The following is a 45,789-nucleotide window of genomic DNA, read 5'->3' as shown; positions in this document are numbered from 1 at the left end:
GTTGGTTAGTCTCGCCCTTTTTGTTTCGTCGTCGGCCGGCCGGCGCGTCGCCACCAGGAACCCTCGCGACGACTAAAAAAAAAGGGCGAGACTAACCAACGTCCCCTCCGAACAGCTCGGTGAAGTTCGTGGAGATCTGGGCCGTGACGGCTTCCAGTGGGGTGTTCCAGAGTTCGGAGGCGTAGGTGGCGGTGGCGGCTACGTTGGCGGGTTCATTCGTGGCGCCGCGCTCAGGGCCGAGGTAGGGGCAGTCGGTCTCCAAGAGGAGGCGATCACGGGGCAGGGTTTCGAGCATGCGGGTGAAGCTCTCGGAGCGGCGCGCGTTGGCCGGGATCGACATGTAGTGGCCGTGGTCGGCGATTTGGCGCGCGAGCTTCACCTTGCCGCCGAAGCAGTGCCAGTTGACGCGCGTCGCACCCATCTCCTTCAGTATCTCGAAAGCGTGACGTTCGCGCTTGCGCGTGTGGATGACGATGGGCTTGCCCGCCTCGAGCGCGATCGTGACGAGTTCGCGGAAGACCAGTTCCTGCTTCGCCCAGAGCTCTTCAGGTACCCAGTAGCCGTCGAGACCGATCTCACCGACGGCGATCGCCTCGGCGACGTTCTCGCGAACCCAGGCGACGCCCTCCTCCGCCGTACACTCGTGTCCTTCACGCGGATAATCCGCCCCGAGCTCTCGCATCTCCGATAGAACCGCGTCGACCGGATAGAAACCGAACGCCGGCTTCACGAGCGGGTCCCGCCCGGCGAGGGCGCGAACCGCTTCGTTGTCATCCGGATTCAACCCATTCGCGATGATCGCGGCGACGCCGGCATCCCGGGCGCGCTGCAGAACCTCCGCTTCCTGTCCGGCAAGCTTCGGGTGGGTGAGGTGCGCGTGAACGTCAACGAGACCCATCCTTCGTTCGTACCGCCCCCGTGCCCCGGTCGCCAGCCGCTTGACAGTCCCGGAGGTCGCCGCGATGCTCGTGCCCCATGGCGATTCATTACGAGAAGGACGGCCACGTCGTCACCATCACGATCGACCGACCCGAGGCGCGCAACTCGCTCGACCTCGAGCACTTCGGCCAACTCGCCGATGGCTGGATTCGGTATCGGGACGACGACGACGCGTTCGTCGCGATCCTGACCGGCACCGGAGACGTCTACTGCGTCGGCGCCGACCTGAAGAAGTTCATCACCCAGGTCACCGAACGCGCGCAGGCCTTGCGCGAAGGCGGTTCCAAGCAGATCGAAGAAGGCGAGAACTACAGCTTCTCCGACAGCCTCGTCGCCGTCCTGCGTGACGGCGCCGAAACACGCGACGGCCAGAAGTTCGAACTCTACAAACCGGTAATCGCCGCGGTAAACGGCATCTGCGCCGCGGGCGGACTCGAGATGATGTGGAACACGGACCTCCGCGTCATCGCCGACGACACGTTCATCCAGCTCACCGAGCCAAGACGCGGCCTATTCCCGGGCGGCGGCTCGACCGTCCACAGCGCCCGCCAGCTCAGCTGGTGCAACGCGATGGAAGTCCTCCTCCTCGCCGAACGCGTCACGCCGGAGCGCGCCCTGCAAATGGGCCTCGTGAACGCGGTCGTCCCGCGCGACCAGGTGATGGCCCGCGCCCGCGAGTGGGCCGACACGATCTGTCTGAACGGCCCGCTCGCCGTCCGCGCCTGCAAGGAGTCCGCGAAGAGAAGCACGATGGTCGACCTCATGACGGCGCTGGAGACCGAGATGAAGTACTCGACCGGCGTCTTCTCGAGTGAAGACGCCAAAGAGGGTGTCGCCGCGTTCCGCGAGAAACGTACGCCGGTCTGGAAGGGTCGCTAGATCTCGCTGTCTCGCTCGATCACGGCCTCGGGCCGAAGCGGATCGACGATCGCCCCCGCGGTGCGACTCGCCAGCGCCTGAAGCGTGAGTGTCGGGTTGTATCCGGACGAAGTCGGAAGCGGCGCTCCATCGGCCGAGTAGAGATTGTCCACATCGTGAAACCGACCGAAACGGTCGGTGACCGACGTCAGGGGATCGTTGCCCATCCGTAGCGTGCCGAGGATGTGTCGACTGCTCGGCGTCGCCCCGCCCTCGTAGATCGGCGCGACGAACCCGAACTGAGCCCCAGCCGCCTGGTGGATGTCGATCAACCGCGGCCCGTAGACGTTGCGCGCCTCGAGTTCGAAGGCGTGCGGTTCGTATGTGATGCGCGGCACCGGCAGTCCGTTCAAATCACGCACGTCGGGGTCGAGATCGACTCGGTTGGTCGACCGCGGCGCATCTTCTCCCTGCATGATGAGAGCGCCGATGCTGGAACCCAGAGGGCTGTCGCGCATGAAGTTCTTCAGCGTCGCCCCGGTGAACCCGAGGTCGATCATGTAGATCAGGGCGTCCACGATCTTCTCGGAGTTCGTCCCAAATTCGACTATGCCCCCAAGGGGCCGGGCCGGATCCCCGGGCACGCCACGAAAATCCGTGAAGCCCGCCGTCACCGAGCGCCCCCGCTCACCGTGGAAATCCTCCTGGTACACCCCCACCGAGACCGTCTGGTGGTGGAACATGAGATTCCGGCCGACCTCGCCCGACGAGTTCCCGAGCCCGGGCCCGCCCGGATCCGAGAGCAGACACAGCCGCGCAGACTCGATCGCACTCGCGGCCAGCATGTAGCGATCGCCGCGTACGACCGCGGGGTTCCCGTCGGAGTCCAGGTAGTGCACGCCCACGACGCGACGTCCGGTAGAATCCGCTTCGAGCCGCGTCGCCGCCGAATTGAACCGCACTTGCACGTTCCCGGTGAGAAGCGCGTCCCGCAGCAGCGCCACTGACCCCTTCGCGTTGGTCGGGCACCCGTACTTGGAGCAAAAACCGCAATCGTTGCACGCGGGACGCCCGCGGTATGGGCGCGACGCACGAGCCCCGGGGTACGGAAACGGCTGCAACCCCCGACGCAGTGAACCCTCCGCCAACACCTCGGACACGTACATCGTCGGACCGGGCGGCATGGGGTACGGCGCGGATCGGGGCGACGCGAACGGGTCCGCGCCGGCTTCCCCCTGCACCCCTTCGAGCCGCTCCATGGCCGCGTAGTAAGGCTCGAGCTCGTCGTACGAGAGCGGCCAGTCCACGAAGCTCGCACCGGCCACGCCCCCGAGATCGCGCCCGAGTCGGAAGTCGAACTCCTGAAAGCGCGGGGTTTGCATGTCCGCGTGCACCCAGGCCCCGCCGACGGTCTTCGGAAGATTATTGACCTCACCGATCAATGCACGCGCGCCGGCCTCTGCCGAGGGGCGAAACGTTCGCGGTTCCACCCGGGCCTGCTGGTGAATCAGCCCGCGCGAGGTCAGCTTCAGCTCGTCGTTCGAGAAGAGCGGGCGCGGCATCCCGGGTGCCGGATCGTCGAGCCCCACGAAGTAGTTGTTGCCGGCCTCGAGGATGCACACCTTGAGACCGTTCGTCGCAAGAACGCGTGCGGCTGCGCCGCCCCCGGCCCCGCTGCCCACGAGCACGACGTCGAAGCGGTCGAGCGCTGTATCCCCCAGAACGTTCGGAACGCCGGACGGCAGGCTCATCAGAAGAACCGCCTACCGCCCTGCCCGATCGTGATCGCCTCGATGAAGCTCTCGACTTCCGGGGAGAAGGCACGCGCCGGACGCGCAGGGTCAGCCGTTTGGTTCGGCCGGTCGGGGTGATCGAACGGCTCACCGTCGGGGCCGAACAACGTGTAGCCGAGCGGCTGGCTATCGCCGTCGTAGTCGTAGTCGCGCCATCCAAGCCCGTCTCGATTACCCCCGTACTCCGGCGCCGAAAACATGCCCTGCGCGACGTCGTGCAAGAACGCCGACCGGAACCCAGGATCAGTCTCGGCGAACACCCCGAGCTTTTGCTCGTCGTCAACCGCCTCGAACGAATCGACTCCGAGAGACGACGCCGCGTCGCGCCAGGCGGCCACCGTTGCCCGATAGTCCGCGCGCCGACCCGGCGTCGACGGTACCAGCGGCGCATTGATGTCGCCGCCCGGCACCGCACCCGAGCCGTACAACTCGATCCGAAACGCCAGATCCTGCATTCGCGTGAGCGGCAAGACCTCGAGGAAGTCGTTCGCGGGATACTCGCGGCCGGGCAGCCCGGTCGCAGGATCGGGAAATGGTGTCCGGCCGCTGAACGGCCCGGACCGATAGATTCCGGGCGGATCGTTCTCGAACGCCGCGAGCCAGCGATCGATGAACTCGACGGCGTCCGTCACGACCGCGCCGACCGAAAGATCATCTTCCGGCACGATCGCGCCGGCCATCGCACGGACCACCCGCCGCTCGTCGTCCGTGAAGAAGCGCGCCGCGGACTGCGACAGATCGGCGTCGCTACAACCGCTCACCCAGGGGAACGACGCCGCCGCTCCCGTCGCGCTGGCAAGCTCGAGAAACCGTCGTCGCGTTAGGCGAACCATCGCGCCCTAGCAGAGCACGTTTTACCTCGGCCGGTCCAGCGGCGACACGCATGGAACCTGCTGTCCTCAGACCGCTACGAAAAACGCGATCGGCTCCGCAAGCTCGTCGAGCGCTTCCTCGTCCGCCCGACCCGAGCGCTTCAGGACGTGAAAGGAATGACCCCCGCCTTCGACGACGTGGATCTTGCCGCGCTTCCCGAGCCCCTTGGCAATCCCTTTGATCGAATCGAGATCCGCGAGCGAGTCACGCGTCCCTTGCAGAAACAGCATCGGACCGCGGACGTCCTGGAAATGATCCGCGCGCTCTTCACCCCGAACGCCGCCACCGCTCGCACGTTTGCGAGCAGCACCTTCTTCGAGTCGGGCCGCCTGCCCCCCTTCTCCATGTACGGGAATTGGTAGCGCAGCGTCGCGGGCGGTCGAGCAGCCCACTCACCTCGCCGATCCGATCGTCGACGGCAATCCGAACTTCCTTGGTGACCACGACCCGCCCTCCAGCCCGGACGAGACGGACGGGGAAGGATTTCCAGGGTCGAAAACACGGCTCCTCGAACCACCCGCGAGGTGGTACGTCAGCTCCATGCGCCTGTACGACTACCTGCCCTCCGGAAACGGCTACAAGATCCGGCTGCTGCTGACCCAACTCGACGTCCCGTTCGAACGCATCGAACTCGACATCGTGGATGGCGCGACGCGCACCGACGCCTACCTGGAGAAGAATCCCAACGGTCGCATCCCGCTACTCGAGACCGACGAGGGCGTTCACCTCGCCGAATCCAACGCGATCCTCTTCTTCCTGGCCGACGGCACGCCATTTCTTCCGGACCGGAGCCTCGACCGCGCGCGGGTCCTGCAGTGGATGTTCTTCGAGCAGTACAACCACGAGCCTAACATCGCGACGTCACGCCACTGGATCCAACACCTCGAACTCACCGACGAGCGCCGGGCGCGCCTCGAGGAGAAGTACCGCCTCGGCCACGAGGCTCTCGCCGTCATGGAGACCCATCTCGCGAAGAACGACTTCTTCGTCGGACGCCGGTACACGATCGCCGACATCGCGCTGTTCGCCTACACCCACGTCGCGCCCGAAGGCGGGTTCGAACTCGACCCCTATCCGAACATCCAGGGCTGGATCACAAGGGTGGCCGACCAGCCCGGCCACATCCCCATCACGCAGGGCTAGCGGTCGGGAGCTAGTCCCCCACGTCGTGAAAGATCGGCGGCACCGTCTTCAAGTATGCCGCGATCGCCGTGAAGTCGGCCTCGGGCGCATCGAAGTATCCGGGGCCGCCGGCGATGCCGTCGACGACGTCCGCCATCTTTCCCTGCACGTTGTCCATGTCGGGCTGCATCCCGTCCTGCAGGAGCGCGACCATGTCGCTCTCATCCCAGTCTCCGACACCGGTCTTCTGGTCGGGCGTGATATTCGGCACGCCGCCGAGCGGACCGTCCTTGGAGCCGGCCAGGTACAGCGCCTCGTCGGCCCTTCCCAAGACGTCGCGCGGTGTATGGCAGTCACCACAGATCGCGACGGACTGGACGAGGTACTCCCCCCGCTCGACGCCCGCAGCCGGAGCCGTCGCGGGAGCCGTGACACCCGACGCGAAGAGCGTGCGCCAACCCCAGAAGGCGAGGCGCGGGAGAGGCAAGCTCACGTCGGCCGGTCGATTCACTTCGGACGACGCGGGGAGCGTCCGCAGCCAGGCGATCAGATCGCGCACGTCCTGATCCGCCATACCGGCGTAGCGGTAGTACGGCATGACCGGTGATTCCACCGAGCCGTCCCGCAGGATCCCGCGTCGCAACGCTCCTTCTATCTCGGGGTCGGTCCAGTCGCCGATCCCGGCCTTCGTATCGCTCGTAATGTTCGTCGAGTAGAAGAGCCCAAACGGGGTCTCGATCTCCACGCCTCCCGCGCCGACGGGCCCCTTCTCCGGCGTGTGACAGCCGCAGCCACCCGCAATCGCAGCGATGCTCCGTCCGCGCGCCGGGTCCCCGGCACTGCCCAAGTTCGGGGCCGGCTTCGTACACCCGCCGACCAACCCCGCCACCATCACCAGGATCAAGCACAGCTTCACGGGTCCCCTTTTATCAAAAACCGATGCATTGCGCTGCGATCGTACTCCGATACGATCCCCAGCGATGAAACAGCGCGGCGTCAACCGAGTCACGATGGCGGTCTGGGACCTCGAGAAGGGGAAGGAGTTCTACACGAAACTCCTCGGCGCGAAGTTCGAGCCGGTAAACGACGCTGACGCGGAAGCGTACGGCGTCCGGTGCTCGATCTCCTGGAACGCGGGCATCGAGCTCGTGTCGCCGGTCGACGGGCGCGATAGCCGCATCCGGACCTTCCTCGAGACCAACGGCGAAGGCCTCGCTGGCGTGATCTTCGCCGTCGAAGACGTCGACGCGACCAAGCAGAAGGCGGAAGCCGCAGACATCCCTGTCCTCGGGGGACTCGACTACACCCAGGAGCAGATCGACGAGCACCTGCAGGGCCGCTTCACGAAGTACAAGGAGTACTTCTTCGGCGCCGGCGGGTCGCTCAGCCCGGGGGTCGTCGTGGGAGAGTTCGAGGAACCCTAGCCCGCGTACGGGCCCCGGCCGGCACATGAGAATCGGCATCGACGCACGCTGGATCCGCCACGAGGCGTCCGGCATCGGGACGTACACGCTCCAACTGATCGAGCATCTGGTTCGAATCACCCAGGCCGAGCATACGTTCGTGCTCCTGTTCGACGACGGCGACCTCCGGGCGCGCGTTCTTCGCGACGCCCGGCTGGAGACCTCCGGCGTCGAGACGCTGCTGGTGCCGTACGGACCGATGTCACCGTTATCGCAGCTTCGCCTCCCGCGCGTGCTGGTTCGGCAGCGCATCGATGTATTTCACTCCACGAATTTCATGATCCCTCTGATCAGCACGAAGATTCCGTGCGTAGCGACGATTCACGACATGATCCCGATGCTGTTCCCCGAAGCCAACTCCAAGAAGGCCCGGCTCTCGCCGCTCTACGACGCGATCATGCGCCGGGTCGGTAAGCGCGCCGCGCGAATCCTGACGGTCAGCGAGGTCTCACGACGAGACGTCGTGCGCTGCTTGGGATTGTCCGCCGAAGCCGCCCGACGAACCCGTACGATCCACTGCGGGGTCGGTGCGGAGTTCCGTCCAGGCCCCGCCCGCGCGCGGCCGAAGGATAGGACGCGCACGATCCTCTTCGTCGGGCGCTCCGACCCCCACAAGAATCTCGTCGGCCTCGTGGAAGGCTTTGCGCAGACGCGCGCGCGCCTCCCATTCGACGCGAAGCTCGTCATCGTAGGCCCCGAGGACGGGCGCTTCCCCGAGCCCGCAACACGCGCGACGGAGTTGGGCGTCGCAGAGGCGGTCGAGTGGAGAGGCCTCCTCGACCAGGACGCGCTCGTCGAAGCCTATCGCAACGCCGACGTCCTTTGCCTCCCGTCGCGATACGAAGGGTTCGGGCTCCCCGTCGTAGAGGCCATGGCGGTCGGCACGCCCGTGGTGTGCAGCAACGGCGGGTCGCTTCCCGAGGTCGCGGGCGACGCCGCTCTCCAGTTCGCTCCGGACGACATCGCGGCGCTCAGCGCAGCACTCGGCGAAGTGCTGACCAACGAGGCGGGAAACGCACCCCGCATTGCGCACGGCCGAGCACGTGCCGCCGGCTTCACATGGACGCGAGCCGCCGAGCAAACGATACAGGTCTACGAAGATCTCTCGGGCGAAGCGGCGAGCACGTCGTCGTAGAGCTCGATCGTGCGCTGAACCATCTGCTCCACGGAATACTCGTCCTCAATTTTCTGCCGCGCCGCTCGGCCCATCGAGCGACGCATCTCGGCGTTCCGGGCGAGGTCGACGAGCGCCGCCCCGAGCGCATCGGAATCGGCCGGAGGCACCAGCAGCCCGGTCTCCTCGTGGCGAACGATCTGCGTCGGTCCACCCACCGCACAAGCGATACAGGGCCGGCCGTACGACATGGCTTCGATGTACACGATCCCGAACGACTCGTAGCGCGACGGCCCCACGAAGACGTCGCACTCTTCGTACAGCGTCGCGCGCGCCTCTTCGCCGACGAAGCCGTGAAACCGGACGCGCGCGCGATGCTCCGCCGAGAGCCCCGCCACCAGCCGCTCGGGAGCAAACTCCGCCTCGCCATCGCCTGCGATATCGAAGAACGCCCCCGGCGCAGCTTCGAGAACCCGCGGGATCGCCTCCATCAACGTGTCGATGCCCTTTCTTCGTTCGAGTCGCCCCAAGAAGAGAAAACGGACGTCGCTTCCATCGTGCAGCGCCGGCTCGGGCGGCAGCGGTGTCCCGAACGGAATCGTGCGGACCGGAACCTGCCCGGGGCGTGCGTCGAACCTGGCCGCAATCGTCTCGACGATGGTCCCCGAGGGATCGATCACCCCTCGCGCGTTCCGCAACAGAGCCCACTCGAGCTCCGAGGCGAGCTTCAGGTCGGCGTCGAAGTTCCACCCCTGCATCTCGGCGGCGAGCGCAATCGGGGTGTTGAGGCGCAGCACCAGTGGGACGTCCTCGGCGAGGCTCGCCGCGTACCCTTCCGCATCCCAGATCGGGCTCTCGACGATCTGCACATCCGCGCTTCGCACGAGCCACGAGAGTACCTCCTGCACTCCGAGGCCGTACGCCACGTTCTTCCGCGTCACGCGCATGCCCGCCGGAATTCCGGCGGGCGCTTCGGCCGTAGGGATCCGATACACCGTGACGCCGTTCACGCGATCGATCGCGGCCTTCCCGGCGGCCAATACCGACACCCGGTGCCCCTTCCCCACCAAGCCTCGTGCCAGCTGCTCGGTGTAGACACCGATGCCGCCGCAATCGTCGGGCGGATACTGCTGGCTCAAGAGCGCCACGTGGAGCGGGCGCTTCTCCGCGGACCGAGTGATGCGTGTGAACGGAGCTGACGTCGGAGCCGCCTCGGGCACGCGACCGCCCAGATTACAGCGCGCCTCCACAGTGAACGCCTTTCGATAGCCCTGCCGCACCCCGCGCCCCCAACCACCGAGCAACCGGGCCGCGTGCGAGAAACCGATCTCCCGCTCGACCAGGCGGCGCAGCGTCCACCCGACGTGGATCTGCACCGTGACCAGCGGCCCGAGGAGCCGCCAGGGCCGACGCCGCCACCCATTGTGCCGCAACGCGAAGTAGATCGTGTTCTTTACGACGATGGTAAAGTCGACGTCGTAGGCACTCTTGCGTGAAGTCCCCGGCTCGAAGCCATGCCAGACGACGGCATCGGGGCACTGCTCGACACGATGACCGCGATCGATGACCCGCACGCAGAGATCCGCCTCGTCGTGGTAGTACTCGTAATTCTCGTCGTAGCCGCCGACCTCGTCGAGGATCCTCCGGCGAAAGGCCGCGTTCGTCCCCATGAGCGTATTGCACCACGCGGCGCCGGGGTCGTTGCGATCATCCGGCTTCTCCTGCTTGGCGATCACGAGGCCGTTGCGAGAGAGGATGCCGTTGGAGAACTGAAGGTGGTCCCCGCGCGGCCCGAAGACGTCGCCGCCGGCCGCGCCTACCGTAGGATCGTCGAACGCGCTCGTCAGCGCGCGCAGCCACCCGGAGTCCGCAACGGCATCATCGTCGATGAAAGCGACGATCTCGCCGGAGCTCGCGGCGATGCCCACGTTGCGCGAGATCGAAAGATTGCGCTCCGGATTCCGAACGCGCCGGACATCGGGATAGCGATCCAGGACCTCCGCCGTCGCGTCGGTCGACGGACCCTCGACGACAACGACCTCGAACTCCGGATAGTCGACCTCCCGAAGCGCCTCGAGGCATCGCCCCAGAACATGGCTGCGATTGTAGGTGCACACGACCACCGAAACGCTCGGCAGCCGCACCGGCGCGTCCCGCCGAGGTACGCCCGCCACCCACGCGAGCAGGTCCCCGAGCGATTCCTGAACCGCGCGGCGAGAAAAGGCGCGCCCACGCGCCTCCTGGCTTACGAGAAGCTCCACCCGACCGGCCCCGAGCGCCTCCGCGACGCCGCGCGCGACTTCCGACGGTGACCGATCCTCGAGCAGGATCCCCGCACCGCCCAAGGTCTCTCTAACCGCGCCGGCGCCGGCCGCAACGACGGGCAACCCAAACGCCATCGCCTCGATCAGCGGCACGCAGAAGCCCTCGTGCTCGCTGAGTTGCAGGAGAACATCGGCGCACTGGTAGTACGCGCGCAACTCCGGGTTCGAAACCTCGCCCGTCAGAACGACTCGGTCCTCCAGCCCCGCAGCCGCGATGATCCCGTGCAGTCGCTCCAGGTACGCCTCATACCCAGACGTCTTGCCGACCAGAAGGAGCCGCACCCGCCGACCGAGTTCCGCCTCGATGGAGGGCAAGGCCTCGACCGCAAAGTGCAGACCTTTGTGCGGAGCGGTGCGCGCGACGACGAGTACATTCACCGAACCGTCGTTCCACTTCAGCACCACCGCCGGATCCGGTTCAACCTCGACGAGCCCCGACGTCTCCTGAGCGATGGGCTGGACCCTCGTGTGCTCGAAACCGAGTTCCGCCAACGTCTCGACGTTGAAGGCCGAGGCTCCGACACCGAAATCGAACAAGGTCGGCAGCTCGGGGAGCTGCCGCACAGCCCGCTGACAGAACTCGTAGGTATCCGGAATACCCTCGAAGAAGTGCGCCGGCGTCACGTTGTGGAACACCACACCGCGCTTGCCTTGAACGCGCGAGACGCGCGACAGAATCCTCGAGTACCCTGCGTAGTGAAAAAGAACGACGTCGCCGGCATCCGGTTGGAGCTGCGAGACGGATCGACCACGGGCTGCCAGCGAGCGATGCGCCGACTCGTAGTAGATCTCGCTCTCGTGCCCGAGCTCGCGCAGCATGCGGTCGGTCTCGAGCAAGCAGAGAGACACTGCATCGGCGCGATCCAGGGCGTTGATGACCTGGACGACCTTCATCTCGATCGGCGCTTGCGAATTTCGTGCAGCACGCGAAGCGCAGCCCGCTCGAGCCGACCCATCGCCCGCCGGGAGGCCGATCCCGACTTCCCGGGACGACGACTCATCGCGCGAAGGCGTTCGCCGTACGATTCCGGCGAAGACTCCGCCGCCCGCGCGGCCATTTCGTCGCGCACGAGCGACTCGAGACGGTCGATGCCAAAGTCCGCCATCAGCTCTCCGATCGGAGGCTCATTCGCGCAGAGCGCTCGCGGTGCCGAGCGCGATGCGCGTGCCGTCTGCCTTGTCGACCCAAACCTCGCAGTGCACGCGCGTCTGCGCTCCCTCTGCCACCTCATCTTGGATTCGACCAAACGCCGTCACCTGCTCATCGACCCACAGAACGTTCGTGAGCTTGAGTGCCATCTTGCCGCCCGTGTGCCAGCCCGGGCCGAACGCGTTCTGCATCACCTGCGCGACAAAGCAGGTCGACATCATCCCCTGCACGACGATGTTCGGAAATCCGAGCTTCTCCGCCTCGACCGGATCGTTGTGGTAATTCCGCTCGGGGCCGGAGAACATCCAACAGCGACGCTGGTCGATTCGTTTCGTGACGGACTCCAGATCCGCGCCGGTTGCCGTCGGAAAGGGCGGGCGCGCCGTCTTCTTCTTCGCCGTATCCTTGTCGACGACGTAGCCGTCCCCGTCGCCGTCTTTCTTCGGCGGGAGGAACGATTGGTGTGTGCGCCCGCGAACGAGCAGGCGACCATCTTCCTCGTCGAACAAGTCGGTTTCGTTGAGAACGTAGTTGCGACCGCGCTTGTCGAAGCGATCGACGATGGTGGAGACCGTGCGAATCTTCGAGCCCACTCGAACTGGAGAGAACATCTCCCAGTCCTGCTGCGCGTGCAGATTGCCGAAGAGATTCTGCAGGTACCAATTGCCGAGCCACTTGTAGCACTCGGAGTGGTACAGCAACGGCGGCGCCACGTCGGAACCAGCCAGGGTCGGGTCGTCGAGAGCGTCCGCGTAGAACGCGGCGACCTCCGGACTCACTTCGTACGAACTCGAGCCGCAGAAGCGGCCGACGTAAGCGGGCTCACCGTGGAGATTCATGGTGCCGTTCCCATAGCATTCAACCCGCGTGGTCCACGAAGATCGGCGAGGACCAGGCGCGCTGCTCGGTCTCGGCCAGGCACTCCGCATCGAGCGGCTCGGGGTCACAGGGCCGGACCGCGAGACAACTGCCGTTCTCGTCGCGCTCACAGCGGAGATTGTCCGCGTTCACCGCGAGGCTCGGCTCTTCGACCGCGCGGACGTAATAGACCGCGTCGCGCCCGGCCGCCGCGAAGTCCGGGTCCGTGAAGACAACGCGGCAGCCCTCCGAGTCGGCCCGACACGGATGTACTTGCCACGGGTCCTCGATGAGAGGCGCGATCGGCTCTCCCGCCTCGACCTGCGGACGAATCCGTACGACCTCAACTCGAGAGATCTTACGACGCTCGTCCGACGGATGCAGGCACTCTCCGCCACAGAGCCACTCGACCCGCTCTTCTCCGAGTGCGCGCACCGCCGAGTCGGCGCAGCCCGGCTTCTGCTCGAACGAGCCCACTGCACGGACCTCGAAGACAGGCGCCTCCGCCATCTCGACCTCGGTGCCCATGGGGGCCGGATCGCGCGTCGGCGGGTTCAGAAGATCGAACCACAAGAGGATACGCGGGCCGCTCGTGCCGTAGACCTCGCGACTATCGAGCGCATCCCAGACGGCCTCTCGATCCCGCCCTTGCGAATGGACCGCAACGAGACCACCCGTCACGAAAAAGGACGCCGCGCGCTCCACTTCGTTGCGTGCGAAGAACGGAATGTCGCTCCTCTGGGCATCGAACGCGATCGACTGCGGCTCCGAAGGGCGCGTATCACTTCCACCGAGCGGGGTATTCGCGGTCGACCCGAGGCGCGCCTCGGTCATCCGCGTTCGCTCGTATTCCTTGTAGCCCGTGCCCGGCCGCGACGAGTGGACATCGCTCGACGCCAGGAAGCCGAACCGAAGACGAACCGGATCGCTCGGATCTTCGAAGCCAGCGACCGCCGTCATGTATTGGACGCTGCTCTTCGGCCGGAAGTTGAAGGCCGGCTGGAAGCAGTCCGTACACTGGCCCGAATCCAGCCACTCCTCGAGCGCGACGCCCGGCACCGTCAGATGCCCGGAGATGTCCGCGTCGACGTAGTTCTGGCCCGCCACGACCGCGCGCAACTCACACTCCTCAGCGCTCTCGCCCGCGTCCAGACAGCGCTGCCGAATGATCTCTCCCGCACGCCGACACGAGGGGAGGTAGGTGTCCGACGCCTCAGGGCACGTCTTCGTGCCGTCCGCCGCGATCGTGACGGAGTTCCAGTCACGAAACTCCTCGGCGTTCCCGTGGCCGGAGTAGACCTCCACCAACTTCTGCCACTTCGGGTCGTGCTGTGCCAACGTCGCTTGCTTCGCCCAACTCGACCCCTGCGGCGTGTACATCCCCCACGCGGTCCCGTGCGGAATCACCAGCGCGCGATATCCCCAGTCGTCGAGCTTCGCGAACAACTCGCTGGGCGTCTCCGCACCTTCCCTACAATCGAGGGGCAGGTCGCGGACGGGAACGCCTTCCGGACACGGCGGCTCTTCCATGATCTGGCTGAAGAAGAGCGCGATGTCGCTCCCCTGCTGCCCGGCCGCAAGAGCCAGCGCGCCCATCGCAAGCGTGCCCGGCTGATTGTCGAGATCGCGATCCTTCGCCTCGCTCGGCGGGATCGCGAAGATCGGCCGCGTCGGCACGTCACCGTCTTCGAGGTCGCGGAAGATGACGTTCTTGTGGCCGTAGTGGTTAGCCGGATTCGATCCCATCTGCGTCCACTCCCACCCGAGAAAGCTCACGAGATCGGGCCCCTTGCCGTCGCCCGCGATCCCCTGGCACTCCCGCAGCGACGCGACGGTCTCGTTCCAACGATCGGTGGTCAGCGAGACTGCGTGATCGTTGATCGACCAAAAATCGAGCCCCGAGCAGTAGCGGGCGAAGTCACACGCGTCCGCGATCGGATGGGCGCCCTCCCCCGCCATCATCGGCAGGCTCATGAAGAACGCATCGAGCGAGTACGAAGAGTGGACGTGCAGATCCCCAAAGAGGATCTGCTTCGGGGCGCCGAGCCCGAGTGCCTCGGCCGCTTCGCGCTGCGCGGAAAAGCGCTCGGCGACCTGCGCGCGAGGAAGGCGCGCTCCCCGAATCTCTCCCGGCCCAACGGAGTCCCCGAACGTTCCTCTCCCGAAAACCCACAGGAGCGCTACACCCAGAATCGCGATCGCCACCAGAACGCCGAAGGTCCGTCCGAGCCAATACATCTGCGGGCGTTAGTGCCTCAGCGCCACCCGGTCAATCCCTCTTCCCGCCGGCAAACTCCGTGATAGGGTCCCGCGCTGAAGGAGTGCTGCCATGAAAGAGGTTTTGTACCGCCCCCTCACCGAAATTATCCGCCGGCTCCAGACGAAGGAGATCTCTCCCGTCGAGCTCATGCGCACGACGCTCGACCGCATTCGCGAGACGCAGCCCACGCTGAACTCGTTCTGCCAGATCGGCGACGATGACCAGCTCCTCGCGGGGGCCAAGGCGGCGGAGGAGCGTATCGGGCGGGGCGAAGGAGGCGCGCTCGAAGGCATCCCTCTCGGCGTGAAGGAACTCGAAGACGCACTCGGCTTCCGCTCCACGCACGCGTCCGTACCGTACAAGAACAACATGCCCGCGCAGGACTCGACACAGGTGGAGCGGCTGAAGGCGGCCGGCGCGATCGTCGTCGGCAAGACGAACGCGCCGGAGTTCGGATATACCGCGATCAGCAAGAATCTCCTGTTCGGCGTGAGCCGGAGTCCCTGGAACCCCGATCACACCCCGGGCGGGTCGAGCGGCGGCTCCTCCGCCGCGATCGCCGGCGGCGTTCTTCCCCTCGCGACGGCCAGCGACGGCGGCGGCTCGGTTCGCATCCCCGCATCCTTCACCGGCTGCTTCGGGTTGAAAGTGAGCTACGGTCGCGTTCCGCACGGGCCCGAAGATCTCTGGGTGATGGACGACACCGCGGTGCACGGTCCGCTCACGCGAACCGTCGAAGACGCCGCCATCCACCTCGATGCCGTCGTCGGCGCCCATCCCCTGGATCCGAAGTCTCTGCCGCACCCCGGCTTCTCGTACCGCGAGATCTTGAAGGACCTGCCGAAGAAGCTTCGCATCGCGTACTCGCCGGACCTCGGTTACGCAGTCGTACAATCCGACATCGCGGCCGGCGTTGCCGATGCCGCGCGCGTGTTCGAAGAGCTCGGCCACACTGTCGAGGAGATCAAGGGCGGTCCGCCCGAGCCCGGCTACGCGTGGGGCATCTCGGGTGCGTTCGAGATGCTCGCAAAGCTCGCACCACTCCTACCCGAACATGAGGAAGAGTTCGGTCGCGGATTCATCAACGGTGTTAAGGCGGGTGCGAAGATGACGCCCGACATCTGGCGACAACTGCGCGACCACCGCGAACAGCTGAACCGTTGGTGTGCGCAGACCTTCTCGGACTACGATCTCCTCCTCACGCCGACCGTTCCCTTCGACGCCCCGCCCGCGCGGGGCCCGTTCCCGGCCGAGACCGAGGGCCGAAAGCAGCCGATGGCTACCGTCGGCAGCTTCACGATGCCGTTCAACCTCTCGTGGCATCCGGCTGCGACGGTTCGGGCCGGGATCTCCAAAGCCGGCTTGCCCATCGGGTTGCAGATCGTCGCTCCCCGCCATCGCGACGACCTCGCGATGCAAGCGTCGTGGGCGTACGAGCAGGCGCGCCCCTGGGCGCACGAGTGGCCGACGGTCTAACCAAGAATCCCGGGAAACAGACTCAGAACGAAACGGCTTCGTCGGCGGCGATCGCGAGGGTCTCGCCGGCACGCGGCTCCTCGTAGCCACCGGGAAGCGCCACGGCCACGCGCGCCTCGCCGATCGTACCGACGACCTCCCGCGTGTGGCCGAGATCCATCACCCGTCGGACGGTCATCGCGACGCGGACCGGACCGTCGCCCACCCGGAGGCGCTCCGGGTGAATCGCGAGCACCCCCTGTTCGGATCGCACGAGGACGAATCCGAGTAGTTCGGCGACTTCGGCGTCCGGCGGGCGCCGGAGCAGATCGGCGGCGGCCTCGTGCGCGCGGACCTTCCCGCCGATCAAAACCACGAGTCGACCCGCGAGCCGCGAGGCTTCGGCCAGGTCGTGCGTGACGAGAACCGTCGTTTCCGTGAACCGCCGCAGCAGATCCGGCAAGTCGTCGAGGAGACGGAGGCGAAGGGCACCATCGAGTTGCGCGAGCGGCTCGTCGAGAAGCGTGAGCGGCGAGCGAAGCGACAAGGTCCGCGCCAGGTTCACGCGTTGGCCCTCGCCGCCCGAGAGCCAGCGGGTATCCGCGTCGAGAAGCGGGGTGGTCCCCGTCGCTTCGGTCGCCTCCTCGATGCGACGCTGCGCATCGTCACCGCGCACTGCCCGCAACTCCAGAGCGAGAGCAAGATTGTGTCGCACGGTCCCGGAGAGGAACACCGCCTCCTGGAATGCGTAGGCAACGTTCCCCGGTGCCACTTTCAACGCCGGCTCGTCGCCCAGTCGCACCGCGCCGGACGTCGGCGTCTCGAGACCGCCGATCAAGCGCAGAAGGGTGGTCTTACCGGCTCCGTTCGGCCCGAAGAGCGCCGTCGTCGTGCCGCTCGCCAGATGGAGCTCGGGCACGCTCAACCGAAAGCCCCGGTCACGCTCGAGCTGGACCCCCTCCACGTGCACGTCCATCAGCGAGCTCGGGCCTGTTGGGATCTGGTTAGGAAGAGGTTCACGATGAACGCGAGCGCGAGAAGGATCAGTCCGAGCGCGATCGCCCGCTCCGTTTGGCCGCGACTGGTCTCCGTAACGATCGCCGTCGTGAGGATGCGGGTCTGGCCGCGGAGATTGCCGCCGACCATCATCGACGCGCCCACTTCCGAGATGACCGCGCCGAACCCGGCCATCACGGCCGCGAGCAGTCCCAACCGAGCCTCGCGCGCCAACAGCCACACCGTGCGGACCCGCGACGCGCCGAGCGATTTCAAGAGATCGGGCAGTCGCGGAGGCAACGCCTGGATCGACGCCACGGTGAAGCCCATCACCATCGGCGTCGCGATGAAGAACTGCGCGATCGCCATCGCCTGGATGGTGTAGATGAGCTCGAAGCCGCCGAACGGGCCGTTGCGAACGAGCAAGAGCCACACGAACAGGCCGGCGACGACCGGCGGCATGCCCATCCCTGTGTTCACCAACCCGAGAACGAAAGTGCGCCCCGGGAAGCGCTTACGGGCCAAGACGTAACCGAGGGGGATCCCGGCCAGCATGGCGAGCAGCGTCGCGACCCCCGAGACGAACAGGGTGCGAAGGACGATCCCCTCGACCTCGGGATCACGCCGGGCGAGAAGCTGTATCGCTTCGGCGAACCCGCTCAGGAGATCGTTCACCCACCTTCTTTAGAGGAAGGAACGACGTCGGGCACGAACAGCGGGCGGCCGTATTCCTCCCGCCGAAATTCGCCGATGCGCGCCTGAATCTCCGGCTCGGCGAAGTACGCGGCGAGCTGCCGGGCGAGGTCGGCCTTGGCCCCGGGATGCTTCTCCGGATTCACGACATAGATGCTGTAAACGTTCAGCAGCGGGGGCTCGCCCTCGAAGATCACCTCCAGATCGAGCCGCCGCAGAAGCGCCAGGTAGGTTCCTCGATCCGTGAGGGTGTAGGAGCGCCGCTCGCTCGCGATGTCGAGGGTCGCCCCCATTCCCTGTCCGGTCTCCTCGCGTTTCGGCAGCGTGGTGGGATCGATGTCCGCCAACGCCCAAAGCGCGAGCTCTCGCTTGTGCGTTCCGGAGTCGTCGCCCCGCGACACGAACGACCCATGCGTCGCGATCGCACGAAGCGAGGTCGCGAGCGTGTCCTGCTTCGCCCCCGCCGGGTCGTCTGCCGGGCCGACCAGGACGAAGTCGTTGTGCATGATGCGTCGACCCTCGATCAGGTCGCCGGCGTCGACGAGCGGCTTCTCCGCGCTCGGCGCATGGGTGAGAACCGCGTCCGCCTGGCCTTTCGTCGCCATACGAAGTGCCGCGCCCGTTCCGACTGCGACAGGCTTCACGTCGATCCCCGTCCGGTCCTCGAAGGCGGGCAGCAGGTCGTCGAGCAAGCCGCTGTTGTCGGTGCTCGTGGTGGTCGCGAGGATCATCGTGGGCCCAGCCGAGGCCGGGGAGGCCACGAGCGGAAGCAGCAGGGCGAGAGCGCAAGCAGCGGTCCGGAGGGACATCATCGCGCGGGTCTCTTAACCGGGCGCTGCGGAAGCCTCAACTACCTGGCCGGCCGGTCGAGAAACCGCGAAACGCGGCCGGTTCTTGACACCCCGTCGGTTCTAGATCAATCGATTGATCCAGGGTCGCCCCATTCTGGCCCGTCCGATAGGAGACTCCCATGGTCACGAGCCGCCGAAACCTGGCCCCCAACAAGGCGCGGGCACGTCGCGAGGGTGCGATCACGCGCCCCGCGAGTGCCGCCCGACGCCGCAAACCCACAGACGACCCCGTCACCGCCGAGATCATCCGCGGGGCCATGGAGACCGTCGCGTTCGAGATGGCGACGCACGTCTCACTCACCGCCACGACGCCGATCCTAAATCAGTCCAACGAGCGGAACGCGACCATCCTGGACGCACGCGGCTGCCTCGCCGCCCTCTCGGTCGGCATCCCGCAGTTCATGCTCTCGAGCACGCTGCCGGTGAAGTTCGCGCTCGACTTCTTCGGGCGCGAAGAGTTGTACGAGGGCGACGTCATTTTGAGCAACGACCCCTACCACGGGGGCGGCCACCTGCCGGACTACAACATCTACGCCCCCGTCTTCCACGAGGGCGAGATGGTATTGATCGCGTCGATCCAGTGCCACCACGCCGACACCGGAGGCGGCGCGCCCGGAGGCTATAACGTCGACGCGACCGACATCTGGGCAGAGGGCGTGCGCTTCCCCGCGATCAAGGTCTACGAGCGCGGCGAAGAGCGCAAAGACATCACCTACATGCTCCAGATCAACAACCGGACACCCACGTTCCTGGGCGATCTTCGCGCACAGGTCGGTGCCGCCCAACTCGGCGCACGGCGTCTGAAGGACGTGTGCGCACGCTACGGAAGCGAGACCGTCCGCGGCGCCGTCGACTACATGGTCGAGTACGCGAAGCGACGCTTCAAGAGCGAGGTCGCGAGTTGGCCCGACGGAGTCTACGAGTCCGATACCTGGGTCGACCACGACCCGAAGGGCAACAAGGACATCCACGTCCACTGCAAGATCACGATCAAGGGATCGTCGATCACCGTCGACTTCACGGGCTCCGACGATCGCCCCGAGATTCAAGCGTACTCCACCTTCGGCAACACCCGCGGCTACGTGGTCGCGCAGATCGCGGCGATGATGCCGTCGGACATCCCGAAGAACGAGGGCTTCTTCGATTCAATCGACCTGATCGTGCCCGAAGGATGTTGCCTCAACCCACCCGAAGGCCGGTCCGTGGCGGCCGGCACGCATCATCCGGGGACGGAAGTCGGCGAAGCCATCGCCAAGGCGCTGGCCGTCGTCGTGCCGGGCCGGTGTGCCCCGCAGGTGTACAAGATGGGTATGCCCACGGTGATCTTCGGCGAGAACCCGCGGACCGGAAAGACCTTCATCGATCACTCCGTCGACACCTTCGCGGCATACTGCGCTGCCGTTCAGGGCCAGGACGGCTGGGGCGCGATGAACGTAAGCTTTGGCAACCTCATTCGCGCGACGGCCGAGATCAACGAGTCGATCTTCCCCGTCCGCCAGCTCTGGCGGGACTACGAGACCGACAGCGGCGGCGCGGGCGAGTTTCGCGGTGGCTGCGGCAGCCTCTACCGCAAGCAAGTCCTCACCCCCTCGACCGTCTACACCTATGTCGTCGGCAAGAAGTACCCGATGCCCGGCATCTCGGGCGGCGACGACGGAGCTCCGAATCGGCTTCTGACCCGCGTCGGCAGTGACCACGTCTCCGAGGTCGGCGATCTCTCCGAACGCGTCCAGCACGAAGCCGGTGAGTGCTACGAGTACTACTACGGCGGAGGCGGCGGTTGGGGCAACCCTCTCGACCGGCCCCCCGAGAGGGTTCTCGACGACGTCCTCGACGAGTACGTGTCGGTGAAGGCGGCGAAGGCGAGCTACGGTGTCGTGCTCAAGGGGAAGCTCGACGACTTCTCGCTCGAGATCGATTCGAACGCCACGACGCGGCTTCGCAAGAAAATGCGAACGACCCGAAAGGCCTCCTGAGACTCATGGCGCTCCGTAAAATCTCCAGCAAGAAGGCCAGCCCTAAGGGCGGGTACCGCATCGGCATCGACGTCGGCGGCACCTTCACCGACCTCGTCCTCGTTCGCCCGGATCGCAGCATCCACCTCGACAAGACCGCGACGACCCTACACGACCAGAGCCAAGGCGTTCTGAACGGCCTGACGCGTCTAGCCAAGAGCGAGGACCTCTCGCTTTCGGAGCTCCTTGGAAAGACCGAGCGCATCGTCCACGGGACTACGACCGCGGACAACACGATGATCCAGATGAACGGCGCCGTGACCGGACTCATCACGAGCGACGGTCACCGCGACGAGATCGAATTGCGGCGCGGCTACAAAGAGGACATCTGGGACCCCTCGGCCCCGCCCCCGCCGGCGATCGCCCCGCGCCGCCGCCGCGTCGGCGTGCCCGAACGCCTCGACTTCGAAGGCAAGGTCATCGTCAAACTCGACGAGAAGGCCGTCCGGGAGGCCATGCGGCGCCTGCGACTCCAGAAGGTCGAGTCGCTCGCCGTCGTGTTCTTGTTCTCCTACATCGATCCAACGCACGAGCGTCGGGTGCGCGAGATCGCGAAAAAGGAACTCCCGGGGGTCGACGTCTCCCTCTCCTGCGAGGTGATGCCCCGCGCTCCCGAGTTCGAACGCACGTCGACCACGTTGGTCAACGCCTTCGTCGGACCGAAGATCAAAAAGTACCTCGGCAAGCTCGAGCAGAACCTCCGCGAGAACGGGTACGCGAAGGACCTACTGCTGATCCAGTCGAACGGCGGCTTGATGACCGCGGCCTATGTCGCGGACAAAGCCGTGACCGTGCTCGGCTCGGGACCGGCGGGCGGCGTGATCGGCGCGTGCAAGGTCGCGTCCGACGCGAAGGTCGACGATTTCATCTCCGTCGACATGGGCGGTACGAGCTACGACGTCTGCCTCGTGCGCGGAGGCCAACCCGAGGTCTCGTCGTCGTGGAACTGGCATCATCGTTATTTGATCGGACTGCCGATGGTCGACGTCCGATCCGTCGGCGCGGGCGGTGGCTCGATCGCGAGCGTCGTCGAAGGAGCGCTGCACGTCGGGCCGCAGAGCGCCGGCGCTCAGCCCGGACCGATCTGTTACGGCCGGGGCGGCACGCAACCGACGGTGACGGACGCCAACCTCGCCCTCGGCTATCTCGACCCGGCCTATTTCTACGGCGGCGAACTCGAACTCGATCTCGACAGCGTGACGAAGGCCATCGACAAGCAGATCCGTCGTCCGCTCGGCCTCGCCACCATCGAAGACGCGGCGTTCGGCATCTTCCGAATGGTGAACGCCAGCATGGCCAACGCCATTCGCCGCGTCTCGGCGCTGCGCGGCGTCGACCCGCGCGACCTGCCGCTGGTCGCCTTCGGCGGCAACGGAGCCGTTCACGCCGGCATGCAGGCCGCGGAGCTCGGCATCAAGTCGGTCATCATCCCAAAGAGCGCGCCTACGTTCTCGGCGCTCGGCCTTCTGATGACCGATCCCACCGTCTACGAATTACGGTCGTACATCACGCCCGCCGGCGACATCGATCTCAGCCGAGTAACGAAGCTCTACGCAGATATGTCGAAGGCCGCGACGAAGTCACTCGCGCGGGCCGGCTTCAAGGCGAAGGAGATTCAGTACCAACGAATCGCCTACCTCTGTTACCCGGGCCAGACGTTCGACATGCCCCTGCCCCTGACCGGAGGCGGCGCCTTCACGCGACATAGCCGCGACGGAATGATCGAAGCGTTCCACCGCGCCCACGAGGAACTCCACACGTACGCGTCCCGCGACCAGACGCCGATCCTTCGCGCGGTCGGCCTCCAAGCGACGGCGATCACCCTCAAACCCGAGATGCCGCACATCCGCCCGTCTTCCCGACCCGTGTCGACGGCGCAGAAGGGGCGACGGCGGGCGTACTTCGACGGCAAGTGGCACCAGACCCCGGTCTACGACGGGAGCAAATTGCGGGCTCGCCAGACCGTCACCGGCCCCGCGATCATCGAGGAGCCGCTCACCACGGTGGTGATCTACCCCAACCAGAAGGCCCGACTCGACACGCTGGGGAACTACCACCTCACAGTCGGGTAGCACCCTACGACGCGAGGTCCACGTCTAGACCTGGTGGAACGTGCCGTACTGCGTGATGACTTCCAGGAGCCCGTGGGCCATCTCGTCGTCGAGATTCTTCACCGTCTGGTAGGCGTCGAAGGCCTTCTCCTGATGGCCCATCTTCGCGTGCACGATGGCAACGGCCGCATGGGCCCAGGCCGAATCCGGCTCCAGCCGGGCCGCCTCCTCGTAGGAGGTGAGGGCCTCGCCGAACTGCCGGACCGACTGATACGCGAGTCCCAGCTTGAAGTGCCGAACCGCGTTCGACGGATCGATCTCAATCGACTGCTGGTACTCGAAGATCGCCTCGGGGATCAGGCCCGCGCGGGCGTAGAGATCACCCATGTGCGAGCGCCCCTCGGCCGTTTCGATCCCATCAGTCGGAAGGGGATCGATCGGGCTCGCGAACTGGGTGCCCGCATCCACGTCGCTGGGCTCCGCGCCGACCTCTTTCACTTCGAGATCCGTCGCTGGACTCGCCCAGATCACGCCCACCGCGGCAGCCAGGCCTTCGGGTTCCGTGGGGTCCACACCCGGACCCGCGGGGGTACAGCTTGCGAGATAGAGGGCCAGAGCTCCGATCACGATCCGCATACTCTAGGGATCGGCAGCTCGGAACCTCGGGATGAGCCCAGAGTTCGCCCCTGTCGACCCAATCGCACGCGAGTATGCAGGCGCTATAGAGAGCGCTCAGCGCAACTCGGTGAGAATGCGCTGCGTCGCCGGGCTTCGGTTGATCGTGTAGAAGTGAACGCCGGGCGCTCCGCGCGAAAGTAGGTCGCGACACTGGGCAACTGCGTGGTCGACGCTCACCTGGAGCACCTTCTCGCTGTCTCCGTCGGCGCTCTCGAGTGCCGCGAGCAGGTCCGGCGGGATCGTCGCGCCGCACATCGCCGTAATCCGCTTCGCCTGGCCGACATCCGTGATCGGCATGATCCCCGGCACAATCGGCACGGTGATGCCCTGCGCACGAGCGCCCTCCACGAACGCGAAGTAGTCCGGGTTCGAGAAGAAGAGCTGGGTGATGAGAAAGTCGGCCCCCGCCTTCACCTTGGTCACCAGGTGCCTGAGGTCCGTCTCGGCGTCCGGCGCATCCGGGTGCGTCTCCGGGTACGCCGCCCCTCCGATGCAGAACGAGCCGCGCGCCTTGATCATCGCAGCCAGATCCGAGGCGTAGCCGAAGCCGCCTTCTACCGCGGCAAACTGCTCGCCCTTCGGAGGATCCCCCCGCAGCGCGAGGACGTTCTCGATTCCGGCCCCTGCGAGCTGGTCCAGAACCCCCTCGAGCTCGGCACTCGTGTGCCCGGTACAACTCAGGTGGGCCATCGCCTCGACGCCCAGCCCGTTCTTGATCTTTTCGACGAGCTCGATCACCTGGCCGCGATTCGAACCCATGGCACCGTAGGTCACCGAGACGAATGACGGATCGAGCGCCTTGAGCTCCTCGATGGTTCGCAGCAAATTCTCGCTGCCCTTCTCCGTCTTCGGCGGGAAGAATTCGAAGGAGAAGACGGGGCCCCCGGCTTTAAGAATCTGATCGATTCGCACCCGACCAGCATAGGGAACCAGCTCGCCCGCGCGCAATCTACACCCCACGCTGGTGGAAGTCTCCCCCAGGATCGACGATAAGACCCGACATGCAGCGGGGATTCATCGTCGGGATTGCCCTGGGGGCCTCCGTGGCCCTCGGCCTGGGACTGGGCCTCTCCCTCGTCCCCACCACGCCGACCTGGGCCCTGTGGCGGCTCACCCTGGCGCTCGACCGCGGCGACGTAGGCGAGCTCACGCATATGGTGGACGTCCCAGCGATCACCTTCCGGGCCGTCCACGACCTCCAGAACGACCCCAAGGGGAGCGATCAAGACGTCGACCTGGGCCGCCTCGCGCTGGCCTTCCTGTCCGGCGAACGCGTGCGGACCGTCTTCGACGACCCCGACCACCCGCTCGAGGTCACGGCGTCGGACTTCCTCGAGGCCTGGTGGAGCATGCGAAGGGACGACGACAAAGCCACGATCACGCTCCAGGCCGGCGACCGAAGGATCGACCTGATCCTCGAACAGCGCAACGATCTCGCCTGGAAGGTCGTGGGCGTGAGCCCCATCGGCGCGCTGCTGCGAATCGAGGAACGCGGCGATCGGGTCTGAGTCTCGAGCGTCGAACCGTCGACGCTCCATGGCCGCAACGCGTCACCGGGGTTGCGAGTCTGATCCCACAAGCGCGACCTCGCCTCCTCTCGGGAGGCCTACTTCGCCGAGCGCGCGGTTTACACTGCGAACCTCTCCGCGCTGAACGGCTTGCGGCAATCACCGGGAGTCACGATCACGGTGATGCCGGCCGGAACATCGTTCACCCCCGCCTCCACGCATGCGAGCGGAACACAGACGTACGATTGGGACTCCCAGAACGGTGGACCGCAAAACGCTCCGTAGGACCCACCTCGGGCCAAGCTCCTAGGCCTTCGCCTTCGGCATCAGTTCCCAGTAGTCGAGATCGAGCACGACGCGCGCATTGTAGCGCTCCTTGCCCTTGTCGTCGGTGACCCGGCGTTCGAAATCCGGCTCGTCCGCAGGGTTTCCGTCTTTGACCCCCACCAGACGAAGGCGCAGAGCCCCTACGGAGCCACCCAGATCGTGGGTCTCGAGGACATCCGTGTACGCGTAGAGCGTGGTGCCCGCGTACGTCGGATTCGCGTGCGCACCGCTGTTCATCGCGACGATGCCCGAGCGATTCTCCAGGCCGTTGAACGCGATCGCGTAGGAGGTCGCGAGCGGAAAGCCACCGTACACGAGGGGTTTCCCGTCGGTGAGAAGGTGATCGAAGTGGACCTTCGCGGTGTTCTGCCACAGGCGGGTGTACGTCATGTGATCCGCGTTGTTCACGGTCATCCCGTCGAAGTGATAGATGCGCTCGCCGACGTCGTAGTCCTCGAAGAAGAACTTCCCGCCGGTCTGATCGGTCGTGGTGAGCGCGCCACTCCACTGCGGGAGCTGTGCGACTTCAACCTGCTTGGGGAGCTCGGGAACGATCGGTACATCGAGATACGCCGTCGGCGTGTTCACGTCGCGCTTCCGGACCATGACCCAACGCGTGTATTGCAGCACGATCTCGTCGCGTTGGTTGCGCCCGGTCGTCTCGACGTACGCGATGCCGGTCTTGCCGTTGGAATTCTCCTTCAACCCGAGGATCTTGATGCGGGTGGAGATCTCATCGCCGTGAAAGACAGGGGTCTTCCACATCATCCCGGCGTAGCCCAGGTTCGCCGGCGAGTTGAGGGAAACGAGCCGCACGGTCTGACCGAGCACCACGTGAAAGACGATCACCGGGTTCACGCGCCCCTCGGCGTTGCAGAACCGCGGGCTGCGATCGTTGGTGGTCGCGATGTGCATGGCCGTCTCGGCCGACGTCACCACGCGCGGCGTGGCACAGACGAGCTCCTTGCCGATCTCGAAATCCTCGAAGAAGTTTCCGAGGCCTCCCTTCTCTTGACTCATTGCGATGGTTCTCCGTGATTGTGCCGGTCAGCTTCTTGGAAGACCGAGCAAACGCTGAGCGATGATGTTCCGTTGGACCTCGGCGGTTCCGCCGGCGATCGTAGAAGCGCGGGAAAACAACATGCGCTGCGCGAATCGGCCGGCGCCGCGCACATGGCGCGAGCCGCGTAGAAGGATGCCATGTGGACCCAGCGCATGCACGGACGCCGTTCCGATGGCCTGACTGAGGTCGGACCAGAATTGCTTGACGAGTGAGGTCTCGAGCCCGGGGGTGACGCCCCGCCCGACCTTGCTCAACATCTGGAGATTCATGAACCGCATGATCTCGGTCTCGATGTGCAGCCGTGCGAGCTCTTGGCGAAAGGTCGGGTCAGCCGCGGCGCCCGAAGCGGAAGCCTCGGCCAGGAGTTCGTCCAGCGCGATGCGGGCAAGCGTCTGCTCCTTGATGGCGTAGTTCGCGCCACGCTCGTGGGCGAGAGTCACCTGGGCGATCTGCCAACCCTCGTTCTCGGCCCCGATCAAGTTCTCGCGCGGCACCCGGACGCCCTCGAGGAAGACCTCGTTGAACTCGGACGCGCCGGTGAGCTGACGCAACGGCCGGATCTCGATCCCATCGGCCTCCATGTCCACGATCAGATACGAGATCCCGCGATGCTTCTTCGCGTTCGGATCGGTGCGAGCTAGCAGGATCGCCCACCGCGCCTGGACCGCATAGCTGGTCCAGACCTTCTGGCCGGTCACGACGTAATCGTCACCGTCGAGTTCGGCGCGCGTGCGCAGGGACGCGAGGTCCGATCCGGCATCCGGCTCCGAGTACAGCTGGCACCAGACTTCCTCGGCCGAGAGGATTCCCGGGAGATAGCGTTCCTTCTGCGTATCGGTGCCGAAGTGGATCAGCGTCGGCCCGACGTTGTTGATCCCCACGCGATTGACGAGCTGTGGCGCGCGCGCCCGTCCCATCTCCTCTGCGAAGATAGCCTGCTCCATCGGTGTGGCATCGCGACCGCCGAACGCCGCCGGCCAATGGATGCCAACCCAGCCACCGCGATGCATCGCGCGCTGGAACTCGCGCATGAACTCGAACTCCACCGCGAAGCCCTCGGGAGGCTCTTCGCCCGGGACCGTCTTCGCGAGGAACGCGCGCAACTCGGCCCGAAAGCGCTCCTCTTCCTGGGTGAAGGCGAAGTCCATCGCGGCTCCAGGGTGCGCCCGACCCTACTTCGTCGCGACCGGATTCACGGGGCTACCGGTTCCGCCGACAATCGGCTCCGGCGATGCGTGCAGCAGGAACTCGTAGACACCGTCCTTCGCGCAATCCTCGGCGAGATCGTCGAGGAACCAGTGCTGGCCCTGCATCATGCCCATCTCGACGAGGTGCAGAAGATGGACCGGAAGAAGAACAGCCTCGTCCTCGCCCGGCCAGACCTCGAACGAAAACGTGTCCGTCGCGACTGCGGCCGTATCGTGGTCACGAAACCACTTCACGGACTTGTACGAGAGACCCGGCGCCGGAAGACGGTAGGCGTCCTTGTCTCCGGCGAACAGATGCTCCTGCTGGCCCGTGCGCACGAGGATGATGTCTCCGGGCTGCGGGGTCAGCCCCGCCTTCGAGAGCGCCGCGTCGAGATCCTCCGGAACGATCGCGTAGCCCGCTTCCAGGCGGCGCACGCCTTTGACCGCAGCGATGTCCAGCAGCAGGCCGCGCGTGACGATCGTCTTGACCTTCTCGATGCCGCACTTCGTGGCGCCGGCCTCCGCGATCACTGTGGCGGCCGGGTATCCGTTGTAAATTCGCCCCTCGTAGCTCGCGTGGGCCAAGCCGTCCCAGTGCGTGGCCGATTGCGTACCCATCACGACGATGTCGTCGCTGAGACACGTCTTCTGCGGGTCACCCATGAAGGGGGTGTTGATGCCGATCATCGTGTGGATCGGGTTGATCCGATTCGGGATCCGGCCGGTCTGCGGGCCATCGTGATGCAACGGAAGCGACAAGGAGAAGGAACGTCCCATCTTCGCACAACCGAGCCCGCGGAGCGTCACGTCCGGGGTGATCAGATTCATCGTACCGATCTCGTCGTCGTCGCCCCACCGACCCCGATTCGAAACCTCTTTCGCCAATTCGTGAAACCACTCAGGAAGGGACATGCGACTCTCTCTCCAGCCGGCCCGGGCCGGTCCATCGCCGCACGTGCGGCACGTTGCCCGTAGGGAACACTAGGGCTCCCCCGACCGTCAAGGGTCGGGCTACCCCTCGGTGAGGTCGACCTGGCGCGCGAGAGCGACGAGATCGAAGTAGTCGGTCCACAGCGAGATCTTCCCGTCGCGGACCTCCACCGTCGCCATGGCCCTGAACTGTACGATCCGACCACCCGGCAGCCAAAGCCTGTCCTCGCGCTCGGAGAGGACGACGCCGTCGTCCTCTGCGATCCGCAACACCTCGGACTCGATCTGCTCGAAACGCGCCCGGAAGATCTCGACGGCACCGGAGATGGCCAGCGCGCCGGCCAGGGGGCGCTCCATCGAGTCGTGTCGATAGAGGAAGTCGGCGGCGAAGAACCCAGCGATTCCCTGCGGCGGCAAGCCGGGCCACTCCGCGCAGAAGCGACGAAAGAGATCGACCGCAGCGGACATCAGACGACCCCACTGCCCCGAAGAGCGTCGACTTCACCCGTCGTGAAGCCACCGAGTTCGGTCAGAACTTCGTCCGTGTGCTCGCCCAGGCCCGCGGCGCGGGTGTACTTCGGCTGGACACCCATCATCTTGATGGGATTTGCGACCTGGTCCAAACGCCCGAACACAGGGTGATAGATAGCAACGGTCATCTCCCGCGCCACCGCGTGCTCGTCGCGAAGCGCTTCTTCGACTCCGTACACGGGCCCACACGGCACCACGCCGCGAAGCACCGCGAGCCATTCGTCGGTCGTTCGCGTGAGAAACTCGGCGCCCAGAAGCGCCAGGAGAGCCTCACGATTCTCGAATCGCGCAGAGAAGCCCAGAAAACGGTCATCGGCGAGAATCTCGGGCCGTTCCAGCACACGGCAGAGCCGCTCCCAGAACTTCTCCTTCATGCACATCACCACGAGGTGCCCGTCGGCGGTCTCGAAATTCTGCGCGGGCACGACGCTCTGGTGGGCCGAGGCTTCGGTGCGCTGCGGCTCGTGACCCCGGGAGAGGCTCCACGAGGCCAGGTAATTCAGCATCGAGATCGCCGTGTCATACAGGCTGACGTCGATCTCCGCGCCGACGCCGGTGGCCTCCGCGCGACGCAGGCCGATCATCAAGGCGAGAACCGAAACGAGTCCGGCCGAAAAATCGACGACGGAAACCCCGGATCGGGTCGGCGGCCCGCCCGGCTCGCCCGTGAGCGCCATGAAGCCGGTGTAGGCCTGGATCAGGAAATCGTAGCCCGGCTCATTCGCCCGTGGTCCCGTTTGTCCGAACCCCGATAGCGAACAGCAAACCACGGCGGGATGAATGTCGCGCAACGCCTCGTATGTCAGACCGAGCCGCGCAGGCTCGCCACCTCGGACGTTGTTGTAGACCGCAGCACACTTCGGGACGAGGCGACGGAGGACCTCCTGCCCACGAGGCTGACGAAGATCCACGGTGATGCCCCGACAACCGCGATTGAGCGCCTGGTAGTAAAGGGAGTCGCCGCCTTCGGCGAACGGCGGCACGTGACGCGCCTCGTCCCCACGGCCGGGAGGCTCGAGTTTGATGACGTCGGCGCCGAGATCCGAAAGAATGCTGAGCGCCCACGGGCCCGCGCCGAGCTGACTCACGGCGAGGATGCGAACACCGGCAAGAGGAAGAGTCTGGGTCATGCGCCGTTACCGGGAATTCGCTCAGCGGCACCGCGGAGTCCTTGCACGATCTCGCGCGCCGGCGGCAACGGGCGGCCTTCGAACTGCGCGATCGTCGCGCTGACCTGCTTCGTCCCGAGCAGAGGCTCCGCGTTCGCACGGAACTTCATCCCGACTTCCTCCCAGGACAGCGGAGCGCCGGGGCCACCGCGGTTGTCGTCCTGGTCGACCTCGAAGGTGCGGCCGTCCGTCAGGTCGAGACGTAAGCGACCCGGGAAGCGTGCCGGGAATCCCTCACGCTCCTCGGGCACGACCCGAACGCGCTCCGCGAGTGCAATCAGCCGCTCGTCGCGAATCGTCTCTGGATCGTACTCGTCCAGGGTCACGCGCCCGCGCGCGAACATCAGGGCTACCGAGAACGGCAGGCTGAATTGCGCGTCGTACGGGGTCTGCGGGCGTAGTTTGGTCTCTCGAGGCTCGCACACGACCGGAATCGTGAGCGGCACGACCCCACACTCGACCGAGGCGATCTTCGCGAGCAACTCGTCGTCCGCCTCGGCTCCCGCCGCGACGCCGAGTTCTCCCCGTAGCGATGCCGCGGCGTCGAGAAACGCGTGCACGAAGTGGCAGCACGGATACGGCTTGAGAGCGATCTCGAGCATCTCCCAATCCAGGCCGAGTCCTCGCCCGATTCGCTGCGGGTCGGCGGCGTCTCCGAACAGGGTTGGAAGCAGCCCGAACCGACCATCGAGCCCCCCGGCGGGCCCGGACAACCCGGCTCGACCCAGCCGGGCGGCCATGACGCCTCCGTGCGCGGCCCAACCGCCGTGCAATCGCTTGGCCGAGGTCCCATCGGTCAGGAACTCCAGGAGGCCTCCGGCCATGCTCGCCGCCAGCCCGAGAGACGACACGACCTGCACGAGCGACGACCGGTACAGCATTCCGGCGGCGAGTGTCGCCCCGAAGACGCCGGCGATCGGTGTCGCGTGGAAGCCGCGGTCGTGAAACTCGCCCTCGGCCGCGAGCCCTATCCGAACCGCGACTTCCAATCCGACGGCGATCGCGCGGGTGACCGCTTCCCCGCTCGCATTGACCTCCTCCCCGACCGCCAGGGCTGCCGGAGTCACTGTCGCGCTGGGATGAACAATCGACCGCAGGTGCGTGTCGTCGAAATCGACGCCGTGCGCGAGGGTCCCGTTCAACAACGCAGCATTCGGCGCGGCGAGCGGCTCGGCCAACCCGAGGCCAATCGCTTCGGCCGGCCCGCCGAGACCACGAGCGACCGTCCGAACGGACGACGCGAACTCCTGCCGCGACGCGGCGAGCTGCACCCCGAGTAGATCGAGGACATGGGTCGCGACCTTCTCGGTCACCGCGGGAGGTACGCCGCCCGCGGATACCTCCGCAGCGAACTGAGCAAGTGCAGCTGAGATCGGAGCAGTCATCGGTGGAGGGGGAACCGGTGAAGACTACCAGAAATCCGCACCACCACGAGTCCTCCGCCGACTAGGCGATTTTCTGAGAAGGTTCGAGCCGGCTGTCGTCCGTCAACTCGCTCGTGCGCAGGAAGCCGAGCCTCCTCGACAGCTCCGCCGAGGCGCGTCGTACAAGCGGTACGTGTGCCGCAGTGGCGGCAGGACCGGCAGCACAGGCGATACCGATGGCACCAACCAGACGCCCGGTCCGGTCAAAGACACCACCGGCGACGAACGTCACACCGTCAATCAGATCTCCGTGGTCCACGAGGACTTCGGGAACGTGATCGATGAGCTTCGGGCTCCCCTCAGCGTCCGCGGACGGTGCCGCGGCGGCGAATAGGCGCCCGAGGGCTCCGCCCCGGCCCGGGTACCGCCTGCCCGTCTCGATGACGGATGCCTCGCGCGACCCGGCCAGGCGCGTCACGAAGACGACGTCACCATCGGCCGGAGTGGCGAGCCACGCGGTTTCCCGAGCCTGCTCGCCGAGGCGTTGCAGGACGACCTGCGCCTCGGCCACGAGAGGCCGATTCCGTGCCGCGCGCATCCCCAACTCGAAGAGGCGGAGCGAGAGTCGGACCTTGCGGCCTCCCTCCGTTCGCTCCAATAAACCGAGCTGCGTCAACGTCGAGACGAAGCGACTTGCGGTGCTCTTGTTCAGACCTACGCGGCGAGCGAGGTCCATCACTCCGAGCTCCGGAGTATCTTCACTGAACGCGGAGAGCACGCGGCTCGCCTTTTCGAGTGAAGCGTTGCGATTTGTCGTCGTGTGCAGTTTCATGTCAGGGATGATCTCGAGTGCTACGTTGACCCCTCGGTTGTTCCCCACCGAAGGTAGGTCAGTGGTTCAAGTGCAGTCAACGCCGAATTCCCGGGAAATTACACAATGCCGAATGGCCGGCATACGGGCACTCGCGCTCGCCATGGCTATTGCTGGGTTTACACCGGCGGCCGTCGCCGCACCGGATTCCCGAGCGTCTTCCGAGGCCTCGGCCGGAACGACAGCGGAACCCACTCCCGAAGAAAAAGACTTGACGCCCGACGAAATCGCCGGACGGCGAGAACTCGAACGAGCGTCTCAATTTCTCGACGCGGGCGAAATAGCCTCGGACCAAGCCGAGCAAACGCGCAACTACGAGCTGGCCGCAGAGGCCGCCTCGCGCGCGGTCGAATTGATTCCGGACAACGCGGATGCGCACTTCGTGCTGTTCGGAGCGAAGGGCCGGATCGCCCAGGCGGGCGGCCTGGCGCGCGCGGCACTCTCGCTGTCGTCGCTCAACGCGGAACTCGACGAAGTACTCCGGCTCAACCCCAATCATCCGGACGCCCTCGCGGCACGCGGCGGCATGCTCATGAAGCTCCCACGCCTGATGGGCGGGAATACGACCGAGGGCGTCCGCCACCTCGAGCGCGCCGTCGAGATCAACCCAAACGGCGCCGGAACCCGTCTCGAGCTGGCCGAGGCCTACAAGATCGTCAACCGGGACGCCGATGCCCTCCGGGCCGGGCGCGAAGCGCTTGTCATTGCCGAGAAGAAGGGCGAGCCCGAGAAGGTGGCGCGAGCGCGCACCTTCGTGACGGAACTCGAGAAATCGTGCAACGGCTGCGCCATCGCCGCCACAACCAAGTAGCGTGGCCGCTCCACACGGACCGGCCACGCGCGGAGGGAAAGCAATGGTCGAGAAGATCGTCGAACTGGCGGGACAGTCTACGAGTTCAATCGAAGATGCGGTCGAAATCGCCATCTCACGCGCCTCGGTCACGATCGCGGGGATTCGCGAAGCGACCGTGATCCAAACCACCGCGCAGGTCGAGAACGGAAAGATCTGCGGATGGAGGGTCACCGTGAAGGTGCGGTTCGCGATTCAAGACCAGGTTCACGAGTGAGCGACGCAGTCTCCCCCGAAGGCGCGAAGGTTCGCAGCGTCGCGCCCGGGGTTCTCGAGGTCTTCCTGCCGCTGCCGTCGAAGCCCTCCATCATCAACGTCTTCCTCATCGAGTGTGGCTCGGGCGAATGGGCGCTTGTCGACACGGGGGTCGCCCTGGAAGACAGTCGCGTCGCCTTCGCGGGCGCACTCGCAAGCCAGGGGATCGAGCCCGAAGCGGTCACCACGCTGCTCGGCACACACCACCACCCCGATCATTTCGGCGCGTCGGCCGCCTTCCGATCGGACGGCGGGAAGACCGTTTACCTCCACCCCCTCGAGGTCGAGCGGATGGAGTACGCGCTGAACGCTCCCATGCAGGACATGCTGGTCCACGGCCGGCGGCACGGCATGCCGATCCCCGCGGACGTCAAAGGCGCCCCAAAGCCAGCCGAGGTGTGGGCCGGCACGTTCCAGCCCACCCAGACCGTCGATCATCTCCTGGAGGACGGGGACGTCCTCGAAATCGGTCGACGGCGGCTCCAGGTGGTCTGGACGCCCGGGCACACCCCCGGACATTGTTGTTTTCTGGACCTCGACGATCGCACCCTCTTCGTCGGGGATCACCTGCTTCCGAAGATCACGCCCCACGTGGGTGTTTTCGCGACCGGCCCCCGCAACCCGCTGGGGGATTTCCTGGCCTCCCAGGAAAAAGTCGCAGCCCTCGATGCCGCCCTCGTCTGCCCCGCCCATGGTCCCGCCTACTCCACCCACCGCCACCGCGCGCAGCAGATCATCGCCCACCACGAACACCGCCTGCGCGAGATGGTCGACGTCATCCGCGCGAAGCCCAGTACCGCCTTCGAAACCGCCTCCCAGGTCTTCGCCTGGGTCTTCAAGGACCCCGACGCCCGCATGCAAAAGGGCGCCGCGTTCATCGAGACTCTGGCCCACCTGGAACTTCTGCACGTCCGTGGAGACGCCTCGCGCGAGGAGCGCGAAGGAGTCGTCTACTTCCACGCCGACCCCTGATCATGCGGGCCCAGGCGACGCGCTGCGTCGCCTGGAATCGAAAAAATGGCCGACGGGGGCCGGCAGGGGAGAGGAGGAACCCTACCGGCCACGTCCGCCGGCCTTGGAAGGCCCGCCATTGAAGCGGCCAGATACAGTCGCGGCGATAGGAGGGGGTGGCGTTCGCCCATCCAAAACCGGAGTTACCGTACCCAGCGTTATCGACGAGTCATCCATCTCTAATATTCGGTCTTCGCCGATCTTATTCAACCACTCCTTTTGCCTCGAGCACGATCAGCTTGCCGGCATCGTCGATTTCCGCCTCCGCGGGCATGCCTCGACGCAGAGAAAAGACGGAAACCGCCCGCCCGCCGCTGGTAATCAGGGAATCCGGGCCCAGGAGGATCCGCTCCCCATTGACCTCGACGGCGTCCTCGGACACGTAGGTCACCACTCCGTTGCGCTGAATGTCGGCGAAGGACGCAGACCCTGCGGCGAGCACCATCGCGAGACTTCCAGCTACCCCTAGGATCCAACGCATGATTCTCTCCCCGAGGCCCTGTCGCCTCACCAAACTTCCCGCCAGTTCACGGGAACGACGTTGTTTTGCATCTGCGGAAGGCTGAGCGGCTGCAGCGCGATCCCGCCACCCTTGGTCACACCGAAGAACGCCTTGGTCTCGTCGTCTCCGAACGTGACCTTGAGCGATGTCGGAATACTCTGACCGACGAGCACGAACCGGTCGTTCGTCGTGAGGATGCCGCCGGCGCCGGAGCCCTCTCCAGACCCGTCGCCTAGACCGCCTCCGCTCGTGCCGGCCAGGTCGAAGCTCGGACTCCCCGTGAGGGGACTCATGGCGTACAGCCGCGCGGACCCACCGGCCTCACAGACGACCGTCGACGGCGTAAACGTCGCGAACGCGACGTTGAAGAAGACGGTCGGCGGCGCGAGGACCTTTTCACCCACACCGAGGAGCCGGATGAACCAGCCGTGCTTGTCCGCGATCTGCCCGATGAGAGTCTCTTCTTCAGGCGACCCCGGTTGGACGACAGTGTTCGTCACGTCGACAAAGTCTGACTCATGGAGATTGTTCGCCGCGTCGTCACGGACACCGTAGAAGCGATCCGTCACCTGCGTCGACAACGGGCTCGAGCGATCGCCGGTGCCGAAGTAGACCATGACGGAGCCGGCGTTGATGACGGCATCGGGCGCATAGTAGATCCGGTGCCCCGCCGGCGCGCTGAACAGCAGTTCGACCGAGAAATCATCCCGGATCCGCCACATGTTGCCACCCATGTCGCCGATGTAACCCCGGTCGAAGACTCCGTCGCCGTTCACGTCAAACACGAGCGCGTCACTCGGGATCGCGTAGTCCATCCCACTCCCGCCGGCCTCGGCGAGCTTGTTGCCCGTCGCGAGATCGATCACGTAGATCGTGCGGCCCATCGCGCCCGAGGAGTTCGGAGTGCTGATGGCCGGATCATCGAAATGGGTGTCGTAGCCACCCCCCACGACCGCGACCGGCGCTCCGCCCGCAAGGCTGTACTTCGTCATGGCAGGAGTCGACATCGTGAGGCCGAGCTCCGAGTAGCCGCTCGTCTGATCGTTTACGCGCCACAAGAGCTTCGGCGCCGTCTTGCTCGTGATGTCGAGCCCGTAGTAGGCACGACCGCCGCGCCCCAGGCCGAAGACCAGCGTCTTCTCACCGCTCGTCCCGTTGAACACCTTCGGCGACGCATCCACGAAGAAGGGATGCGTGGACGCCTGCCCCGGGCGCAGCAGATTCAGGTTCCCGAGCACGTCCGGCGGAACGAACGCCCACACCTCGGCGCCTGTCGCGTCATCGAAGGCGTGTAACATGCCGTCGTTCGCACCCACGATGATCAGCGCGTTGTTGCCCGCCGGATCGTAGTTCACGATGAGCGGCACCGAGTGAATGATGTCGCCGAGGATCCAGCTGCGGGTCTCGGTGATGTCGCCGTCGTCGTCGCTATCGTAGACGTCGACGCCGTGTATGTAGTCGATCAGCGCATCGCGCTCAATCTGCGTGTCGTCGGGCGCGACCAGACCCAACATCGCCGGCGTGATCGATCCATTCGCCTTGTCAAAGGCCTGCCCGGACGCCGACAGGTCGAGCCCGCCGAGTGCCCCGACGCCGCCGCCCGTGTACGTGAAGATGTTCCGGTTGGCGATGTTGCTCTGCTGCAGGACCGCCCCCACGCCGCCCGACGTCACGGAGCTTCCCGAAGCGCCCCCGGTCGCGCCATCCCAGTACGACTCCGCCGTTCCCAGAATGGTTCCGTCGCCGAGCGTCGCGGCGCCCGGACCAGGCGTACAACTCGGCGAGGAAGCGTTGCAGACCGTACCCGAGTCTCGGTTCAGACCGTACTTCTTGATATTACCCGTCCATTCCTGCTGACCTTCGCGCGGGCTGAACAACGCCACGTACAGACGATCGCCGGACTCCGTTCGGTTCGTCTGGCTGACGGGCACCACGGGCGCGACGAACGACTGCGCATCGTTCTTGATGAGGTTGATCGCTTCTCTCAACTTGTCGTCGAGCTTATCCGGATCGGCCGCCGACAGGCAGTCGCCACCGCCGTACTTCTTCGAAGCGCGCCACAGCATCGACCCGCCCCCGGGGCTCGTGTCCCCGGGCGCCGGCTCCTGACAGAAATCGAACCCGAACGAGATCGCGTAGAGCGCGAGAGGCTGGTTCTGCGAGTTCCCGAGCGGGAACTCGCCACGGACCTTGAGCATCACGTCGTCGAGGTAGTCCGAGCCGCAATTGTACATCTCCCCCGTCGTCGCGAGATATGCCGGGCTAGCCGGGTCCTCTTTTCCGTCCCCGTTCAGATCGCCCGGGGTTCCTGCGAACGACTGGAGGCGATTGAACGTACAGTTTTGCTGATTGCTCGTGAAGAAGTCAGCCTCCACCTCCGGAATACCGTCGGTCACCATCAGCACGTAATTCCGCTGACAGACGTACTCGACTGGTGACGTCGTGAAGCCGGGAGCGCCGGCGGTACCGTTGAAGTAGTTCCACGCGTCGATCAGGCGATGCGACGTCGGCGTGCCTCCGTTGGCACTCATCGCCTGAATGGCAGACGTCAGGCTGGCACGCGAGGAGGCGTCCATGTCCTGGACCGGGGACACGAAGGCCTCGTTGTTCACGTGCCAGTTCGTGATGTCGGCGGGATCCGAGTAGTCCATCGAGTTGTAGTCGATGCCGGCCGGATCGAACACCGTCATCCCGAAACGAACGTTGTCGTTCTCGGCATCGTTGATCGCCGACGTCATCACGCCCTTCGCGATCGCCATCTTGTTCTGCTCCGCGCACGAGTCGCCCGGCACCGAGCTGCAATCCACATCACTCGTGCAGGGCTCGAGGCTGGCAACGCAGTTCTTGGGAGGATTCGTTTCGAAGTTCCGGCGGTTACCCATGCGCCGACGCGAATCGCGGTCATCGATGTCGTCGCCGTTGGGAGGCGGGATGATGTCGGTAAACGAACCCGCGCAGTGGCTCTGATCCACGACCCAGTCCGACTGCGTGCGGCCGCAGCGGCAGTTCGAGTGGACGTTACCGCCGCTGATGCCGTTCTTGTCCTTACAGCGTGTATAGACCGTGCCCGGAGTGAACGAGCCCGTATAGATCGTGTTCGGGTACGTGTTGTACGCCTGAAGCCCCATGCTCCCCGAATTGTCCATGATGAGCAGGACGTTCGGGGCCACCTGAGTACCGGTGAAGATGTCGGTGTCCAGCCCAGCCGCCGTGCCAACCCATCCCAGGATCAGCACGATCGGCAAAACGGCGCGCCGCGAGAGCCTTTTCATTGCCGTCTCCTCACCACCCCATCACGAGCCGCAATCAGCGCACGGCCCCGGCTTGGCTGCTTGCATCTGAACCCGCGCCATCGGGTCGATCCCCAGAGTCGTCGTGTTCTTCTGGGAGTCGAGCTGGAAGTAGTACATCTTTCCCAGCCCCTCTCCCTGCCCAAACTGAGCGGGGCGGGTCTTGCCGTCGCTCGTTCGGATCAACAGGTTTCCCGGCAACGCACGGTAGTTCAGGTACGAAGCCGTGACCGACGCCTCGAGATTCGCCGACGTCGAGTTGTGATTCGTGTAGCGATCCCCCATGTCGGGAACGAAGTTGTCCTGCTCGCCCAGCGCGTAGTAGGCCCCACCGTCGGCGGCGTAGAACGCGCGCGACGCCTGCGAGGCGATCGCGCCGGTCAGGGTGGACATCTGCCCGCTCGACGCGACGACAACGGAAAGGCCCGAGAGCGCCGCGATGATTCCCAGAGCGGCGATCATCACGATGCCGCGCTCATTCCGAATCGTCTTCATTGGTACATCCTCAGCTTAGATCGAAGCGGAACGTCAGATTGCGAACGTTCACTTCGGTTTCGACAGTCGACTGCGCAACCGGAATATCCGGGAGCGGCGAGGGATCGCCCGCAACCACCGCCAGAATCACGGACCGGAGATTGTCGCCGGGCGCCGGCGTGACTGTCCCGTCCTGATCCACGAACTGGAGATCGAACTCCATCGCGTTATCCGCGACCACTTGGCCATCGCGCTGCAGCAGGTCGTCCTCCCAGGTGTAGATGATCTTCTCGATCTGCGTGACGTTGGGGCCCACCGGATACTGATGGTCCAACGAGGAATCGAGACCGATCGTCAGGTTGCCGCCGACGGTCGAGACACTGGTGATGGTCTTCACTTCCGAGTCCAGTCCGGAATCTACCAGGACGTGCTCACCGGTCACGAACGTACCGTTCGCCGGCGGGTTCACGGTTAGGGTCGTAGCACCCGGCGCCGCCCCGATCTGCAACGTCGTCTGTACGTTGTTGAAGGCACCGCGGAGCGTGAGCGTGGTCGTACCGCCGCTCTCGTCGTACTCGATCGGCGGGAGGTCCTCGTCGGGCGACACGCCCAGCATGCCGAAGCCCGCCATGCGGAGATCCTGCAGGAGAAGCGTTCCGGTCCCGCGGCCGGTCGACTGCGCGTCGGCCAGGCCCGCTTGATAGACCGCACTGCGACCCTGGACAGCGACCGCTCCCCAACTCGCGCCGAGAACGACGAGGCCGATGAACGCCGCCATGAGGAGCTCGGCGATCGTGAGGCCACGCTCGTTCAAAAGAATCCGGGCCACGTGGCTCCCGGCAACTAACCTCACGTCACGCTTCATGGGTTCGTCACCAGACTCACCATCGAAGTCTGCGTCACCACCCGCATCCCGAGGCGACTCGACCAGAAGACGATGACGCCGACCCTCTTGGACAGATCGGAGTTCGTCACGAGGCGAACCACAGTGAAGTCGACACCTTCGGCCTCCACCGAATCGACGTCGGAGGTGACGTCTGCGAACGTGCTGCGCCGCATCAACTCGATCTGCTCGTTCGCGATGAACGTCGCGAGTCCCTGGTTGTTCCCCAGAGACTGCGCCCGACTCGAGAGCGTATGAACGCCGGCAAAACCGAGGAAGGCAATCGCCATGATGAGGGTCGCCGCCATCGTCTCGATGATCGTGAACCCGGCCTCACCGCGGAGTCGGCGCAGGATGCTCACTTCCACGCTCCATCACCACGACGCCACATCCGGGTGCGACCGGCGCCCGTGATCGAAATAGCAAAGGCGGTTTTTCCGTCGTCCGACGCCACGAAGAACGCTCCGGGAGCGGTCGGCAGTCCCCGACCGGTGAAGATGATCTGGCCCGGGCTCGGCCCGGTCACCGTCCCGCCGTACGGATCGAGGGTCACGCCATTGAGGCTGAAATCCACGTCGGGCATACGGGCCGTGAGGTCGATCGCTCGGATGACCGGATCCGTCGCGGGTACGACCGCTCCCGGGCTCGCCACGCGATGCACGTCATAGATCATCGGCGGATCGCCCGTGACGTTGATGTAGTGAGCGACACCGGTCCGCAGACTCATCGTCCGCGCCCAGTTCAAGTCGCTCATGACCTGTGCGGCGGCAGCCTGCGTGCGCATCTGAACAGCCATCAGCGAGAATTGCGGGACCGCGATGCCGGCCAGCGTCACGATCAGGCCCGTCACCACCATCAGCTCGGCGAGCGTCCAGCCGGCCTGGTCGCGCAGCCGGCGCCCAAGTCCGGCACACCTGCCCCGATTCGGACGCGGCGCCCCGGAGCCCATGGGCCCCGAACCTCGCAAGCCGACGGCTCGTCTCAGTAGTGATTTTTGGCGAAAACAACTCACGCACGCCCTCCGGAACTCCTTTGGATGCAAAGGATGTTCCGCGCAGCCAGATTAGCGCATTCGCTATAAAGCCTTGCTGCTGCTCGGGTTTCGGTTAAGATGCCGCGAGTCGGAAGCGGCACACCCGGCGAAATCTCGACGGTCGTGTCGGATCGTCAACGAAGTAACGCCCCCCCCGCCGCGGCGAACTAGGGTCTCTTGTCTAATCGGATTGGTCATTGCGCGCCGCGCTGGCGAACACGGGCTCTGTTGATCACTCTCGGCCTCATACTGGGTATCGGCGTCGGCGAGCTCGCCGCCCGTGCCATCGGGTTCGAGTACCGTCCGCACATGCGAAACCGCGTCTACTTCGCCGAGCCCGATCGCGATCGGGGTTGGCGCAATCGAGCGGGGATCGCCGGCCCTTACGGGGGTGACGAGTTTCTCACGTGGGTGACGATCAACGAAGCCGGCCAGCGCGGCCCCAACCACCCCATGCACCGCACGCCGGGAAAGACGCGGGTCGCGATACTTGGCGACAGTCAGGCCTGGGGAGACGGCGTCGGCGACGATGAAACGTTCGCCGCGCGGCTCGACGACGCGGAGACGGAAGTCCTGAACTTCGCCGTCATCGGCTACGGCACCGACCAACAACTCCTCACGCTCGAGCAGGTCGTCGCGCCCTATCGACCCGACGTCGTCGTGATCACCGCGTACATGGGCAACGACTTGCACGACAACGTGTACGCCGGGACCTGGCAATTTCCCAAGCCGTGGTTCCAACTTACCCACGACGGATCACTCCAGGTGCAGGGCGTTCCGGTGGAAGCGTCGGCCCTTCTCCAGGTCGGCATCGAGATCTATCGCGGCGCCATGCGCCACTCCGCAATCCTGAACGCACTCGCGGAAACGACGGTGGACAAGAACCAACCGAAACCCGGCGGCCGCGAGCGTTGGCATCTCGGTGGGCGCCCGATGCGCAGCGTGTACACCGCGGACGTGACCGAAGCGGACGCCGCTGCGCTTCGCATCACGGCGCGCCTCCTCGTCGAAGTCGGGCGGCGCGCGCGCGCCATGGGCGCGGAGCCCATCGTTCTGATTCTCCCCGATCCTTGGCAGGTCGAGGCCAGCAACGATCCGGAGTGGAGAGCGGAACTGCGCGAGAACGGCATCGATTGGCGGCGCCCACAGAAGGTGCTCCGGCGCGCACTCGAGGCCGAGGACATTCCCACGATCGACGCAACACAACTGCTCGGACGTGAATCGCGCGGACACACGGGGCGCGAGCGCACCTACTACCCGCGCTGGAAGCATCTCACCGTAGTAGGGCACCAGGCGATCGCCGACGCGCTCCGTCCGAGGCTGGCTCTCGGCTCAGCCACCGGCGAGGCCGGTCAGGACCGGTAGGCGAGGAAGGCGAAGAGCCCGATCAGCATCGGCCACCGCCGCGGCATCGAACGCAACGCGACACGCACCCGAGAAGGCCACCTCACGCGCCCACAACATCCCGTCCAGTCGACAGGACTCCCCGCCGATTCGCACTTGCCCCTCGACGAAGACGACACCCGCGAAGTCGACCTCACCCATCACGTCGAGATCCCCCGCGACGTATAGGAGCCCCGCCCCGAGCAACCTCGGCACGACGCCGCCGCGGATGCGCAGCGCGACCGGATTGCCGCGGGCACCCACCGACGCATTCAGCACGTCGGGCGCCCACTCGTCGAGGCCGCTCCGAAGAGCGAATCGGGAGAGCGGGAACCGGCGCACCGTGGCCATGCCGTCTCCCTCGATGCCCGCGCCCGCTACCTCGGCGGATTCGATCGCGGCTTCGAGTTCCACCGACGACGCAGTCCCGATCGCCGCCACCCGGTTCGCATGACTCCCCACGATCGTGACCAGCCGGTTTTCGGAACCTCCGAGCGCCGCCGCTTCGAAGCTGAGGGGGCCGCCGCCCAGGACAAGCGTCGCCGGTGCGTAGGGCTCCGCCGCAAGGGCCACCGAGGCCACGGCGACGAGCGCCGCGTCCCGAACCGCGGTCGCCGAGGATCGCACGACGACCCGACGCGTGTCGCCTGCAGCAGCGACCTCGAGCCCGTAGCCAAACGGCGGGCCGGGAAACGCAACCCACCCTCCTCCCGCGATGGGCCACGGCCCCGGTGTGTCGGGCGCCGCGAGCGCGTCGACGGAGCGTTCCGCGAGCGCGGTGAGGTCGACATCCGGAGCGAGCAGCGCTAGGCCGTGCCGCACGCCCGCCTCCGCCGTGTACGCCGCCTGCAGCTCCGACCGCGCGCGCCCCGCCGCCCAGAGCTCGGCGCGTGTAAACCAGAGGCTCGCCCCGGTCACGAGACCGAGGAGCGCGAGGAGAAGAACGAGGCTCAACAACACGAGACCCGATTCGGCCTTCGGATTCATCGCACGCCCTCCCGCACCCGGACGGAGGCCCCGCCCGAGAGCAGCACGCGCCCCGAGACATGGCCGATCCGTTCGACGACTTCGAGATCCACCTCCACGCGGCGAACCCGCGCCCGATCGGCATCACCGAGGCCTCCGGTCGCCGACAACTCCCGGCCACGCCCGTCGAAGTAACGCAGCCGCAGCCCACCCTCCGGCACCTCCGCGACGACCGCCATGGACTGCGCGCCTACACGCCGCGCGACTCGCCCGCCCTGCCGACCCGACCACGCGAAACCGACGCTCTCCTCAGAGCGCACGTCGATCGCACCGTCGGAATCGGCATCGCGCGTCAGTGCGAACGCACTCGGGTGCGCCGTCGCGACGGCCGGGAGGCCCCGCTGAAGAGGATCGGCTCCCGCCCGCTTCACGTCGCGCAAAGCCGTCCGCAAAGCCCACACGGCGCCGCTCGAAGCGCCGAGGTCCGCCTGGACCTGCAGCGCGAGTGCCGCGTGTGTCCGGAGCAACTGAATGCCCGCGAGAATGACGACGAGGCCGAGTGCCGACGCGACGAGCAGCTCCACGAGCGTACTCCCCTCTTCCCCTGGCCTCGGCCTCACAACGCCACTCCAACCAAGGTGAGAATCGTGAGATCCGGGGCTTCCCAGCTCGCGGACACCTCGACCCGCGTGAGCCCCGGCGCCGGCGTGTCCGGCACGATGCGCCAGACGCGGCGAACCGCGATCCCCGAAGACTCCGTGCGATCGGTACCACCCGTCCGGTCGTCTGCCCGCAGCGACAACAACTCCTCGAGCTTCCGCTCGGCGGCGAACAGCCCGGCGGCCTCCCCGCGTGCAGCCCATCCGAACCTCGCGAGCGCGTGCCCCGAGCCACTCGCAACGACGCCGACCGCACCCACGAGCCCGAGCGCTGCTAGAACTTCCAGCAAGGTAAACCCGGCCCGACGCCTACGGCGACGCCTCTCCCGCTCACCGGACGTGGTCATCCGTCCTCCCGATCCCGCAGGCGAACGCGTCCGCGCTGGTTCACCACGACCGAGCGCTCGTGCTCCGCGTAGCCCAGCGTGAACGTCGCATTCTCTGCCCACCCATTGGGTCCGAAGCGCACCTCCCCGCCGGAGGTCACCGCGACGAAACGAACGTTACCCGGAAGCTGCGTTCGGACCGGCGCGATACCTTCCGGGCCCACCTCGAAGGCGCTCGGGCCCACGACCCGAACCCACCAAGGTTCCCCGTGCGCGAGCGCCGCGAACCGGGCGCGCGTCAGGGCCGAAGCCATCCGCAACGCCCCCGCGCGGAGCTCGAGCATTCCCATCATGCTGCTCAACTGCGGCACCGCCGCGCCGGCGAACAGCGAGAGCAAACCGAGCAACACCAACAACTCGAGGAGCGTCACACCCCTCGTACGATCGACCTTCATCACACCTCCGAGCTTTCTCTCGGAGGACCGCGTGCGGACCGGGGTGTTCGAGAACTAATCAGGTCGCGCGCGCGTCACAAGGGATCGCGGTCAGATCTGCGAGAACCCGGCGTAGGAAATGTACCAGCGCACAATCGCGTGGCCCCAGAAGAGCGTCACGAGGGCTCCCAGCGAAAGAAACGGTCCAAACGGGATCGCGAGCTTCCGATCCGCTCCGCGCGAAGCCATGAGGGCGATCCCGATGGCCGACCCTAGAAGCGAACCAAGCAACAAAGTGAGCAGCACACCCTGCCAGCCGAGGAACGCGCCGATCATCGCAAGGAGCTTAACATCCCCGCCCCCCATGCCCTCCCGCCCGGTCCAACGTTCGTAGGTCCACGCGACAGTGAGCAACAAGCCGCCGCCGACGAGGACGCCGAGAACCGCATCGGTGATGGCCGGCATCCCGGCGGGAATCGCCGCGGCGAGTCCCAGCACGATCCCGGGCAAGGAGATCTTGTCCGGAATGATCTGATGATCGAGGTCGATGTACGCGATGACAAGCAGCGCGCACGAGAAAACGAACTGAACCCCGAAGGCGGGTGTCGGTCCATGTCGGGCGAACAGAACCACCGCGATCAACGCCGTGATGAACTCGATGAACGGATAGCGAGCGGAAATACCCGTGCCGCACCCTCGACACTTCCCTCGCAGCAGTACCCAGCTCAACACCGGGATGTTGTCGTACCAGGCGATCGTGCTGCGACACGACGGGCATCGAGACCGCGGGCTCACGACGGATTCACCGAGCGGAACGCGGTGGATCACCACGTTCAGGAAGCTTCCGACGGCCGCGCCCAGATACAGCACGGCGCCCCATATGAGATATTCAGGCGCCACGTTGCGACTCAGAATCGCATGACGACGCAGGCAAAACCAAACGGGCCATCAGGATTCTGTCTGCGGCGCCATGAGCCGACCAATCCGCCATGCGCCCCACGCCATGAACGCCCCCGCGTACCCGTCCACCGCGTAGTGCCATCCCAGCGCGAGCGAGCCGGCGAACGTGATCGCTGTGAGGACCCACAAGACGGCCGACATCCCACGCCATCTCCAGGTCGCGAGAGCAAAGAGCGTGAACATGCCGACGTGCAAGCTCGGGAGGGCCGCGACCCCGTAGTAGAGCTTCACGGCGTAGTACTCGGGGCCGGAGCGGAACTGCGCGTAATCCTGGATGAGTGTCCACTGCAGGTGTTGCGCGTACGGGGCGAGATCCA

Annotated in this window: 45 protein-coding genes (1 of these 45 only partly in view); 12 read left to right on the top strand and 33 right to left on the bottom strand. The window is 65.9% G+C overall.

All coding sequences use genetic code 11. The features are described from left to right. Nucleotides 1-91 precede the first annotated feature (91 nt). Nucleotides 92-898, bottom strand: coding sequence for a TatD family hydrolase (locus P8R42_03595; protein MDG2303734.1), 807 nt, complete (start codon nt 896-898; stop codon nt 92-94). Nucleotides 899-975: 77 nt separating this feature from the next. Between P8R42_03595 and P8R42_03590 the strand changes: the two genes are divergently transcribed. Then, on the top strand, nt 976-1,818 hold the full coding sequence (locus P8R42_03590) for an enoyl-CoA hydratase-related protein (protein MDG2303733.1): 843 nt from the start codon (nt 976-978) through the stop codon (nt 1,816-1,818). Here P8R42_03590 and P8R42_03585 read toward each other — a convergent pair. The 3 genes from P8R42_03585 to P8R42_03575 form a co-directional block, all read right to left on the bottom strand. Then, nucleotides 1,815-3,548 (bottom strand): GMC family oxidoreductase, encoded by a 1,734-nt coding sequence (locus P8R42_03585; GenBank protein MDG2303732.1) that lies wholly within the window; start codon nt 3,546-3,548, stop codon nt 1,815-1,817. The two genes, P8R42_03590 and P8R42_03585, sit on opposite strands and share 4 nt — an antisense overlap. Next, a complete protein-coding gene (locus tag P8R42_03580; protein ID MDG2303731.1) occupies nt 3,548-4,423 on the bottom strand; it encodes a gluconate 2-dehydrogenase subunit 3 family protein in 876 nt (291 codons plus the stop codon). The genes P8R42_03585 and P8R42_03580 overlap by 1 nt, the downstream gene beginning before the upstream one ends. 66 nt (nt 4,424-4,489) lie before the next feature. Beyond that, nucleotides 4,490-4,855, bottom strand: a complete 366-nt coding sequence (locus P8R42_03575) for a dienelactone hydrolase family protein (protein ID MDG2303730.1) — start codon at nt 4,853-4,855, stop codon at nt 4,490-4,492. 148 nt (nt 4,856-5,003) lie between these two features. Here P8R42_03575 and P8R42_03570 point away from each other — a divergent pair, with 148 nt between their 5' ends. After that, a complete protein-coding gene (locus tag P8R42_03570; protein ID MDG2303729.1) occupies nt 5,004-5,606 on the top strand; it encodes a glutathione S-transferase family protein in 603 nt (200 codons plus the stop codon). Nucleotides 5,607-5,616: 10 nt separating this feature from the next. Here P8R42_03570 and P8R42_03565 read toward each other — a convergent pair whose 3' ends face one another. Beyond that, entirely contained in the window at nt 5,617-6,501 is an 885-nt protein-coding gene (locus tag P8R42_03565) for a c-type cytochrome (GenBank protein ID MDG2303728.1), read from the bottom strand. A gap of 64 nt (nt 6,502-6,565) precedes the next feature. Here P8R42_03565 and P8R42_03560 point away from each other — a divergent pair, with 64 nt between their 5' ends. Both P8R42_03560 and P8R42_03555 read left to right on the top strand, forming a co-directional pair. Then, on the top strand, nt 6,566-7,009 hold the full coding sequence (locus P8R42_03560) for a VOC family protein (GenBank protein ID MDG2303727.1): 444 nt from the start codon (nt 6,566-6,568) through the stop codon (nt 7,007-7,009). A 25-nt stretch (nt 7,010-7,034) separates the two neighbouring features. Then, complete coding sequence (locus tag P8R42_03555; protein ID MDG2303726.1) at nt 7,035-8,183, top strand: glycosyltransferase family 1 protein; 1,149 nt, start codon at nt 7,035-7,037, stop codon at nt 8,181-8,183. On the opposite strand, the gene P8R42_03550 is transcribed toward P8R42_03555, so the two are convergent. From P8R42_03550 to P8R42_03535, 4 genes are read right to left on the bottom strand one after another with little or no spacing between them, the layout of a single operon-like run. After that, nucleotides 8,141-11,380 carry a glycosyltransferase gene (locus P8R42_03550; GenBank protein ID MDG2303725.1) on the bottom strand — a complete coding sequence of 1,080 codons (3,240 nt, stop codon included), beginning with the start codon at nt 11,378-11,380 and terminating at the stop codon, nt 8,141-8,143. The genes P8R42_03555 and P8R42_03550 overlap by 43 nt on opposite strands. Then, nucleotides 11,377-11,592, bottom strand: coding sequence for a hypothetical protein (locus P8R42_03545; GenBank protein ID MDG2303724.1), 216 nt, complete (start codon nt 11,590-11,592; stop codon nt 11,377-11,379). The genes P8R42_03550 and P8R42_03545 overlap by 4 nt, the downstream gene beginning before the upstream one ends. A 19-nt stretch (nt 11,593-11,611) precedes the next feature. Continuing rightward, nucleotides 11,612-12,475, bottom strand: coding sequence for a hypothetical protein (locus tag P8R42_03540; GenBank protein MDG2303723.1), 864 nt, complete (start codon nt 12,473-12,475; stop codon nt 11,612-11,614). A gap of 19 nt (nt 12,476-12,494) precedes the next feature. Beyond that, nucleotides 12,495-14,732, bottom strand: coding sequence for a DUF3604 domain-containing protein (locus P8R42_03535; protein MDG2303722.1), 2,238 nt, complete (start codon nt 14,730-14,732; stop codon nt 12,495-12,497). Nucleotides 14,733-14,823: 91 nt separating this feature from the next. Between P8R42_03535 and P8R42_03530 the strand changes: the two genes are divergently transcribed. Beyond that, entirely contained in the window at nt 14,824-16,230 is a 1,407-nt protein-coding gene (locus P8R42_03530; protein MDG2303721.1) for an amidase, read from the top strand. Between the two features lie 22 nt (nt 16,231-16,252). On the opposite strand, the gene P8R42_03525 is transcribed toward P8R42_03530, so the two are convergent. Genes P8R42_03525 through P8R42_03515 form a run of 3 tightly spaced genes read right to left on the bottom strand, consistent with a single transcriptional unit; the run spans nt 16,253 to nt 18,710 of the window. Further along, entirely contained in the window at nt 16,253-17,185 is a 933-nt protein-coding gene (locus P8R42_03525) for an ABC transporter ATP-binding protein (protein ID MDG2303720.1), read from the bottom strand. Further along, entirely contained in the window at nt 17,185-17,880 is a 696-nt protein-coding gene (locus P8R42_03520; GenBank protein ID MDG2303719.1) for an ABC transporter permease, read from the bottom strand. The genes P8R42_03525 and P8R42_03520 overlap by 1 nt, the downstream gene beginning before the upstream one ends. Further along, nucleotides 17,877-18,710 (bottom strand): substrate-binding domain-containing protein, encoded by an 834-nt coding sequence (locus tag P8R42_03515; GenBank protein ID MDG2303718.1) that lies wholly within the window; start codon nt 18,708-18,710, stop codon nt 17,877-17,879. The genes P8R42_03520 and P8R42_03515 overlap by 4 nt, the downstream gene beginning before the upstream one ends. Before the next feature lie 158 nt (nt 18,711-18,868). Between P8R42_03515 and P8R42_03510 the strand changes: the two genes are divergently transcribed. Both P8R42_03510 and P8R42_03505 read left to right on the top strand, forming a co-directional pair. Beyond that, nucleotides 18,869-20,725 carry a hydantoinase B/oxoprolinase family protein gene (locus P8R42_03510; protein MDG2303717.1) on the top strand — a complete coding sequence of 619 codons (1,857 nt, stop codon included), beginning with the start codon at nt 18,869-18,871 and terminating at the stop codon, nt 20,723-20,725. Nucleotides 20,726-20,730: 5 nt separating this feature from the next. Beyond that, on the top strand, nt 20,731-22,836 hold the full coding sequence (locus P8R42_03505) for a hydantoinase/oxoprolinase family protein (protein MDG2303716.1): 2,106 nt from the start codon (nt 20,731-20,733) through the stop codon (nt 22,834-22,836). A gap of 24 nt (nt 22,837-22,860) precedes the next feature. Here P8R42_03505 and P8R42_03500 read toward each other — a convergent pair whose 3' ends face one another. Further along, entirely contained in the window at nt 22,861-23,451 is a 591-nt protein-coding gene (locus P8R42_03500) for a tetratricopeptide repeat protein (protein ID MDG2303715.1), read from the bottom strand. A 96-nt stretch (nt 23,452-23,547) separates the two neighbouring features. Then, the gene (gene metF / locus P8R42_03495) at nt 23,548-24,405 is read right to left on the bottom strand and encodes a methylenetetrahydrofolate reductase [NAD(P)H] (GenBank protein MDG2303714.1); all 858 of its coding nucleotides are present in this window, start codon (nt 24,403-24,405) and stop codon (nt 23,548-23,550) included. A gap of 89 nt (nt 24,406-24,494) precedes the next feature. Between metF and P8R42_03490 the strand changes: the two genes are divergently transcribed. Next, entirely contained in the window at nt 24,495-25,001 is a 507-nt protein-coding gene (locus P8R42_03490; protein MDG2303713.1) for a hypothetical protein, read from the top strand. A gap of 306 nt (nt 25,002-25,307) precedes the next feature. On the opposite strand, the gene P8R42_03485 is transcribed toward P8R42_03490, so the two are convergent. The 7 genes from P8R42_03485 to P8R42_03455 form a co-directional block, all read right to left on the bottom strand. Beyond that, entirely contained in the window at nt 25,308-26,348 is a 1,041-nt protein-coding gene (locus tag P8R42_03485; GenBank protein ID MDG2303712.1) for a MaoC family dehydratase, read from the bottom strand. Between the two features lie 27 nt (nt 26,349-26,375). Then, complete coding sequence (locus P8R42_03480) at nt 26,376-27,539, bottom strand: acyl-CoA dehydrogenase family protein (protein MDG2303711.1); 1,164 nt, start codon at nt 27,537-27,539, stop codon at nt 26,376-26,378. A 24-nt stretch (nt 27,540-27,563) separates the two neighbouring features. Beyond that, nucleotides 27,564-28,493: a cyclase family protein gene (locus P8R42_03475; protein ID MDG2303710.1), complete on the bottom strand. Its 930-nt coding sequence runs from the start codon at nt 28,491-28,493 to the stop codon at nt 27,564-27,566. Nucleotides 28,494-28,592: 99 nt separating this feature from the next. Next, the gene (locus P8R42_03470; protein MDG2303709.1) at nt 28,593-28,979 is read right to left on the bottom strand and encodes a limonene-1,2-epoxide hydrolase family protein; all 387 of its coding nucleotides are present in this window, start codon (nt 28,977-28,979) and stop codon (nt 28,593-28,595) included. Next, nucleotides 28,979-30,172: a CoA transferase gene (locus tag P8R42_03465; protein ID MDG2303708.1), complete on the bottom strand. Its 1,194-nt coding sequence runs from the start codon at nt 30,170-30,172 to the stop codon at nt 28,979-28,981. Before P8R42_03465 ends, P8R42_03470 begins: the two co-directional genes overlap by 1 nt. Continuing rightward, complete coding sequence (locus P8R42_03460) at nt 30,169-31,596, bottom strand: MmgE/PrpD family protein (GenBank protein ID MDG2303707.1); 1,428 nt, start codon at nt 31,594-31,596, stop codon at nt 30,169-30,171. The genes P8R42_03465 and P8R42_03460 overlap by 4 nt, the downstream gene beginning before the upstream one ends. Before the next feature lie 61 nt (nt 31,597-31,657). Next, nucleotides 31,658-32,407: a helix-turn-helix domain-containing protein gene (locus tag P8R42_03455; protein MDG2303706.1), complete on the bottom strand. Its 750-nt coding sequence runs from the start codon at nt 32,405-32,407 to the stop codon at nt 31,658-31,660. 250 nt (nt 32,408-32,657) lie between these two features. On the opposite strand from P8R42_03455, the gene P8R42_03450 reads away from it, so the two are divergent. Genes P8R42_03450 through P8R42_03440 form a run of 3 tightly spaced genes read left to right on the top strand, consistent with a single transcriptional unit; the run spans nt 32,658 to nt 34,523 of the window. Then, a complete protein-coding gene (locus P8R42_03450) occupies nt 32,658-33,257 on the top strand; it encodes a hypothetical protein (GenBank protein ID MDG2303705.1) in 600 nt (199 codons plus the stop codon). Nucleotides 33,258-33,300: 43 nt separating this feature from the next. Beyond that, nucleotides 33,301-33,513 (top strand): dodecin family protein, encoded by a 213-nt coding sequence (locus P8R42_03445; protein ID MDG2303704.1) that lies wholly within the window; start codon nt 33,301-33,303, stop codon nt 33,511-33,513. Beyond that, nucleotides 33,510-34,523 carry an MBL fold metallo-hydrolase gene (locus P8R42_03440; protein ID MDG2303703.1) on the top strand — a complete coding sequence of 338 codons (1,014 nt, stop codon included), beginning with the start codon at nt 33,510-33,512 and terminating at the stop codon, nt 34,521-34,523. The genes P8R42_03445 and P8R42_03440 overlap by 4 nt, the downstream gene beginning before the upstream one ends. A 241-nt stretch (nt 34,524-34,764) precedes the next feature. Here P8R42_03440 and P8R42_03435 read toward each other — a convergent pair whose 3' ends face one another. The 6 genes from P8R42_03435 to P8R42_03410 all read right to left on the bottom strand — a co-directional run bounded on the left by P8R42_03435 (nt 34,765) and on the right by P8R42_03410 (nt 40,660). Further along, entirely contained in the window at nt 34,765-35,007 is a 243-nt protein-coding gene (locus P8R42_03435; protein MDG2303702.1) for a hypothetical protein, read from the bottom strand. 62 nt (nt 35,008-35,069) lie between these two features. Then, nucleotides 35,070-38,336 (bottom strand): PilC/PilY family type IV pilus protein, encoded by a 3,267-nt coding sequence (locus P8R42_03430; GenBank protein ID MDG2303701.1) that lies wholly within the window; start codon nt 38,334-38,336, stop codon nt 35,070-35,072. Nucleotides 38,337-38,357: 21 nt separating this feature from the next. Beyond that, complete coding sequence (locus P8R42_03425) at nt 38,358-38,849, bottom strand: hypothetical protein (GenBank protein MDG2303700.1); 492 nt, start codon at nt 38,847-38,849, stop codon at nt 38,358-38,360. A gap of 10 nt (nt 38,850-38,859) precedes the next feature. Next, nucleotides 38,860-39,693 (bottom strand): hypothetical protein, encoded by an 834-nt coding sequence (locus P8R42_03420; protein MDG2303699.1) that lies wholly within the window; start codon nt 39,691-39,693, stop codon nt 38,860-38,862. Continuing rightward, entirely contained in the window at nt 39,690-40,073 is a 384-nt protein-coding gene (locus P8R42_03415; protein MDG2303698.1) for a hypothetical protein, read from the bottom strand. The genes P8R42_03420 and P8R42_03415 overlap by 4 nt, the downstream gene beginning before the upstream one ends. Then, complete coding sequence (locus P8R42_03410; GenBank protein ID MDG2303697.1) at nt 40,070-40,660, bottom strand: hypothetical protein; 591 nt, start codon at nt 40,658-40,660, stop codon at nt 40,070-40,072. The genes P8R42_03415 and P8R42_03410 overlap by 4 nt, the downstream gene beginning before the upstream one ends. Before the next feature lie 312 nt (nt 40,661-40,972). On the opposite strand from P8R42_03410, the gene P8R42_03405 reads away from it, so the two are divergent. After that, on the top strand, nt 40,973-42,109 hold the full coding sequence (locus tag P8R42_03405; protein MDG2303696.1) for an SGNH/GDSL hydrolase family protein: 1,137 nt from the start codon (nt 40,973-40,975) through the stop codon (nt 42,107-42,109). Here the strand turns inward: P8R42_03405 and P8R42_03400 are convergent. The 6 genes from P8R42_03400 to P8R42_03375 form a co-directional block, all read right to left on the bottom strand. Continuing rightward, nucleotides 42,077-43,114 carry a hypothetical protein gene (locus P8R42_03400; GenBank protein MDG2303695.1) on the bottom strand — a complete coding sequence of 346 codons (1,038 nt, stop codon included), beginning with the start codon at nt 43,112-43,114 and terminating at the stop codon, nt 42,077-42,079. The genes P8R42_03405 and P8R42_03400 overlap by 33 nt on opposite strands. Then, nucleotides 43,111-43,677 carry a hypothetical protein gene (locus P8R42_03395; GenBank protein MDG2303694.1) on the bottom strand — a complete coding sequence of 189 codons (567 nt, stop codon included), beginning with the start codon at nt 43,675-43,677 and terminating at the stop codon, nt 43,111-43,113. Before P8R42_03395 ends, P8R42_03400 begins: the two co-directional genes overlap by 4 nt. A gap of 32 nt (nt 43,678-43,709) precedes the next feature. Continuing rightward, nucleotides 43,710-44,099 carry a prepilin-type N-terminal cleavage/methylation domain-containing protein gene (locus P8R42_03390; GenBank protein ID MDG2303693.1) on the bottom strand — a complete coding sequence of 130 codons (390 nt, stop codon included), beginning with the start codon at nt 44,097-44,099 and terminating at the stop codon, nt 43,710-43,712. Further along, nucleotides 44,096-44,533: a hypothetical protein gene (locus P8R42_03385; protein MDG2303692.1), complete on the bottom strand. Its 438-nt coding sequence runs from the start codon at nt 44,531-44,533 to the stop codon at nt 44,096-44,098. Before P8R42_03385 ends, P8R42_03390 begins: the two co-directional genes overlap by 4 nt. A 90-nt stretch (nt 44,534-44,623) precedes the next feature. After that, complete coding sequence (locus P8R42_03380) at nt 44,624-45,382, bottom strand: prepilin peptidase (protein MDG2303691.1); 759 nt, start codon at nt 45,380-45,382, stop codon at nt 44,624-44,626. A gap of 78 nt (nt 45,383-45,460) precedes the next feature. Next, nucleotides 45,461-45,789, bottom strand: partial view of a phosphatase PAP2 family protein gene (locus P8R42_03375; protein ID MDG2303690.1) — the 3' end only. Its footprint extends 712 nt past the window's final position; the window shows 329 of its 1,041 coding nt (coding positions 713-1,041); the start codon falls outside the window, past its right edge; it ends in the stop codon at nt 45,461-45,463.

The organism is Candidatus Binatia bacterium (assembly GCA_029243485.1).
Classification (GTDB): domain Bacteria; phylum Desulfobacterota; class Binatia; order UBA12015; family UBA12015; genus VGTG01.
Note: the sequence above shows the minus strand (reverse complement) of the source record. Positions and strands in the feature narration are given on the sequence as shown.

Excerpts from the sequence above, each read along its gene's own strand:
- P8R42_03595 (MDG2303734.1), bottom strand. The coding sequence starts at position 898 with ATGGGTCTCGTTGACGTTCACGCGCACCTCACCCACCCGAAGCTTGCC.
- P8R42_03590 (MDG2303733.1), top strand. The coding sequence starts at position 976 with ATGGCGATTCATTACGAGAAGGACGGCCACGTCGTCACCATCACGATC.
- P8R42_03585 (MDG2303732.1), bottom strand. The coding sequence starts at position 3,548 with ATGAGCCTGCCGTCCGGCGTTCCGAACGTTCTGGGGGATACAGCGCTC.
- P8R42_03580 (MDG2303731.1), bottom strand. The coding sequence starts at position 4,423 with ATGGTTCGCCTAACGCGACGACGGTTTCTCGAGCTTGCCAGCGCGACG.
- P8R42_03570 (MDG2303729.1), top strand. The coding sequence starts at position 5,004 with ATGCGCCTGTACGACTACCTGCCCTCCGGAAACGGCTACAAGATCCGG.
- P8R42_03560 (MDG2303727.1), top strand. The coding sequence starts at position 6,566 with ATGAAACAGCGCGGCGTCAACCGAGTCACGATGGCGGTCTGGGACCTC.
- P8R42_03555 (MDG2303726.1), top strand. The coding sequence starts at position 7,035 with ATGAGAATCGGCATCGACGCACGCTGGATCCGCCACGAGGCGTCCGGC.
- P8R42_03550 (MDG2303725.1), bottom strand. The coding sequence starts at position 11,380 with ATGAAGGTCGTCCAGGTCATCAACGCCCTGGATCGCGCCGATGCAGTG.
- P8R42_03545 (MDG2303724.1), bottom strand. The coding sequence starts at position 11,592 with ATGGCGGACTTTGGCATCGACCGTCTCGAGTCGCTCGTGCGCGACGAA.
- P8R42_03540 (MDG2303723.1), bottom strand. The coding sequence starts at position 12,475 with ATGAATCTCCACGGTGAGCCCGCTTACGTCGGCCGCTTCTGCGGCTCG.
- P8R42_03535 (MDG2303722.1), bottom strand. The coding sequence starts at position 14,732 with ATGTATTGGCTCGGACGGACCTTCGGCGTTCTGGTGGCGATCGCGATT.
- P8R42_03530 (MDG2303721.1), top strand. The coding sequence starts at position 14,824 with ATGAAAGAGGTTTTGTACCGCCCCCTCACCGAAATTATCCGCCGGCTC.
- P8R42_03525 (MDG2303720.1), bottom strand. The coding sequence starts at position 17,185 with ATGGACGTGCACGTGGAGGGGGTCCAGCTCGAGCGTGACCGGGGCTTT.
- P8R42_03515 (MDG2303718.1), bottom strand. The coding sequence starts at position 18,710 with ATGATGTCCCTCCGGACCGCTGCTTGCGCTCTCGCCCTGCTGCTTCCG.
- P8R42_03510 (MDG2303717.1), top strand. The coding sequence starts at position 18,869 with ATGGTCACGAGCCGCCGAAACCTGGCCCCCAACAAGGCGCGGGCACGT.
- P8R42_03505 (MDG2303716.1), top strand. The coding sequence starts at position 20,731 with ATGGCGCTCCGTAAAATCTCCAGCAAGAAGGCCAGCCCTAAGGGCGGG.
- P8R42_03500 (MDG2303715.1), bottom strand. The coding sequence starts at position 23,451 with ATGCGGATCGTGATCGGAGCTCTGGCCCTCTATCTCGCAAGCTGTACC.
- P8R42_03490 (MDG2303713.1), top strand. The coding sequence starts at position 24,495 with ATGCAGCGGGGATTCATCGTCGGGATTGCCCTGGGGGCCTCCGTGGCC.
- P8R42_03485 (MDG2303712.1), bottom strand. The coding sequence starts at position 26,348 with ATGAGTCAAGAGAAGGGAGGCCTCGGAAACTTCTTCGAGGATTTCGAG.
- P8R42_03480 (MDG2303711.1), bottom strand. The coding sequence starts at position 27,539 with ATGGACTTCGCCTTCACCCAGGAAGAGGAGCGCTTTCGGGCCGAGTTG.
- P8R42_03475 (MDG2303710.1), bottom strand. The coding sequence starts at position 28,493 with ATGTCCCTTCCTGAGTGGTTTCACGAATTGGCGAAAGAGGTTTCGAAT.
- P8R42_03470 (MDG2303709.1), bottom strand. The coding sequence starts at position 28,979 with ATGTCCGCTGCGGTCGATCTCTTTCGTCGCTTCTGCGCGGAGTGGCCC.
- P8R42_03465 (MDG2303708.1), bottom strand. The coding sequence starts at position 30,172 with ATGACCCAGACTCTTCCTCTTGCCGGTGTTCGCATCCTCGCCGTGAGT.
- P8R42_03460 (MDG2303707.1), bottom strand. The coding sequence starts at position 31,596 with ATGACTGCTCCGATCTCAGCTGCACTTGCTCAGTTCGCTGCGGAGGTA.
- P8R42_03455 (MDG2303706.1), bottom strand. The coding sequence starts at position 32,407 with ATGAAACTGCACACGACGACAAATCGCAACGCTTCACTCGAAAAGGCG.
- P8R42_03445 (MDG2303704.1), top strand. The coding sequence starts at position 33,301 with ATGGTCGAGAAGATCGTCGAACTGGCGGGACAGTCTACGAGTTCAATC.
- P8R42_03435 (MDG2303702.1), bottom strand. The coding sequence starts at position 35,007 with ATGGTGCTCGCCGCAGGGTCTGCGTCCTTCGCCGACATTCAGCGCAAC.
- P8R42_03430 (MDG2303701.1), bottom strand. The coding sequence starts at position 38,336 with ATGAAAAGGCTCTCGCGGCGCGCCGTTTTGCCGATCGTGCTGATCCTG.
- P8R42_03425 (MDG2303700.1), bottom strand. The coding sequence starts at position 38,849 with ATGAAGACGATTCGGAATGAGCGCGGCATCGTGATGATCGCCGCTCTG.
- P8R42_03420 (MDG2303699.1), bottom strand. The coding sequence starts at position 39,693 with ATGAAGCGTGACGTGAGGTTAGTTGCCGGGAGCCACGTGGCCCGGATT.
- P8R42_03410 (MDG2303697.1), bottom strand. The coding sequence starts at position 40,660 with ATGGGCTCCGGGGCGCCGCGTCCGAATCGGGGCAGGTGTGCCGGACTT.
- P8R42_03400 (MDG2303695.1), bottom strand. The coding sequence starts at position 43,114 with ATGAATCCGAAGGCCGAATCGGGTCTCGTGTTGTTGAGCCTCGTTCTT.
- P8R42_03390 (MDG2303693.1), bottom strand. The coding sequence starts at position 44,099 with ATGACCACGTCCGGTGAGCGGGAGAGGCGTCGCCGTAGGCGTCGGGCC.
- P8R42_03385 (MDG2303692.1), bottom strand. The coding sequence starts at position 44,533 with ATGAAGGTCGATCGTACGAGGGGTGTGACGCTCCTCGAGTTGTTGGTG.